The 54705-nt window shown below is 60.7% G+C and carries 59 protein-coding genes and 5 pseudogenes (1 of these 64 only partly in view); 43 read left to right on the top strand and 21 right to left on the bottom strand.

The genetic code is table 11. The features are described from left to right. The 11 genes from NKH60_RS26015 to NKH60_RS25965 all read left to right on the top strand — a co-directional run. Nucleotides 1-163: the end of an alpha/beta fold hydrolase gene (locus NKH60_RS26015; protein ID WP_502907777.1), read on the top strand. The gene continues 755 nt to the left of window position 1, outside the view; only the last 163 of its 918 coding nucleotides appear in the window; its start codon lies beyond the left edge, outside the window; its stop codon occupies nt 161-163. 249 nt (nt 164-412) lie between these two features. Beyond that, a complete protein-coding gene (locus NKH60_RS26010; protein ID WP_502907776.1) occupies nt 413-1162 on the top strand; it encodes an SDR family NAD(P)-dependent oxidoreductase in 750 nt (249 codons plus the stop codon). 73 nt (nt 1163-1235) lie between these two features. Continuing rightward, nucleotides 1236-1709 (top strand): nuclear transport factor 2 family protein, encoded by a 474-nt coding sequence (locus tag NKH60_RS26005; RefSeq protein WP_352618179.1) that lies wholly within the window; start codon nt 1236-1238, stop codon nt 1707-1709. Nucleotides 1710-1902: 193 nt separating this feature from the next. Beyond that, nucleotides 1903-2328 carry a hypothetical protein gene (locus NKH60_RS26000; protein WP_352618151.1) on the top strand — a complete coding sequence of 142 codons (426 nt, stop codon included), beginning with the start codon at nt 1903-1905 and terminating at the stop codon, nt 2326-2328. Continuing rightward, on the top strand, nt 2283-2561 hold the full coding sequence (locus tag NKH60_RS25995) for a hypothetical protein (protein ID WP_352851922.1): 279 nt from the start codon (nt 2283-2285) through the stop codon (nt 2559-2561). The genes NKH60_RS26000 and NKH60_RS25995 overlap by 46 nt, the downstream gene beginning before the upstream one ends. A 34-nt stretch (nt 2562-2595) precedes the next feature. After that, nucleotides 2596-3135: a transporter gene (locus NKH60_RS25990; RefSeq protein ID WP_352851920.1), complete on the top strand. Its 540-nt coding sequence runs from the start codon at nt 2596-2598 to the stop codon at nt 3133-3135. A gap of 334 nt (nt 3136-3469) precedes the next feature. Further along, nucleotides 3470-3907, top strand: coding sequence for a curlin (locus tag NKH60_RS25985; RefSeq protein ID WP_352452314.1), 438 nt, complete (start codon nt 3470-3472; stop codon nt 3905-3907). A gap of 69 nt (nt 3908-3976) precedes the next feature. Beyond that, the gene (gene csgH, locus NKH60_RS25980; protein WP_352850681.1) at nt 3977-4378 is read left to right on the top strand and encodes a curli-like amyloid fiber formation chaperone CsgH; all 402 of its coding nucleotides are present in this window, start codon (nt 3977-3979) and stop codon (nt 4376-4378) included. Nucleotides 4379-5294: 916 nt separating this feature from the next. Further along, a complete protein-coding gene (locus NKH60_RS25975; protein ID WP_352686746.1) occupies nt 5295-6650 on the top strand; it encodes a selenium-binding family protein in 1356 nt (451 codons plus the stop codon). Beyond that, on the top strand, nt 6647-7018 hold the full coding sequence (locus tag NKH60_RS25970) for a 2Fe-2S iron-sulfur cluster-binding protein (protein WP_352474288.1): 372 nt from the start codon (nt 6647-6649) through the stop codon (nt 7016-7018). The genes NKH60_RS25975 and NKH60_RS25970 overlap by 4 nt, the downstream gene beginning before the upstream one ends. A gap of 5 nt (nt 7019-7023) precedes the next feature. Continuing rightward, nucleotides 7024-7473: a CoA-binding protein gene (locus tag NKH60_RS25965; RefSeq protein WP_031212498.1), complete on the top strand. Its 450-nt coding sequence runs from the start codon at nt 7024-7026 to the stop codon at nt 7471-7473. A gap of 76 nt (nt 7474-7549) precedes the next feature. Here NKH60_RS25965 and NKH60_RS25960 read toward each other — a convergent pair whose 3' ends face one another. The 3 genes and pseudogenes from NKH60_RS25960 to NKH60_RS25950 all read right to left on the bottom strand — a co-directional run bounded on the left by NKH60_RS25960 (nt 7550) and on the right by NKH60_RS25950 (nt 10333). Next, nucleotides 7550-8773 carry an NAD(P)-binding domain-containing protein gene (locus NKH60_RS25960; protein ID WP_352850686.1) on the bottom strand — a complete coding sequence of 408 codons (1224 nt, stop codon included), beginning with the start codon at nt 8771-8773 and terminating at the stop codon, nt 7550-7552. Between the two features lie 62 nt (nt 8774-8835). Further along, on the bottom strand, nt 8836-9393 hold the full coding sequence (locus tag NKH60_RS25955) for an OsmC family protein (RefSeq protein ID WP_023679231.1): 558 nt from the start codon (nt 9391-9393) through the stop codon (nt 8836-8838). Between the two features lie 308 nt (nt 9394-9701). Beyond that, nucleotides 9702-10333: pseudogene (locus tag NKH60_RS25950) on the bottom strand (tyrosine-type recombinase/integrase). 258 nt (nt 10334-10591) lie between these two features. Here NKH60_RS25950 and NKH60_RS25945 point away from each other — a divergent pair. Then, nucleotides 10592-11014 carry a VOC family protein gene (locus tag NKH60_RS25945; RefSeq protein ID WP_352616273.1) on the top strand — a complete coding sequence of 141 codons (423 nt, stop codon included), beginning with the start codon at nt 10592-10594 and terminating at the stop codon, nt 11012-11014. 228 nt (nt 11015-11242) lie between these two features. Here the strand turns inward: NKH60_RS25945 and NKH60_RS25940 are convergent, their stop codons facing one another. Next, nucleotides 11243-12481, bottom strand: coding sequence for a YcaO-like family protein (locus NKH60_RS25940; protein WP_352616271.1), 1239 nt, complete (start codon nt 12479-12481; stop codon nt 11243-11245). 151 nt (nt 12482-12632) lie between these two features. Between NKH60_RS25940 and NKH60_RS25935 the strand changes: the two genes are divergently transcribed. Then, nucleotides 12633-14366, top strand: coding sequence for an adenylate/guanylate cyclase domain-containing protein (locus NKH60_RS25935; RefSeq protein WP_352686752.1), 1734 nt, complete (start codon nt 12633-12635; stop codon nt 14364-14366). Between the two features lie 329 nt (nt 14367-14695). Here NKH60_RS25935 and NKH60_RS25930 read toward each other — a convergent pair whose 3' ends face one another. Further along, a complete protein-coding gene (locus NKH60_RS25930) occupies nt 14696-15631 on the bottom strand; it encodes a DUF1501 domain-containing protein (protein WP_352873855.1) in 936 nt (311 codons plus the stop codon). A 158-nt stretch (nt 15632-15789) separates the two neighbouring features. Then, nucleotides 15790-17043, bottom strand: a complete 1254-nt coding sequence (locus NKH60_RS25925) for a S8 family peptidase (protein WP_352873853.1) — start codon at nt 17041-17043, stop codon at nt 15790-15792. Between the two features lie 240 nt (nt 17044-17283). On the opposite strand from NKH60_RS25925, the gene NKH60_RS25920 reads away from it, so the two are divergent. Both NKH60_RS25920 and NKH60_RS35210 read left to right on the top strand, forming a co-directional pair. Continuing rightward, a complete protein-coding gene (locus tag NKH60_RS25920) occupies nt 17284-17868 on the top strand; it encodes a hypothetical protein (protein WP_352616261.1) in 585 nt (194 codons plus the stop codon). A 202-nt stretch (nt 17869-18070) separates the two neighbouring features. Continuing rightward, the gene (locus NKH60_RS35210; protein WP_502907773.1) at nt 18071-18388 is read left to right on the top strand and encodes a DUF3761 domain-containing protein; all 318 of its coding nucleotides are present in this window, start codon (nt 18071-18073) and stop codon (nt 18386-18388) included. A gap of 891 nt (nt 18389-19279) precedes the next feature. Here the strand turns inward: NKH60_RS35210 and NKH60_RS25910 are convergent. Together NKH60_RS25910 and NKH60_RS25905 are read right to left on the bottom strand one after the other, a co-directional pair. Then, complete coding sequence (locus NKH60_RS25910) at nt 19280-19903, bottom strand: glutathione S-transferase family protein (RefSeq protein ID WP_352685685.1); 624 nt, start codon at nt 19901-19903, stop codon at nt 19280-19282. Next, complete coding sequence (locus NKH60_RS25905; protein WP_352873848.1) at nt 19897-20688, bottom strand: PhzF family phenazine biosynthesis protein; 792 nt, start codon at nt 20686-20688, stop codon at nt 19897-19899. The genes NKH60_RS25910 and NKH60_RS25905 overlap by 7 nt, the downstream gene beginning before the upstream one ends. 88 nt (nt 20689-20776) lie before the next feature. Here NKH60_RS25905 and NKH60_RS25900 point away from each other — a divergent pair, with 88 nt between their 5' ends. Beyond that, entirely contained in the window at nt 20777-22159 is a 1383-nt protein-coding gene (locus NKH60_RS25900; RefSeq protein ID WP_352685682.1) for an aminotransferase-like domain-containing protein, read from the top strand. Nucleotides 22160-22231: 72 nt separating this feature from the next. Here NKH60_RS25900 and NKH60_RS25895 read toward each other — a convergent pair. The 3 genes and pseudogenes from NKH60_RS25895 to NKH60_RS25885 all read right to left on the bottom strand — a co-directional run. Beyond that, nucleotides 22232-22417, bottom strand: a pseudogene (locus NKH60_RS25895) (transposase domain-containing protein); the annotation flags it as partial. A 46-nt stretch (nt 22418-22463) separates the two neighbouring features. Beyond that, a complete protein-coding gene (tnpB, locus tag NKH60_RS25890; protein WP_352873869.1) occupies nt 22464-22610 on the bottom strand; it encodes an IS66 family insertion sequence element accessory protein TnpB in 147 nt (48 codons plus the stop codon). Nucleotides 22611-22899: 289 nt separating this feature from the next. After that, complete coding sequence (locus tag NKH60_RS25885) at nt 22900-23781, bottom strand: LysR family transcriptional regulator (protein WP_352873846.1); 882 nt, start codon at nt 23779-23781, stop codon at nt 22900-22902. 82 nt (nt 23782-23863) lie between these two features. Here NKH60_RS25885 and NKH60_RS25880 point away from each other — a divergent pair, with 82 nt between their 5' ends. The 5 genes and pseudogenes from NKH60_RS25880 to NKH60_RS35205 form a co-directional block, all read left to right on the top strand. Further along, nucleotides 23864-24481, top strand: a complete 618-nt coding sequence (locus NKH60_RS25880; protein ID WP_502907780.1) for an SDR family NAD(P)-dependent oxidoreductase — start codon at nt 23864-23866, stop codon at nt 24479-24481. Beyond that, nucleotides 24376-24615, top strand: a complete 240-nt coding sequence (locus tag NKH60_RS25875) for an SDR family oxidoreductase (RefSeq protein WP_352873867.1) — start codon at nt 24376-24378, stop codon at nt 24613-24615. The genes NKH60_RS25880 and NKH60_RS25875 overlap by 106 nt, the downstream gene beginning before the upstream one ends. Then, complete coding sequence (locus NKH60_RS25870; RefSeq protein ID WP_352873842.1) at nt 24512-24760, top strand: SDR family oxidoreductase; 249 nt, start codon at nt 24512-24514, stop codon at nt 24758-24760. Before NKH60_RS25875 ends, NKH60_RS25870 begins: the two co-directional genes overlap by 104 nt. Nucleotides 24761-24890: 130 nt before the next feature. Further along, nucleotides 24891-25895: a zinc-dependent alcohol dehydrogenase family protein gene (locus tag NKH60_RS25865; RefSeq protein ID WP_352873840.1), complete on the top strand. Its 1005-nt coding sequence runs from the start codon at nt 24891-24893 to the stop codon at nt 25893-25895. Nucleotides 25896-26229: 334 nt separating this feature from the next. After that, nucleotides 26230-26452, top strand: a pseudogene (locus NKH60_RS35205) (methylmalonyl-CoA mutase); the annotation flags it as partial. On the opposite strand, the gene NKH60_RS25860 reads toward NKH60_RS35205, so the two are convergent. After that, nucleotides 26450-27085, bottom strand: a complete 636-nt coding sequence (locus tag NKH60_RS25860) for an amidase family protein (RefSeq protein ID WP_352873838.1) — start codon at nt 27083-27085, stop codon at nt 26450-26452. The pseudogene NKH60_RS35205 and the gene NKH60_RS25860 overlap by 3 nt on opposite strands. 177 nt (nt 27086-27262) lie before the next feature. Next, the gene (locus NKH60_RS25855; RefSeq protein ID WP_352873836.1) at nt 27263-27529 is read right to left on the bottom strand and encodes a zincin-like metallopeptidase domain-containing protein; all 267 of its coding nucleotides are present in this window, start codon (nt 27527-27529) and stop codon (nt 27263-27265) included. Between the two features lie 286 nt (nt 27530-27815). Between NKH60_RS25855 and NKH60_RS25850 the strand changes: the two genes are divergently transcribed. Then, nucleotides 27816-28565 carry an SDR family oxidoreductase gene (locus tag NKH60_RS25850; protein ID WP_352503435.1) on the top strand — a complete coding sequence of 250 codons (750 nt, stop codon included), beginning with the start codon at nt 27816-27818 and terminating at the stop codon, nt 28563-28565. A 337-nt stretch (nt 28566-28902) separates the two neighbouring features. Here NKH60_RS25850 and NKH60_RS25845 read toward each other — a convergent pair whose 3' ends face one another. From NKH60_RS25845 to NKH60_RS25835, 3 genes are all read right to left on the bottom strand, one after another. Continuing rightward, nucleotides 28903-29415 carry an OmpA family protein gene (locus tag NKH60_RS25845; RefSeq protein ID WP_352474289.1) on the bottom strand — a complete coding sequence of 171 codons (513 nt, stop codon included), beginning with the start codon at nt 29413-29415 and terminating at the stop codon, nt 28903-28905. A 10-nt stretch (nt 29416-29425) separates the two neighbouring features. Next, nucleotides 29426-30085 carry a L,D-transpeptidase gene (locus NKH60_RS25840; protein WP_352850667.1) on the bottom strand — a complete coding sequence of 220 codons (660 nt, stop codon included), beginning with the start codon at nt 30083-30085 and terminating at the stop codon, nt 29426-29428. Between the two features lie 377 nt (nt 30086-30462). Continuing rightward, nucleotides 30463-31356 carry a LysR family transcriptional regulator gene (locus NKH60_RS25835; protein WP_352873833.1) on the bottom strand — a complete coding sequence of 298 codons (894 nt, stop codon included), beginning with the start codon at nt 31354-31356 and terminating at the stop codon, nt 30463-30465. Between the two features lie 151 nt (nt 31357-31507). Here NKH60_RS25835 and NKH60_RS25830 point away from each other — a divergent pair, with 151 nt between their 5' ends. The 16 genes from NKH60_RS25830 to NKH60_RS25755 all read left to right on the top strand — a co-directional run bounded on the left by NKH60_RS25830 (nt 31508) and on the right by NKH60_RS25755 (nt 47534). Continuing rightward, nucleotides 31508-32698, top strand: coding sequence for an MFS transporter (locus NKH60_RS25830; RefSeq protein WP_352873831.1), 1191 nt, complete (start codon nt 31508-31510; stop codon nt 32696-32698). Further along, the gene (locus tag NKH60_RS25825; RefSeq protein ID WP_352873829.1) at nt 32695-33165 is read left to right on the top strand and encodes a cyclophilin-like fold protein; all 471 of its coding nucleotides are present in this window, start codon (nt 32695-32697) and stop codon (nt 33163-33165) included. Before NKH60_RS25830 ends, NKH60_RS25825 begins: the two co-directional genes overlap by 4 nt. A gap of 18 nt (nt 33166-33183) precedes the next feature. After that, nucleotides 33184-33579 carry a (R)-mandelonitrile lyase gene (locus NKH60_RS25820; protein WP_352491966.1) on the top strand — a complete coding sequence of 132 codons (396 nt, stop codon included), beginning with the start codon at nt 33184-33186 and terminating at the stop codon, nt 33577-33579. Between the two features lie 25 nt (nt 33580-33604). Continuing rightward, the gene (locus NKH60_RS25815) at nt 33605-34621 is read left to right on the top strand and encodes a zinc-dependent alcohol dehydrogenase family protein (RefSeq protein ID WP_352873827.1); all 1017 of its coding nucleotides are present in this window, start codon (nt 33605-33607) and stop codon (nt 34619-34621) included. A gap of 69 nt (nt 34622-34690) precedes the next feature. After that, on the top strand, nt 34691-35107 hold the full coding sequence (locus NKH60_RS25810) for a lipocalin-like domain-containing protein (RefSeq protein ID WP_352873825.1): 417 nt from the start codon (nt 34691-34693) through the stop codon (nt 35105-35107). Between the two features lie 22 nt (nt 35108-35129). Then, nucleotides 35130-36329 carry an arabinose transporter gene (locus NKH60_RS25805; protein ID WP_352873823.1) on the top strand — a complete coding sequence of 400 codons (1200 nt, stop codon included), beginning with the start codon at nt 35130-35132 and terminating at the stop codon, nt 36327-36329. Between the two features lie 561 nt (nt 36330-36890). Next, nucleotides 36891-38063 carry a type II toxin-antitoxin system HipA family toxin gene (locus tag NKH60_RS25800; protein WP_352873821.1) on the top strand — a complete coding sequence of 391 codons (1173 nt, stop codon included), beginning with the start codon at nt 36891-36893 and terminating at the stop codon, nt 38061-38063. Next, nucleotides 38039-39070 (top strand): helix-turn-helix domain-containing protein, encoded by a 1032-nt coding sequence (locus NKH60_RS25795; protein WP_352873819.1) that lies wholly within the window; start codon nt 38039-38041, stop codon nt 39068-39070. Before NKH60_RS25800 ends, NKH60_RS25795 begins: the two co-directional genes overlap by 25 nt. Before the next feature lie 1294 nt (nt 39071-40364). Then, nucleotides 40365-40976, top strand: coding sequence for a cupin domain-containing protein (locus tag NKH60_RS25790; protein ID WP_352685658.1), 612 nt, complete (start codon nt 40365-40367; stop codon nt 40974-40976). Nucleotides 40977-41092: 116 nt separating this feature from the next. Beyond that, nucleotides 41093-42031, top strand: a complete 939-nt coding sequence (locus NKH60_RS25785; protein WP_352873817.1) for an ABC transporter substrate-binding protein — start codon at nt 41093-41095, stop codon at nt 42029-42031. 74 nt (nt 42032-42105) lie between these two features. After that, nucleotides 42106-42903 carry an ATP-binding cassette domain-containing protein gene (locus NKH60_RS25780; protein WP_023721835.1) on the top strand — a complete coding sequence of 266 codons (798 nt, stop codon included), beginning with the start codon at nt 42106-42108 and terminating at the stop codon, nt 42901-42903. Next, complete coding sequence (locus NKH60_RS25775; RefSeq protein ID WP_352873815.1) at nt 42900-43904, top strand: ABC transporter permease; 1005 nt, start codon at nt 42900-42902, stop codon at nt 43902-43904. The genes NKH60_RS25780 and NKH60_RS25775 overlap by 4 nt, the downstream gene beginning before the upstream one ends. Before the next feature lie 4 nt (nt 43905-43908). Beyond that, nucleotides 43909-44997 (top strand): phosphotriesterase family protein, encoded by a 1089-nt coding sequence (locus NKH60_RS25770; protein ID WP_352873813.1) that lies wholly within the window; start codon nt 43909-43911, stop codon nt 44995-44997. 27 nt (nt 44998-45024) lie between these two features. Further along, on the top strand, nt 45025-45795 hold the full coding sequence (locus tag NKH60_RS25765) for a glutamine amidotransferase (RefSeq protein WP_352873811.1): 771 nt from the start codon (nt 45025-45027) through the stop codon (nt 45793-45795). 3 nt (nt 45796-45798) lie between these two features. Continuing rightward, nucleotides 45799-46707 (top strand): ribokinase, encoded by a 909-nt coding sequence (locus NKH60_RS25760; protein WP_352873809.1) that lies wholly within the window; start codon nt 45799-45801, stop codon nt 46705-46707. Next, the gene (locus tag NKH60_RS25755) at nt 46704-47534 is read left to right on the top strand and encodes a BtpA/SgcQ family protein (protein ID WP_352873807.1); all 831 of its coding nucleotides are present in this window, start codon (nt 46704-46706) and stop codon (nt 47532-47534) included. Before NKH60_RS25760 ends, NKH60_RS25755 begins: the two co-directional genes overlap by 4 nt. A 37-nt stretch (nt 47535-47571) precedes the next feature. Here NKH60_RS25755 and NKH60_RS25750 read toward each other — a convergent pair whose 3' ends face one another. Together NKH60_RS25750 and NKH60_RS25745 are read right to left on the bottom strand one after the other, a co-directional pair. Continuing rightward, on the bottom strand, nt 47572-47955 hold the full coding sequence (locus NKH60_RS25750; protein WP_352616204.1) for a type II toxin-antitoxin system VapC family toxin: 384 nt from the start codon (nt 47953-47955) through the stop codon (nt 47572-47574). After that, nucleotides 47952-48197: a type II toxin-antitoxin system Phd/YefM family antitoxin gene (locus tag NKH60_RS25745; RefSeq protein WP_352873805.1), complete on the bottom strand. Its 246-nt coding sequence runs from the start codon at nt 48195-48197 to the stop codon at nt 47952-47954. Before NKH60_RS25745 ends, NKH60_RS25750 begins: the two co-directional genes overlap by 4 nt. A gap of 201 nt (nt 48198-48398) precedes the next feature. Here NKH60_RS25745 and NKH60_RS25740 point away from each other — a divergent pair, with 201 nt between their 5' ends. Continuing rightward, entirely contained in the window at nt 48399-48575 is a 177-nt protein-coding gene (locus NKH60_RS25740) for a hypothetical protein (RefSeq protein ID WP_352873803.1), read from the top strand. Between the two features lie 2 nt (nt 48576-48577). On the opposite strand, the gene NKH60_RS25735 is transcribed toward NKH60_RS25740, so the two are convergent. Beyond that, entirely contained in the window at nt 48578-48865 is a 288-nt protein-coding gene (locus tag NKH60_RS25735; RefSeq protein WP_023679221.1) for a hypothetical protein, read from the bottom strand. An 828-nt stretch (nt 48866-49693) separates the two neighbouring features. On the opposite strand from NKH60_RS25735, the gene NKH60_RS25730 reads away from it, so the two are divergent. From NKH60_RS25730 to NKH60_RS25715, 4 genes and pseudogenes are all read left to right on the top strand, one after another. Beyond that, the gene (locus tag NKH60_RS25730; protein WP_352873801.1) at nt 49694-50833 is read left to right on the top strand and encodes an FIST N-terminal domain-containing protein; all 1140 of its coding nucleotides are present in this window, start codon (nt 49694-49696) and stop codon (nt 50831-50833) included. Between the two features lie 10 nt (nt 50834-50843). After that, a pseudogene (locus NKH60_RS25725) lies at nt 50844-52183 on the top strand (ATP-binding response regulator). A 3-nt stretch (nt 52184-52186) separates the two neighbouring features. Beyond that, nucleotides 52187-52618, top strand: coding sequence for a DUF6392 family protein (locus NKH60_RS25720; protein WP_352850652.1), 432 nt, complete (start codon nt 52187-52189; stop codon nt 52616-52618). Nucleotides 52619-52667: 49 nt separating this feature from the next. Further along, nucleotides 52668-53096, top strand: coding sequence for a hypothetical protein (locus NKH60_RS25715; protein WP_352873799.1), 429 nt, complete (start codon nt 52668-52670; stop codon nt 53094-53096). Between the two features lie 85 nt (nt 53097-53181). On the opposite strand, the gene NKH60_RS25710 is transcribed toward NKH60_RS25715, so the two are convergent. Both NKH60_RS25710 and NKH60_RS25705 read right to left on the bottom strand, forming a co-directional pair. Beyond that, a complete protein-coding gene (locus tag NKH60_RS25710) occupies nt 53182-53856 on the bottom strand; it encodes a response regulator (protein ID WP_352873797.1) in 675 nt (224 codons plus the stop codon). A gap of 740 nt (nt 53857-54596) precedes the next feature. Further along, nucleotides 54597-54705, bottom strand: a pseudogene (locus NKH60_RS25705) (S-(hydroxymethyl)glutathione synthase); the annotation flags it as partial.

Raw genomic sequence — 54705 nt, 5'->3', positions numbered from 1 at the left:
CGACAAAATCTTCCCCGCCGATGGCGCCGGCCCATATCTTCGTGATTTGCCAGGAGCCGAGCTTCATTTGCTGGACACCGGGCATTTCGCGCTCGAAGACAAGCTGGACGAGATGGTTCCGCTTATCCGGGACTTCCTGGACCGCAAGGTGGTTACTAACTGAGCCGGCGTCAGCCGCGATCTGAGCGCTGGCGGCGTTACGGCCGCCAGCGGATGGCCGGAAAACGCCCGCCAGAATTTACTTTCGCCTCGCGGCTTTTGCCTGTGCTGCCTGGCCGCCTCCCGGCGCTCGATGGGTGTGCTCAGTCGAAACCTGAGCGCCGTCAATGAGGTTCGCCCGCCAGCCGCAGGCGCGGACCATACCGTCTCTCTTCATCGCCGCCGCGGCCAACTTGGATCAGGAGATTTCGTGATGAGCAAGCTCAACGGAAAAGTCGCAGTGATCACCGGTGCAACGAGTGGCATCGGTTTGGCCGCGGCAAAACGGTTTGCGGCGGAAGGCGCCCGTGTATTTATGACCGACCGACGAAAAAAGGAACTCGATGCGGCCGTCAACGAAGTTGGCAATGATTCGCGAGGCATTCAGGGTGACATAGCGAATCTAGCCGATCTCGACCGCCTTTTTGAGATCGTGAAGGATGAGGCCGGCGCCATCGACATCCTATTCGCCAATGCGGGTGGCGGCGAATTTTCCGCTCTTGGCGCTATTACGGAAGAACATTTCGACAGAACCTTTGGAGTCAACGTAAAAGGCACGCTCTTCACAGTCCAGAAGGCGCTGCCGCTTCTCCGTGACGATAGCTCGATCATCCTTACTGGATCGACCGCTGCGACCACTGGCACGCCTGGGTTCAACGTGTACGGCGCCAGCAAGGCAGCAATCCGCAACTTCGCGCGCAGTTGGATACTCGATCTGGCCGGCCGAGGGATCCGCGTCAACATACTTGTTCCCGGCGCGACCTCTACTGCCGGCTGGCACGAGCTCGCGCCATCCGAGGAGGCACACAAAGAGATGATCCGGTTCGTGTCGACAAGAACGCCGTTAGGGCGTCTCGCTGACCCCGACGAAACCGCAAGCGCGGCCCTCTTCCTTGCTTCCAGCGACAGCAGCTTCGTCACGGGAAGCGAGCTGTTTGTGGATGGCGGCTCCGCGCAGATCTAGATTTCAGGTTACGTCGTGGGGACCGTGACACAACCGCTTGCCAATCGGAACACTGACTGAAAAGAGAAAGATCATGCCTGAACAACGCCCGCCGCTGCCGCCATTCACCCGCGAAACCGCCATCCAGAAGGTTCGCAGTGCAGAAGATGGCTGGAACAGCTGCAATCCCGAACGCGTTTCGCTCGCCTATACTGTTGACAGCTATTGGCGCAATCGCTCGACTTTTGTGCAGGGACGCGATGCTATCGTCGCCTTCCTGACCGGCAAGTGGGTGCGTGAACTGAATTATCGGCTGATCAAGGAACTTTGGGCCTTCACGGACAACCGCATCGCCGTTCGCTTCGCCTATGAATATCACGACGATTCCGGCAACTGGTTCCGTGCCTATGGCAATGAGAATTGGGAATTCGACGAAAACGGCCTGATGCAAAAGCGCTTTGCCTGCATCAATGATTTGCCAATTCAGGAATCAGAACGCGAATTGTTCTGGGACCGTTCCGGACCACGTCCGGCCGATCATCCGGGCCTGTCGGATTTAGGATTGTAATCGTCGGAGAAGGTTCGAACTTTATTCCGGTTCTTGCCGAGATCCTCCGCGAACATGGCTTCGAAGGCGCGAGCCGCCATCCGCCAGAAGAACGGACTCGGGGAAATCTCGAAGTTGGCCCCACGGATCTGCCAAATCGTCCGGGTTCTCGTGCCATCTAGCACACCATCTAGCGGCTCCCAGGGAGCAATGAATGGCCCACAAATTCGCCGAAATCGGGTTCACTGACGCAGTGAAATCCGTGCAGCAAACGATGGGCAGCCGCAGCGCTTATGCACGCCGTGAAGTCGGTTCCACCGGCAACGTCGCCACGGACAGCCGTATTTCGCTGCTGCTGATCGACTCTCCGAACAGGCGCCGTCTCAAGATCTTCGGTCGAATGCATGTCATCGGTACCCAAGATGATGCGGCGCTCGCGGCAAGGCTGACACTCGCCGACTATGCTTCGGCGGTCGAGCGCGTGATGCTCATCAAGGTCGAGGCCTTCGACTGGAACTGCCCGCAACACATACCCCCGGCTTTACCGAAAACGATATTGCGGCAGCTTTCGCCACTCACCGGGAGTGTAGACGGATGCAGGACAAATCGCAGACATCGGAAGCGCCGATATTCGGCGTAGTTCATTGCGCTGCCGGTCTTCATTCTGCACGGCACGGCGTACAAGGGGACGAAGCCGGCCGGCAGCCAATTGTTTTCGACATTGTGGGCTCGTCCGACAAGACGCTCAAGTTATATCCCTCCCACTTTAACGACCTGCTGAACGATCTTGGCCGCGCAACGGTCATGTCGGATGTGCTGGCATGGATCGGGGCGCGTTTGCCGGTCGAGCAAACCTCTGCCGCAGCAGGTTGACGGTTCACAAGGCTCACGGGTGGAGTAAAGCAACGTGTTTCCGGAAGCGCCAATTCGCATTGCTGTCATGCTCAGTCACGCGTCCGGCGACGGTTGTGTTGAGTTCTCTCGGTTCCTTGCCGTCTACTACGCGCTTCTGGATGCCGGCGCTGAAATGCTGCTTGCGTCGGTATCAGGAGGCTATCCCTGGCCGACGCGGCCCAAACGACCCGGCGGGGAAGGAAGCGAACTGGCGGCGCGGTTTCGAAGCGACCGGCATGCTCGCGATGATCTGGCAAACACGCTTACCTTTGGCCAAGTCTTCATCGAGGATTTTCATGGTGGCTTCTGCGTCGGTTTGCCGGGCTCAATCTGGAGCAGCAACGATGACGGCTTGGCGGGGTCGCTGATCGGTCGATTTCTGCAGGCCGGCAAACCGGTTGCAGTCCTCCCAAGCCTGTTCGACATCCAACCGAAAGGTGCGGGTGGCGGCCTGCTTATAATCGGCGATGGCGATTGGCCGCCGTCGCGGGCCGTTCATGCGCTCTTGGCTTCGGTTCCGAGGCTATCTGAGAAAGAGAGGACTCTCCCGTGACGCTCCACAGACGCAGTTTTCTTCGCGGTGCAGAAAGGTCCGCTTTCAGGCGGTCGCAAAGCTGGTCTCTACGGCCGAGATGAGGCGCATTGCCGTCCGGCAGCCTGTGGGCCGGAAGCGGCCAACCCCAAGTATAGAAATGTCCAACACCGGCCGCCCTTGGCGAGTGTGCTCCACCCATTGCCCTAGCGAATAGCGGCCTGACCGCCGCAGCCACGACCCGCGCAAGCCCTCCTGAACCCCAGCTGAACGCCGCCTTCAGCCTTAGTTCGAACGGCATCTCCTAAAAAGAAGCCGTTCAACCGCGGTCCCGTCCGCCAAAGGAGACGCTCTCATGATCCGCAATTCTTTCATCGCAACCGCGCTTGCCGCTCTTGTCGGTATCACTGCCGCCGCTCCGGCCATGGCCAATGACGTGCGCATCGAGCAATATGGCTGGTCGAACTCGGCCGGCGGCGCCCAGAACGGCTTCAAAAACCGTATCCGGGTGTATCAGAACGGCCGCTTCAACAAGGTGATCGGCCAGCAGCGCGGCCGCCACAACCTTTCGGCTATCGGCCAGGACGGGGCCGGCAACTACGGCGCCACCTACCAGAACGGCAACCGCAACGTGGCCGGCGTCGGCCAGTTCGGCTCCAACCACACCACCATTCTGACCCAGGACGGTAACGGCAACATTGCTGCCGGCGTACAGGTGGGCCACGGCTGCGATGCCAATGTCAGCCAGGGCGGCAGCGGCAATGTCGCAGCTTTCGTCCAGGCCTGCCCATAAACACGGGAACGGCCAGGCGGCCGCGGAAAGACTCCGCGGCCGCCGCTAGCCAAGCCAAGGAGACGAACCATGCCCCGCATCGTCAAGCATTCCCGCCGCGTCATGGCGGCACTCGCCCTGGTCCTGGTCCCGGCCGGCGCGCTGGCGACCATGGCCACCGCCGACCAATCCGTTGGGCCGGTGCGCTGCGAGATCCGCGCCACGCCGGAAGGGGGAATGGTCTCGCTTGAATCGCTTGCCTATGCCGACAGAAACGTGAGTGGCACCTATTCCTTCCATGTCGAAAGCACCGGTCGCACCGGCGGCACCAGCATCGAACAGGGCGGCGCCTTCAGCGCCGCGCCCGGCAAGCCAGCTACGCTCGGCGCTGTCACGCTCGACGCGAAGGGCGCCATTTACGACGCCAAGCTCGAAGTTGCAGTCGATGGCAAGAGCATCGGCTGCGCCGCGCGGGTCGGCGGCGCGACCTGATCGCACCGGCCAGTCTACGAAAAAGGGCGTCGGCGTTCGGCGCCCTTTTTCTATGTCTGCCGAGCAGGGAAAAATGACTGAACGACAGCTGAACGACGGGTTCCGGGATGGTTCAGCCGCAATTCGGGAAGGTTGGCCATAGGCTTAGGCAGCCGGAAATGAAGACCAAGATGACCCGCAATATGTTCATAACCCTTACTGCCGCTCTCGTTGCCGGCAGCATCGGCCAGGTGGCGCTGTCCGCACCGGCCTCCCAGGCCGGAGAGGCAAGGCTGAGGGAGGTCGTCACCAGCGGTGGCCTCACCGCTTCCGCCGCACCGCGGAGACGCCGTACAAGGGTCCGACGAAGACACCGTCGGCGAGTGCTCGTTCCTCCACACTCAAAGAACCAGGCATCGTGCACGCAGTGCTGGGTTCGCTCAGCAACGTCGAGGTAGCGATTGCAACGCTCTCATTTTGCACGCCCGCTCAGACCCCACACGCATTGCGCCGATGGTAGCTCAACCTGATAGGATGCCATGTGCGATTGCGATTGAGGATCAGGTAATAGCCGGAAGCGGTCCGATCAATTGTGGTAAGAACGCGCGAGAATGCAGACATCGAATCCGGGGTTCGAAGTCTCGAACTGACCTAACCCAGACGTTCCCGACCGCTGGAATACTGTCTTGAAACCGTGGAAAGAAGCCGGCGCTTTCACTTGGGCTTGGTCCAGGCACTGCTCTCCGGTCACTCCGCCAGCGTTCCCTCGGGATAAGAAGCTGGCGTTGGGTGGTCCCACGGGGGCTCTGTAGCCAAGTTGTACGTCACCTGCGCACTTCACAAGCCACCCCGGCCATAGCGCCAATGCCAAGCATGCACTAACATTCCAGCTTGCCCCTTTGGGGCTGGCCAGTGATCTGTTCAAAGGGAAGTACCCATGACCAATCATTGCTGTGGACCGGGCTATGCTTCTCCAGCCGAGGCGATGACGGCACCTCGCGAAAAGCTGCTCTATACGATTGCCATCTACACCGGCACGGGCATTCAGAAGCCGGACTATCTGTGCACCATTGATGTCGACCCGGAGAGTTCGACTTACAGCCAGGTGATTTCGCGGTTGCAAATGCCGGGTATTGGCGATGAGCTTCATCACTCGGGCTGGAATGCCTGTTCGTCGTGCCACGGCGATGCGAGCATGGAGCGGAAATATCTGATCGTGCCGGGTGTGCGCTCGTCAAATCTGCATATTGTCGATTGCGGTACCGATCCGCGCAGCCCGACACTGTTCAAGGTGATAGACGGCGCTGAAATCAAAGCCAGGACTAACCTGTCGGCGCCACACACGGTGCATTGCCTCGGCTCGGACATCATCGTTTCCATGCTTGGTGACGCCGAGGGCAATGCCCCCGGCGGCTATTTGCAACTCAGCAAGGAGTTCGAGATTGTCGGCCGCTGGGAAAATTCCATGGGCAGGATCAAGTTTGGTTATGATTTCTGGTACCAGCCGCGACACAACGTAATGGTCAGCTCGGAATGGGCCGCGCCCAATACCTTCATGCCTGGCTTTGACCTGGAAGAGGTTGGTCATCTGAAATATGGCCGAGAGATCCATTTCTGGGATTTTGAAAAGAAGGAGCCAAAGCAAACATTCTATCTCGGTGAAGATGGCTTGATCCCACTGGAAGTGCGATTCCATCATAACCCCGACAGCAGTCACGGCTTTGTTGGCGCGGCCCTTTCTGCAAATATCATCCATTGGTGGAAGAACGCGGCGGGTGACTGGCAATGGGAAAAAATTGTCGATGTCGGCAATGAGCCGCATCCCGAATGGCCGATACCAATACCGGGCGTGATCTCGGTCATTCTGCTCAGCATGGACGATAGATACCTCTATCTGTGCAACTGGTTGCATGGCGACATTCGTCAGTACGACATCTCGGACCCTCACAACGCCAAGCTTACCGGACAAGTGTGGATGGGCGGACTTCTCGGCCGTGCGCCTGAGGTCAATGGCGTGAAAGTGACTGGCGGGCCTCAGATGATACAGCTCAGCCTCGACGGCAAGCGCCTTTACGTGACGACCTCACTCTTCTCGACGTGGGATAATCAGTTCTATCCGGAAATCCGCACCAATGGCGGATGCATGCTGATGGTCAATTGCGATACAGAAAACGGCGGCATGGAAATCGATCCGCTATTCGTTGTTGATTTTGGTAAGGAACCAAATGGACCAAGCCGCTGCCACGAAACCCGTTATCCCGGGGGTGATTGCACGAGTGACATCTGGGTATGACCTGCTTCACCATCATTCTCGCCAATCAAGGCGGTGCGGCCTTTGACGTCGATCACCGCAAGCCCCTCTTGCAAAGCTTGCGCGAGCAGGGCGTGGATCTGCCGTATGGGTGCAAGTATGGCGGCTGCATAACCTGTGCGGCCAAAATAATCAGCGGCAAAGTCGATCAAAAAGCGCAGCGGGCGCTGAACAACCGCCAGATCAACAATGGCTATATAATCCTCTGCGTCGCCCGCCCTTTGAGCGACTGCACGCTGGAGGTCGGCGTTGAGAGCCACGACAAGCTCTATCGCAACCCCTTCCTTGACCCGCTGGCCGCTCATGAATTGAAAGCCGATATTGCGACCCCGTTGGAAGCAAAGAAATGACCCATATGAATCATGATGAGCCCTATTCGGAGGCTTATCTGCAAGACATTCTGAAATCGGTCAAAACCATCGCGATGGTTGGGGCCAGCCCCGATAAAACTAAATTTTCCTATGGGGTACTCAGGGTGCTGCACGAAATCGGCTACGACATGATCCCGGTCAACCCCAGTCCCGGTCTGGATGAGATTCGAGGGCTTAAGGTGTACGCGTCACTAGCGGCCATCGACCGGCCTGTGGATATGGTTGAGGTTTTTCGCCGCTCCGAAGATCTGTTGGAAGTTGCACAGGAGGCCATCGCAATTAATGCCAAGGTTCTGTGGGGTCAGATTGGGGTGCGCGATGACGCTGCCGCCCAGTTGGCGGAGGAAGCGGGCTTGAAAGTGGTGATGAACCGCTGTCCCAAGATTGAGTTGTTCCGCCCCTTCTGGAAGCCAAAGCTGCATTTGGGAATATGACTGCAGGGGCGCAGAATTCGGGGGTGTCGCGGCAACCAACCTGTTCCCTCTGGAGTCTCAGACGTTGATTCTGCTATCAGATTGAATTTTGCCCGAGGTACGATGCCAGATGATCGCTGAGATCCCGCGCGTCGTCGCCAGCGCCGTCGATCAGAGCAGACTTGCGGCGGCGCAGAAACTGCGTCCCCATCAGGTAGAGGCCCGGATGTTCCGCTACACCGCCGTCGTGACGGACGTGGCCCTTGCGGTCGAGGACCGGCAGTTCCAGCCAGGAGTAGTCCGGCCGGTAGCCGGTGGCCCAGATGATCGTCCTGATAGCGCCTCCGGCAAGATCGAGGCCGAGCGGCGGGTTGTCCTCGACACGGGTCGGCGGCGGGCGATCCGGCGGCCCGACCGTAGCGTCCAGGCCGTTGGCGCGCGCCCATTCGTCGATGAGGTCGAGCAGCCGGGCCATCTTGAGATCGGAAAGCGCGCACATGTTGCGCAACGACCCAGCAAACTGGGCCTTGCCGTCTTCGGTGATGCCGGCAAGACGACCGATGAGCCGGACGCCGAGGTCGTCGAGCGCATTGAGGTCGAGGGTGATGCGGTCGGGCGTGCCGGCAAGCTGTAGCGAAGGAACCCGTCGCGCCCGGCTGATGTCGTCCACCTCGTCGTAACGCTCGTCGAGCACGCCGGCGGCGTCCATCCACCATTCCAGGTCCTTGCCGCGATAGACGCGGGGCGCCCGGATGTGCTCGCCCACCGACAGGGTCACTTGACGCCCCGAACGCTGCAGCTCCTGTGCGATCTGGGTGCCGCTCGACGACGCGCCCACCACCATCACGCCACCGTCGGCGACCTGACCCGGATTGCGGTAGGACTGTGCCGTCAGCATGGCGACCGACGGCGGCACGCGGCTGGCGACGTCGGGCAGGCGCGCGATGTTGCACGCGCCCGACGCCAGCACGACGGTCCGACACCGCCACTCGCCGCGGTCCGTGCGCACAAGATATCCCGCCCCGTCGCTGCGAACCGAGGTAACGGTCGTGTGGGTTCTGACCGGAGCCGAGATCGCCTTGGCATAGTTCCCGAGGAAGTCGATCACCTCAGGCATCGTCCGGTAGCCGTCGGGATCGTCGCCGTTATAGCGAAAGCCCGGCAGCCGGCTCTGCCAGTTCGGGGTGAGCAGCCGCAGTGAATCCCATCGCTCGGTGCGCCAGGTATGGGCGATCTCGCCGCGCTCCAGCAGCACATGGTCGATAGAGCGCTCCGCGAGGCAGCGGCTCATCGCGAGCCCCGCGTGCCCCGCGCCGACGATCGCTGTGGTGACGGAACTAATCGCACCCTCTCATCAGGAGAGTCTACGGTTCGAAGCGCCTTTCAATTCACCACGACCGTGACGTTCGTCGGATTGGTGACAATGTCATAGACCGCCGACCGCTTCTGCGACTGAGCGACGATAGCCTCGATGTCCTCGCGCTTGGCGTCGGCGTCAATGTTGTATTTCACCGTGATGCCGCTGAAGCCGTTGCGCACGTCGCTGTCGATGCCGAGAATTCCGGCGAGATCCATGTCGCCTTCGATGGTCGCCTTCACCGACTTCAACTGGATGTTCCGGTTCTGGGCAACCGCGGCGATGCCGGCGGTCAGGCAACTCGCCAGTCCGACCAGCACGTATTCGACGGGCGTGGCGCCCTTGTCCTGGGAAGCGAAGACCTCCGGATGGTCTGCGTCGAATGTGAAGGTGGTCTTGCGATGCTGATCCTCGCCGAGACCGTAGAAGCTCTCGACCGACGAGTGGCTGTGGGTGCCATCCTTCCATTCGCAGGCCGCGCGCCACTTGAACTGCGCTGCCTCCGGGGCGTTGGTAAGCGCTTCGCGTGCGCCGAGCAGCGCCTCTACGTTAACACCGTTGTTTGCCTGTACTTCGGAAGCCATAATTATTATCCTCCCTACCTTGCACTGGCTCAAAAACCCGACCGATCTCACTGACCTCCCGATCAGATTTCACCATGGCGCGGCATGCTATGGGTCGCGAAGCGTTTCTTCAAGTTGTTTCCGCAGCGGAATGTTCGCCCTCATGTGCCGAGTTGTGCCTTTGCAGGCTCTGGCGCGATCACGACCTTCAGCGCGCTCAATTGCAGTGTCTGCTTCCGGGCGGAGGCAAAGTTCGCCTCTATGGCCGACATTGCGGCGCAAAGCCGCTGGACCCAACACCCGCGCGACCCACGCGAGGTCGTCCATTTTCAGATTTCAGTTCCCTCGGCCAGCGTCAGTGCATCCTCGACGTCGACGCCGAGATACCGGACGGTGTTCTCAATCTTGGTGTGGCCGAGCAGAATTTGAATTGCTCGGAGATTTCCGGTGGCCTTATAGATAATGGAGGCCTTGGTACGACGAAGCGAGTGGGTGCCATAATCCTCACGGCGAAGGCCAACCGCCGAAACCCATTCATCGACCAGGCGCGCATACTGCCTGGTGCTCAAATGGCCAGCATGATCGACCCGACTGGGAAAGGCAAAATCGTCGACCGCTCCACCTCTACGTTCGAGCCATGCAAGTAGGCTTGCTCGGGCGTCTGCCATCAGTTCGAATTGAACTGGCCTCCCAGTCTTTTGCTGCACAACCATGGCCCGAGTCCGAATCTCAGTGCCACTCACTAGCGCGCCAATCTTGAGCTTCACCAAGTCGCAACCACGCAACTTGCTATCGATCGCAAGGTCGAACAGCGCTCGGTCCCGTGATCGACCTTCGCGGTCGAGAAAGAACCGGATTTCCCAGATTTGACGAACCTTCAGAGGTCGTTTGACGCCTACTCTCTTGCCTGCATTCCAAGCGGGACGGCCTTGTCGGCGAGGTCATACTGCGAATGTCCCATATCGTTTCTCCTCAGACCACTATTGGCCAGAGCACAAACGTTCGGGAGGGGCCGTTTGCTGACGGACAGGTCTGCGCTCGAATGACCGGGAAGCTGCCCTTCAGAAGCCGACCCATAGCGGCCGTCCCCCGCGATTTGCAAGAGCTGTTGCAAGTTGGACATCAGTTGAGCCGTAGCTGAGTCGTTGCGAAACGCGTACGGAAGCATAATCTTGGGCGGTGTGTGATGTGAGCCGGCGATGCTGCGCGAGGTTCCCCAATGACTTACGAGGCCGCCAAAAAACCGTTGTTCCGAAAACTCGACAACTATCTACTTCGTGTAAGCGATCTTGAGGAAGCCATATCCTTTTATCCGGATCGGCTCGGCCATGCCCTCATCTGGCGGGACGCAGAAGCCGCCGGATTCGCGTTGCCTGAAACTGATGCAGAACTAGTAGTTCATCTTCGTATTGGTCCAGAGACCGATATTCTGGTTGATGACGTGGACGCGGCATTTCGAGAACTTTTGGCAGCGGCGGAAAAGGCAGTGGAACCGCCCTTCGACATCGCGATCGGTCGATGCGCCCGTGTTTGTGACCCATTCGACAACGTACTTGTAATATTGGATCAATCGAAGGGAACGTTCACCACGGACGAGGAGCAGAATGTTATCGGCGTAGAGCCCGCGCGTTATCCAACCTGACCGTCGACATTCACCTGAGCTCGGCCATCAGTCGGAGGAGCGGATTGCGCTGGAAGCGGCCATCCAGCGCTGCCAAAGCCGGCAAAGGCCAGAACGGCGCGGTTGCAAATGTACTCTTCAAAATTCCGGTTCATATCTCCAAATACGGCCGATTCCCTCGCTAGCATCAGCCGCGTAGCTTTCGGAGAATGGAAATATGATGCTCGTGGCCGTCCCCCGACACTGGCGCTAAAACGGGAACGGATCTCGGCATATGGAGCCCGCAGGCCTGAGGCCAAGCGTGCCTGGAACAGAATAGAGCCTGCCCGGACCAAACCTTGGTTTGGTCGAACGCAAGCCTGGAGCGAAAATGCGGGCAAGGGACTGCTGCTCATCCTGCATCAGGATGACGGCGAAGATCCCCAGGTTTCCTTCGTGGCAGAGTTTAACGCAGGAGGCGTAGTCAAGTGTCGATTCATCCGCGCAGGCAGGGCCACTATTCCCACCCTGCAAATATGGACACAGCCCAAGATCCGTCTCTTGATGCCAGCGATAAAGTTGCCGCGCCCCGGGCGTAAAGCGGATCGTTCCCTGTCGCTGCGCCTGTTGGGAGAGCAGAGCCAGGTTCGCTTCGCATTGAGCTAGCTCGCCAAGCGCCCTTGTGGCAGCTGCTGGCCACGAAGCGCCTGCCGCAAACCCCATCGCCGGACGCCGACCGGAACTGTCGCTGGAGATTGCCGCAACTATTGGAACAGCCAAATCCAGCGTAAGTCGCAGAAGCCGCAATTCGCGACCTCGGTGCCGAAGCCAATCCTCGTAAGAAGATACGGTGTCGCTTGCCATCGACTTCGGATCGATTCGAGGCAGAACAAGTCGATTGTACCACCAGATAGAGGTCGCATCTCGCTCTATCAGCTCGAGAAGAGCGCTCATCGCAGCGTCCTTGGGGTTGATGCCCAGCGCAAGTCCGTTCGAGTCGGCAGCCGGCAGAGATGATTCCTCGCCACCGGGATCATATCCGAGGAAACACAGCCCCGCGGGCACCCAGGCTTGCTCCGTGCCGAGCTTGTCGTCACTCAGGATCCAGTCTTCAGGCGTGGATCGATCCCAGCGGGCCGGAACCATGTTGCGGAGCTGTCGGTCGCCGGCCTCTCGCCGGTCGTATTGCTCTTCGCTGAAAAGAAGGATGCCGGGCGGCTCGACGACCCGCCCATCGATCGCATCGGCACACGACCGGAGAATTCGCCTCTCTGGAATGATCTGGGCGAAGTAGGTCTCGTCCGCCTCATAAAGGCAGCCTTGCAGCGCCTGCTCGACTGTCCTGCCCCAACCAGACACGAAGTAAGCGCTCTCATCGCCATCCCTGGCGGCGCGAACGCGGCCGGCCGCCACGGTGAGAGGACAGCCGAGCAATGGGTCCGAGATCACCACCGGGCCATAAAGAAGACTCGACCCCACGCAGACCTCGAATGTGCGGATCTTTCGCATTGCGAGCGCTTCTGAACGGACTTCGCTCTGTCGCATGTCCGAAGCTCTCGTGTGGCAGTTTACACGCTGCCATGCGCGATAGCATCATGCAAATGTGCTAAAGTACGTTCGGACGTCCGACCCGAGGTATGGATTGACCCCAAAGCATGGATTGACCGCAAACAACGGCACCCTGAAGCGGCGCCTGACTGCGATCGTGGCCGCTGACGTGGTCGGCTATTCGCAACAAATGGCGGAAGACGAGGAAGGCACGTTTACCCGCGTCCGAGCGCTGATGCACGACGAGGTCCCAGGCTACGTTCACCGGCATGACGGCCGCGTTGTAAAGAACACCGGCGACGGTGTCGTCGCGGAGTTTCCGAGCGCCGTCGAAGCGGTCCGGTGTGGCGTGGCTATTCAGGCCTATCTCGCAAGCCCCGAGCGATCGTCGCCCGGCCTGTTGCTTCGAATGGGCATAAATTTCGGCGATATTATTGTCGACGGCGACGGAGACGTGTTCGGCGACGGTGTGAACGTGGCTGCACGCCTTGAACAGATCGCAGCCCCCGGAGGCATTTGCCTTTCGGCAAAAGTGCATGAGGAGGTCCGCGCAGGGCTGCAATTGCCCTTCGAATATTGCGGTGAGTTTCAGCTCAAGAACATTCCCCGACCCGTGGCAGTCTACTCGCTTATTCACAGACCCGACGGCCCGGCTCCGAGGATCGGCGCCGAGACTTCGGGCTCGAACACGCCATCGATCCTGGTCCGCCCATTTGTCAGCACCGGCGGCGTGGAACCCTATTTCAGCGAAGGGTTCACAGAAGACATCATCACCGAGTTGACGCGGTTCACGCAGCTCTCCGTCGCGTCATATCATACCTCGTTGCGGCTCAGGGATGTGGAACTGCCGAAGCTGGTCTCGGATATCGGGCTCGATTTTGAGCTTTCGGGGCGAATCCGCAGGATGGGGAAGCGTATCCGCCTGTCGTGCGAACTGGTTGACGCCACGTCCGGCGGTGACGTTTGGGCCGAGCATTATGACAGCGACGATCAGGACATATTCGATGTGCAGGATGAACTGGTCCGCAAGATCGTGGGCACGGTTATCGGGCGCCTCAAGGCAGCGGGTGCTGAGAAGGCGCGACGCAAGCCGCCGGCCAACCTGGCGGCCTATGAGTGCGTGTTGCGCGGCAATGCCCTGCCGCTGGGCGACCTCGCCTCCGAAGCGGAAGCCAGGCAATGGTATCAGCGCGCCATCGACCTCGATCCGACCTATGGGCGCGCCTACGCCAAGCTGGCTCACTGCAAGCAGCTGGAATGGTTTCGCGACATGGCACCTTCCGATGTCCTGCTCGACGAGGCGCATGCAATTGCCAAGAAGGCGGTGGCGCTCTCCGCCAACGATCCGGTTTGCCTCAACATTCTCGGCTGGGTGCTGCTGCACTTGCGAGACTTCGACGTCGCCGCGCAACTCTACGCACGGGCCCTCTACCTCAATCCGAACGATCCCGAGCAGGTTTCTTATCTCGGCACCCTCTACACATTTGGCGGCGAGCCGGATCGCGCCATGCAATGGTTCGAGCGGGCGCAGGTGCTCGATCCACTCTACGAACCATCCTGGTATTGGCCGTTTCGCGGCATCGTCCACTTCATTGCGGGCCGGCCAGAGCAGGCATTGGTCGCTTTGAGCCGTTCGTCGACAATGCCGGCATGGGTTACCGCCTACATGGCCGCTTCGAGCTCGGCGCTTGGCCGAGACAGCGACGCAAAGTTGTATGCGGCTCGCGTGTTGGCGGGTACGCCCAGCTTTTCTTGCCGTCGATTTGTGGCCAAGGAGCCCTATCGGCTGGAGGAGGATCGGGCCACGCTGTTCAAGGGGCTGCTCGCCGCAGGGCTACCGGACTGAAATTGAAGTTTGCTATCGGCAGCGGTGACAACCTGCACTGCACCACCTACCCTGTGGACAGAGCCATAATGTCACCAAGCCCAAAATTAGGGTCACACGATGGAGCGGTTCGGATAATCGCGGGGCTCACCGAAACCGCAATAGGATCAGCAACTTGGGCTCGCTCGGTGCATAGTAGATGTAGCGGAACGATGTCCCAAGGTCCTGCAATTTGTACAGAGCATAGCTACTCGCCGCAAGACGGCCGCAACGATCCCTCAATCGCAGGATATCCGGCGAGATCTGCCGATCATGGAAGGAATAGTTCAACCGTGCCCGATTAACGGCAATCAACCTGCATCCCGAAACAAACCAATTGACACCGGCAGTTCAGCAGCGCTCGGAAATACCTTAGCAACAGTCCGGTCGGGAAGGCGAAGATGCTCAATTAACACGGCCTTGATTATTGCTCGCAGATCGGTCGTAGCGGCAAGATCGGTTCCGCCGCGAAGTTGGCTGGGTGCCAGCCCAGGCCACTGATTGCCGACTCGGCCGCCGGCAACGGCACCGCCCATCAGGAACGTGACGCTGGCCGTCCCGTGATCGGTTCCGCCGTCTGCGTTGAATGGCACTGCACGGCCGAACTCAGTCACGACCAAGACAACTGTTCTGTTCCAGGCCGTTCCAGACGCTTCGGCGAACGAAACGAGCCCGTCTGCCAGGGCCTTCAATGCTCGCGCCAGACGCACGCCCTGGCTGATGTGCGTGTCGAACCCAGGCAATTCGAGCGTTGCGATCCGAGGACCGCCCTCCGTTGCCAGCGCCTGTGCCGCACGGGTCGCCGCGCAAGTGAACCTGGCCGCTTGGCATAAGCTTCGCTGCGCGAGCGGATCTTCCACACATTTCGATCCGCCCACCTGTGCTTGCTCAGGGGAAAGCAGGGCCAAGTCCAGCAGCGGATTGCCCCACGCCAAATCCGATATGAGATCGATGGATCGGTCGGCCGGACCGATCCGCCATGGTTCAGTCCCTAAGGCGAGCGAGGCCAGTCTGGGCCAGCCGGTGAGGCCGTCAAAGTCGCTCCCGAACAAAGCAAATTCCGAGGCTGCATGAGATCTTTCCACTCCCGCAATGGCCGTCCCTGGGACGATCAGCAACTCCCCGGCATTAAAGTAGGACAGAAGCGGCGCCAGTGCTGGATGAAGCGCAAAAAATCCGTCCAGCTTGAGTGTTTCGGTCGCCCCCTCCTCATTCACAAGCGCCTGAGCTTCGCGCAGGGTTAGCAATTCAGGATCCCCAAACGGAGGGATCGCCGCAACGCAATCGAGTCCACCCCGGAGAAATACCAACAGGAGTTTCGGCTCGCATGCCGCCGGTTCAGCCCTTGCCGCGATTGGACGAAGCATGGAGGATAGTAGAATCCCTTGCAGGGCTGCCCTTCGGGTCAGTTGCATTTTGGGTGCTTTGGTGTGGTAGCGTCCGACTTGCCCGCAGTCACGTACGCAACTGTGTCCGCGTCAGGATAGGTACTATCCGTAAGGTCGCCTGGCGACACTGACCCGCGAACCAGCAAACCAGCCAGAATTGGTGCAGCGAATGAAGTTCCCCAACACACATTCTGTTGCGGATTATTTGAATCATCCGACAGCCACAAGGACCGCGCCTCGACGCCAGGTTCTGCAAACGAAGCGCCGAATGCACTGCCTTGCCACAGCTTGTCGGACCACTTCATAGTCATTGGATCATATTTACTGTCAGCCGCAGAAACACTATATATCGCCCCAGGACTGACCGGCGAAGTATACGGTGCAGAATTTGCCGGCGTGAACCCTTCGGCCCACGACCATCCGCCATTGCCATTTGCTCGCTCCGCATTTCCTGCCGCCACAACAATTTGTAGTTTCCGATCCGCCATCAAATGAAATAGCATATCTAACAAAGTTATATCATTGCTGTATCCGCCAGCCCTTGCACTCTCAAGAGAGTTAGCTCCCCAGCTTATGTTTACAACGTCACCAGCTTTGGCGTGATCCAAGACGTATCTTATTGCTTTAACAGGTTGGTCCCAGACGCTTACAGTTACATCATCACCAAATATTTTAATGATATTCAGAGATACCTTAGGGCTAACCCCTGCCAGCCCTGTGTAGTGCGACGATCCATCTTTAAAAGTCCTTCCTCCAATGATACCTGCGACCATGGTTCCGTGTCCCAGCTCATCATCCACGGCCCCCATCACGCAACTGCCTTGCGTACAGTCGACCTTTGTCGCCACATTCAGAAGATTTGAACTGACCGCAACCGGGTCAACTCCGCTGTCTAGCACCCACACCTCGGGGCCGTATGTGCTTTCCACCGGTGACCCGACCACACGGCAGACGTTTGCGGGAACGTCCTGGATAGTGGTGGTGGTATCCTTTTTGATTATCCTCGGATTATTTTTGCATCTAGCTGCGTCAAAGAGGGTAACAGAAAATGGATCTGCAAGTTCAAACCCTTGAGATTCAAGCTCTTTAACTCTTGTTTCCGTAATTTTTAACGTTAAAAAGCTTTTACCTATTTCGGGAAAATCTACCGAAATCACTTCCTTTTTGTCAATTTTCTGAATTTCTGCTTTAAAATCCGCCGAGTTGTTCGAGTTCATAGGCATGTCGCCGTAAGGCGCAACAAATGTCGCGGCGATCTCATTTGCAGGCATCTCGTCTGCCAATGACGATCTCTGAGTGGCAGCCAATGACAACACGCTCACGATAAGAACAGCGCGGAACTGTAGAACGACCACAGCAAGCCTCCTACGTCTACGGAAACAGCATGCCCCCAAAGGCAGTGCGCTGTCTATAAGAACATGAATTGGGCGTCGTTCCACATCGAGAGCTATCTTGCGGTAGCTGCGAAACGCGCATACGCTCACAGATGGTCCTGTGTTGAGAACCATGCGATGCCCAGAGCGAATCTCAGGAAGGGTCGACAAGCGCGGGAAATCGGCGCGGCCATTGTCGAGACGTGGCTCAAACTCCTGCCTACGCCGGCCACCATCTTGTCGGTCGATAGTACGGTTGGAAACCCTCTGAAGATTACAATAAATCGCCAAATGTTCACAGCTGCCGGCCAAAGTATCAACCTTCGCGACAGCGGTGGTAGTACTAAGACTAACCTCAAGGTCGGAACCCCAAGCGCGGTGGCGGACTATAAGCAGCAACTGCCGATATTCCTTGCCGACGGAGCCACTCCTTTTCCAACGGCGGGCGATTTCACGAACGGGTTGGCCTTTTCTAATGTCGGCAGCCCCAGTTCTCATTTGAAAGCCGAACTTACGGCCGTTTTGAACCAAATCGTCGATGGGGTGACGGTGGAACCTGAATTCGACGAGGCGGGCAAAATCTACGTCGTGGTACCGCAGATACCGGAAGACATCCTTATCAGGGCCGACCTGCTCGACTACTTGGAAAAATACCATAGATTTGGACAGGGGCGACATTATCATGACGAGCTTGGCGCGGCGGTGCTGTTTGGCTGCAGGTAGCCGGACTTAGCCCGGCAAGGCGCATCCCTTGGAGCGCCTTATTGCGGTCCGGCTCCAGCTGGTAGGGCTCCTTGGTCGCGAAGCGTAGTACAGAAAATCTAGGGGCGCTTTGCAACGTGTTGAGGGGCTGCGCCATCCTAGCCGCGGGCGGTAGCGCTTTTTGGCTTGGCCATCGGAATTCGAACAATTATGCACTGCCCGTATGCTTCGTCATCTCAGAAGAATTTATCGCCGCTTCATCAACAGCCCCGGGGCTGTTGGCTCTGCAACGTTCATAGTGCTGATGATCTGCTTGCTTCCATTTCGCGGGGAAACAACCTGCAGCGACGGCGCGCATTCCAGCTCAATCGGCAGGCGCGGTGCTTGCTCGCACCACGGCGGCGTCGGCATGCGCGGCGGAACAATACCGCTTGTGCTTAGCTTGGCCGGCGGACTGTTCGTCGGCATCCGGCGGGCGGCCCATGAACGAACTTTTGAGGCGCTCGACAACAAGTTATCGACGCAGTCGACAGTGCCTTGAAACATGGCTTCTCCCAGCAATCGGCAACGGGGGGTCTTTGGCCAATGACAAGATCGCGACCGCCAACAGTCGCCGATCGGCCGAGTATGTCCGCGATCAGTTGAAGCGGGCAGACAAGCGGCGCCGAGAACAACAGCGGTCGTAGCTTGGCACCGGACGGTAGACGCATTGGCAGACATTGTTGACATTTTCGGTCTTCCGCTTCCGGCCAACATCAGACGTACCATAGCCTTGGTGCTCAGCGTCGGCTCATGGCGCGACCACGACCTCCAGCGCGGTCAACCGCAATGTCTGCTTCCTGGCCGAGATAAAGTTCGCCTCTATGGCCGACATGAGGCGCGAAGCACACCTAGACTAGCGTCGGTCGGTGCCCAACACGATCCGCGACGCAGCGCGTGCCCCATACCCGCCGATTGCGTACCTCGGCCCTGCACCTATTCTGCACCTAGACGACTATGGCAGCCATTCGCTCTCGCAAAGGCCTTACGCCAAATAATTGATTTTACTGCGCAAACGGTTCGCCGCGACACTCCGTCGCATGGTAGACAAACCCCTTTTTGAGAGTCGCGCGTACCACAGGCAAGGCCGCGCTACCGCGTTACGCTCGAGACGCTGCAGAGCATGTTCCTTCGAGCATGAAGGTCAGACCGCTGAACATGCGCTTGATAGTGACCAGCCGGTCGAGACCGGCGCGGCATCGATCTGGCGCCCGTGCTATTCGAGTTGATCCTGTGGGCCGCCCAGCATGAAGAGACCGCCGCCCCCGCCGGAGGCGGTCTTCGCGATGGAGCGTGACCGAGTCGGCTATATCGCGACCATCCGCAAGCTTGGGCGGAATCGGCCGCGTGAGCGGATGGGTCCCGAACACATCGACGAGCGTGAAGTGGTGGCTTATGCCCCGCCATCCCGGCCATGTTTGCGAAATCCTGCCCTTTCGCAGAGGCGGTCGTAATAGAGCTCGATATGGTCGAGCTGTGGTTTCTCGCCTGGCAGCGACCGCCAGCGATGAACGGAGAGCCCGATCGGGATATCGGCGAGCGTGAAATCGGGACCGCAGATAAAGCCGCCCGATTTGGCGAGTTCGCCATCGACGATTGCGACCATGCGCGAGAATGCAGCAATCGACCGTTCGATCTCGGCGGGATCCTGATGCTCTGGATTCTTTCGCACCAGCCCTTGGAAGGCGACTCGCCAACTATTGTTGAAATCCGACACCTGCCAATCCATCCACATCTCAACACGAGCGCGCGCGGCCGGGTCGCCGGGCAGCAAGTCGTACCGATCTCGGCTCGCTGCGAGATAGCGGATAATCGCGTTGGATTCCCAGACGATTGTCCCCGCGTCGTCGATCACCGGCACCATCGCGACGGGATTGAGCGCCCGAAACAACGGTTCGCTTATCGACCGGTGAGATCCACCCCAACCCTCAGGTTCGAATGCGAGGTCGAGCTCGGCGCATGCCCAGAGCACCTTGCGGACATTGATCGAGCCCGCATAGCCATAGATTCTCAGCATCGGATGTCCGCCCGGCCTTCGAGATAGAAGGCACAGGAACCCTCGAGCTCCACGCGGTCGCCGAGGACGCGGCATAGCAGCTCGCCACCGCGAGCCGAGGCCTGGAAGGCGCGCAAGCTCGTCTTGCCGAGCCGGGCCGCCCAGTAGGGCGCAAGTGCGCAGTGCGCGCCGCCAGTGACCGGGTCCTCGGGAATGCCCTTGGCGGGTGCGAAATAGCGGCTGACACAGTCATAGCCGTCGTCGCCCGGCGCGGTAAGAATCAGGCCGCCCCGGTCGAGCCGTGCAATCGCGGCGAGATCGGGCGCCAGTTGCCGAACGTGATCCGCAGTCTCCAGCGGCGCCAGATAGTTGAACTGATCTACGAGCACCTCGACCGGAAACCGCCCAAGTGCGGCGGCCATCGTGTCAGGGATCGTCGTCTGTATCATCGGCCGGGCTGGAAAGTTCATCACATAACCCGTTTCCGCGCGGGAGACGGTGAGCGGGCCGCTTGCCGAATGGAAAATCACCGAGCGGCGCTCGGGCGCGAGTCGCTCCATGACAACCGCAGCGCTCGCGAGCGTGGCATGCCCGCACAGCGGCACCTCCACCGTCGGCGTGAACCAGCGCAAGTGAAAGTCCGGGCCGTCCGGCACGAGAAAGGCCGTCTCGGCGAGATTATTCTCACTGGCGATCGCCTGCAGATGCTCATCAGCTGCGAAGGCGTCGAGGACCATCACGGCGGCCGGATTACCGGCGAAGCGGCGGCTGGCAAAGGCATCGACTTGGTATAGCGGGACGAACATATCTGCTCCACACATTGAGATCATAACAATCGTCCGATTGACTAGAGAGTCAATTCTATTAATGTCCCTATGACAATATGAGGCAATCATGATGACCCGCTGGAGCCCGGTACTCGATCGCTCGGATGCAGCGCCGCTCTATCGTCAGCTCGTCGATGCGATGGCGGCGGATATCGCGAACGGTCGCCTCCCTGCCGACGCGAGGCTTCCGCCGCATCGCGAGCTCGCCCATGCGCTCTCGATCAGTGTCGGCGCCGTCACGCGCGCCTATGGCGAAGCGACCGAGCGCGGGCTTATTGCGGGTCATGTTGGACGCGGCACCTTCGTCATCGACCGGTCGCCGGCAACCGCCGACACGGGACCTATCGACCTCACCATCAATCTTGCGCCGATCAATGCGAACGACGCCGTGCGCGAGGCTCTGAGCGCGCTGCGCCGGCGGCCAGCGTTGGTCGACCGGTTGGGCTATCAGTCGACTTGCGGGCTTAACCGCGACAGGCAGGCAGCCGCCGCCTGGCTCACCCGGACAGCCAATCTTCAGCGCATGGAATGGCAAACGGTGATCTGCTGCTCGGGCGCGCAGAATGCGATGGCGATCGCGCTAACGGCGCTCTGCGCACCTGGCGATCCGGTCTTGTGCGAAGCCGCGACCTTCCCCGGGGCGAAGGCGCTGGCTAGCCAGTTGGGCCATCCCCTCCGCGGCGTGGAGATGGATGCCGAAGGCGCAACCCCGCAAGCGCTGGACAGGGCCGCCGCAGAAACCGGCGCGCGCCTGTTCTACACGTTACCGACGCTGCAGAACCCGACTGCACGGACGATGGGACTGGAACGGCGCGCCGAAATCGTCCGGGTGGCGCGCGCACGCGGGCTCTGGCTCATCGAGGATGATGTCTATGCGCCCTATGCGCGCCATCTCGACGTGCCGCCGCTCGCGGCGCTCGCGCCCGAGCGCACGATTTATGTCAGTTCCTTGTCGAAGATCGTCTCACCGGGGCTTCGTGCCGGGTTCCTCGTCGCGCCAACAGGCGAGGTGTTCGACCGCTGCGCGCGGGCGATGCGGGCGTTGATGCATTCGCCGGCGGGGATCAACAGTGCGGTAACGACGCAGTTGATCGAGAGCGGCCGCGCTGACGAGATTGCAAGCGCAGCCATGGCCGAAACGCGTGTGCGGACGACGCGCGCGCTCGCGGTGCTTGGCGATGTGATCGAAAAACCGCGATCGGACGCCAGCCTGCATGTGTGGCTGCCGATGCCAGAGATCAATGCTGAGCGTGCAGCCGCTCGCGCGTCTTACGCTGGCATCCGGCTCACTTCACCAGCGGCATTCGCCGTTGCGAGCGGCGCCGTGGAGAGCGGCCTGCGTCTATGTGTCGGCAGTGTGGCTAGTGGCCTGGTGCTCGAGCGCGCGCTGATCGTGCTCAGGGGCATTTTGATGGATGAGCACGCCGATCACGAGCACGGCGTAATCTGAGCTCGCCGCGTCGCCAATGAGGGGCGCCGACAAGTGGAGGACCTTAAGGTAGAACTTGTGGAGCTGGACATGTTGCTCGGCCTCTTCGAGCCCCAGCAGCAATTGATCCTCGGGAAGCGTCTCAGCTCTTCGACCGAAGCGGTGACGTTGCAATTCCTTGATGATCTGGACCAGGCGGGCGTTCTCGACGTCGCGTGCCAGGATCATCGCCTTCAGCGCGTCCGGATCGTCGGGAAGCTGGTCTGCAGTCATTGCCATCACCGGCCCGCACAGCGGAATCCAGGCTGATTCACTTCGTCGCGGGTCAGCCTGCCTGGGCTGGAACGCGGGTCCGGCGCGCCCCGTGGACCCGCCGCCAGTCCAGCCCTTCCAATAGCGCCGACAGTTGCGCGGCCGTCAGCCGCATCATGCCGTCATGCACTTTCGGCCAGCGGAACTCCCCATCCTCCAGACGCTTGGCAAGACATTCTGCGAATCGAACCCAAGAGCGCAGCTCGGTTCATCCGCGATCATCAGCAGTTCAAGTAACCCCCACCCTGCGGTCACCTCGCTGGCGTCCACAAGCCGGGCAAGGAAAATGGCGTATCGGCGGGTAATCTTGACCCGACCGCCAGGCTTTCTCGGTGTCAATGACGACGCAATCTTGGTGCACCCCTGTCCAAGCGAGAGGTGTTCATGACGGTGTAAGGTTGAATGTGACTGCCGAGTGGTCGCTAAAGCCATGGCTACGAAATTGATCGTCAACCACCGAATCGATCAGCGATAAAGTCGATGAAGCTTCGCAGCTTCGGCGACATGTAGTGGTCCCGAAGATAGACAATCTGCATGGGCCGGCTCGGGAGTTCATAGTTCGGCAACAACCGGATCAGGCGGCCGGCGGTGACATCCTCGGCTAGCAGAACTTCCGGCTGCATAACGACGCCGAGGCCGTTCAGGGCTGCGACCCGTATCGCCTGACCATTGTTCACCTGGATCATGCCGGAAACGCGAACACGTGAGGTTCCCTCCTCGCCGATCATGCGCCAGGCCGATTCGGCGGAATAACGGAACGCTACACAACGATGGCCCGCAAGGTCCGCGGGGCGGTGCGGCTCACCGTGTTTCGCGATGTAATCCGGCGAGGCGCAGATCATCATCCGATAAGGCATCAGCGGCCGGGCAATCAAACCGGAGTCTGGGAGGGAGCCTATGCGAATCGCTGCCTCGACACCTTCCTCGATCAGATCGACAGTGCGATCGCACAAAGTGATGTCGAGTTCAACTTCAGGATAGCGCGCGGTGTAGTCCCCCAGCACGGGCATCAGGCCCTCCGCGCCAAACGAGACCGGAGCAGTCACGCGCAACCGTCCGCGCGGGACGATATGGTTGGCGAGTGCGTGGGCGTCCACTTCGGCGACCAGCCGGAGGATTTCCAGACAGCGTTCATAATAGACCCGACCAAAATCGGTGAGGCTCTGGCGGCGGGTCGTCCGGTGGACGAGACTCGTGCCCAATCGCTTTTCGAGTGCGTGTAGATGGTTGCCAACCATGGTCGGCGACATGCCGGACGCGGTGGCCGCCGCAGTTAGGTTTCCCTTTTCGACGATCTGCACGAAAACGGACATGCTGCCGTATAGATCCATTAAACAGTCCTGCTTCGTAGTGTTCTCATAATTGGCGATATTATAATGGCTTCATGATTAATCTATTTGTCCATTCAACGGAATGCCTCTCGGCGAGGCCTTCCTGGAGCTGATGAGGCGCATCGCTCTTGAATGGAGACATCGACACATGAGAACGACAGGCGAAACCGAAACGGCAGGCATGAAGCGGTTCGTGTCCAAGATCGCGATCGTAACGGGCGGCGGAACTGGCATGGGCAAGGCGGCGGCGCTGCGGCTTGGCCGGGAGGGCGCCAATGTTGTCGTTGCGGGGCGCCGGATAGGAGAACTCAATCCCGTCGTTGACGAGGTCGTCTCGCAGGGCGGGAAGGCGCTGGCGACACCGGCCGATGATTCCGTTCCCGAGCAGGCCGAGGCGCTTGTCGATAAGGCGCTCGAACCCTTCGGCAGCCTGGATGTCATCTGGAACAATGCCGGCGTGCTGGGCGCCTTCATGCCGGCGCACAAATTGCCGTTCGATGAATTCGACAGGCTGATCTCGATCAACCTTCGCGGCGTGTTCGCCTGCCTAAATACGAGATCGCGGCGATGCTGGATCGCGGCGTTCATGGCGCCATCATCAACACGTCGTCGTGGAGCGCGCATGGCTCGATCCACGGAATTGCAGCCTGTGCCGCGAGCAAAGGCGCGCTCGACGCGATGGCACGAACGGTGGACGTAGAGGTCGGAGACCGGAATATCCGCACCAACAATGTCAGCCCGGCATCATCGCGACGCAATGTGCCGGGCGGCGCTCGGCGACGACGACGCGATGCGGCCGTTCGCGCTACACACACCTGTACGACGTGTTGGTGAATCCAGGGATGTCGCCGATGTCGTCCTCTGGCTGTTGTCCAGCGATGCGCGCTTCGTGACAGGACAAAGCATTCTGGTGGAGGGCGGCTACACGCTTGGAGGCCAGCGTCCTTGGCTGAACAAGGCGATCACTCAGCACGCTTAATCGTTTGTCGCTCGCATCAGGCGCCACGTTGACGGGTTGCCTGTCAATCAAGAAACAAGACGCAGCCTGTTCTGCGAACACACCTGACGTCGGCATGGAGCCGCACGGCACGCACCCAAGAGAGAGACTCATGAAAGCCATTGAACTCACTGAACCTTCGCTTGATGCATTTCGCCCGGTTGTTCTGCCTGATCCCGTGCCAGGTCCGGGTGAGGTACTGATTCGGCTGCGCGCCGCCACCCTGAACTATCTGGATATCGCCATCGCCATCGGCAACTTTCCGGTTCCCCGTTTTCCACTGATCCCGGTGGCCGATGGCGCTGGCGAGGTGGCGGTGGTCGGCACAAATGTCTCCGCCTTCAAGGCCGGGGATCGCGTCATTCCGCATTTCATGCCGCGCTGGCAGGGTGGTCCGATCTCGCCCGCCAATGTCGCCGGCATGCGCGGCATTTCTCTCCCCGGCTCGCTGGCCGAATATGTGGTGATGCCCGAGACCGGCATTGTGGCCTTACCGTCTCATCTGGATTTCGCTCAAGGCGCGGCCCTGCCGATTGCCGGCACGACGGCCTGGAACGCGGTCCGCTCGGCGGAGCTTCGACCAGGTTCGACTGTGGTCATCCTTGGCACGGGCGGCGTCAGCATCTTTGCGCTGCAATTCGCCAAGGCGTCGGGCGCCACAGCGATAGTTACCTCATCGTCCGACGAAAAGCTGGAGCGGGCGAAGCAGCTTGGCGCTGACCTTCTCGTCAACTACCGTTCGACACCGGAATGGGATGACCAAGTGCTGCGACTCACCGATGGACGCGGCGCGGATCTCGTTGTCGATACGGTAGGCGAAGCGACATTCGCCCGGTCCCTGAAAGCAGCAGCCTTCGGCGGCACAGTATTCACCGTCGGTTTTCTTACGGGTACTGCGGCATCCATTGATCTGTTCTCGATCATCGGCAAGGCGCTCAAGGTCGTGGGCAACAATACCGGCTCCGTTGCCGATCTTACCGAGGCCGCACGCGCCATCACCGCGCAGCGCATCGCGCCGGTTCTCGGCCAGACGTTCGACGTCGCCGAAACCAGCGTTGCCTTTTCCAGATTTGCGGCGGGCGGCCAGCATTTCGGCAAGATCGCTATAGTGCAATAGCCGGATTGTCAGGTCATCGGTGTCCGCCTGCCGGTGTCCGGCCTCAACATCCGGACAACAGACATAGGAGATCTGGGTATGCCACGAAATGCGCGATCATTCACAAGGTCGAAAGCGATCGAGGACACCTACGGATTTGCATGTGAAGGGGCGCGCGTTGCCCTGGTTCGGGAGCTGAGTATGCTCCTCAGCGACAGGTATCCGCCCCACGCGCTTACTAGCCCGAGGAACACTGAAAGCAGCGCTACAACAGCTTTTGGCGGCTGGGACTCGATTGCTGCCAGCCCTCGAAACATATCCAAGTCCCGTATGTCGCGATCAAAATGCACCCGACAAGGTTTACGGCAATTCCTATGCGGGCGAGCCGGAATACGACAGTTTGGTCTCTCGGCCACGGGCATTTACAACTGTACGTGGCGAAATGCCGAGGGTGCTTGTCGCCAAACTCGGCCAGGATGGGCACGACTGCGGCGCCAAGGTAATCGCATTGGGACATCTGCTTCGACGACGGCATCGGGCCGTTCTTCCAGACGTCGGACGAGGCGGCAACTCTTTCATCTCGCCGACAGAATGCGCTCGAGTGCTCCAGCGAACTTCAGAATAATGTTTTCGCCTTGGTGGCGTCCGACAATCTGAAGGCTCGGAGACAGAGACGCGGCATCGACGTTGATAGGCATCGCAAGCGCAGGATGTCCGGTGTGATCGAAAAGGCATGTCTGTCTGACCAGTGCCATCGTAAAGTCGTAAGACTTGTCCGAGACTATCAGTTCTTTCGCATCGCGTCGCGGACGTGACACCGAGAGCGTCGGCGTCAGTATGACATCGACCTCCTCCAACAGGCGATTGACCTGGCTGGCAAATCGAACCCTCTTCTCAGATGCATTGACATAATTACCCACCGGCGCGCCTCGAAGAGCCGCAGCAAACCAGCTTTGGGCAATCGTCGGGTAGCTCCCAATATGATCCTTGAAATTGGCGTAGTGGTACGCGGCTCCCTCCACAAAGAAGATGCGTCCGTGCATCTCGGAAATCTCGTCGAGATTGGGAAGTTGAACCTCCTGGCATTCTACCCCATTTGTTTTCAGGAGTTCAAGGATTTGAGCAAAAGCATCCTCTTGCGTCAGCTTCGTGCAGCCAAACGGGATCGAACCCGATCTTTCGTACTGGCGCGTCGTCTCTGCCCTCGTCATCGCGAAGCGCGCCCCATGCTGCGGCCCAAGACACGCGGCAAAGCATTTCGCAATTCGGCAGCGGCTAACTACTCGTCCTCCGAACCTTCGAGTAGGCTTGATTCCAAAGATAATCGGCGCCCTGCCCGGCATAGCTGTTGGCGACGAAGATCGCACGGGTGTCCTGCTTCAGCACCTTTAGCCAGTTGTCGATGGATGGCTGACCTGAATCCTGCCTCGATGCCAAGCCAGGTGCGCAGGATGGCGCTGCCCAACTCCGCTATAATATTTTTCAAACGCGTATTGCTCGTCTCCGAAGCGTTTGCCGACCGTCCGGCCGCACAGCTTCTCATGAGCGGTGGCGTGAATAAGCTCGTGCATGAGGTCTGCAAGTAGGGCTCGTCGGCGACAAGCGCCAATGAACTCAGTGTGAAAGTCCCATTTCACACTGTCGGGCTTTTCCATGGATTCTGACGTCAACTTTTGGGGCGATTGCGGACCGGCCGTCTTAGGCGGGAATACAGGAGAGCGGACATTCAGGTCGTCGCAAACATCGTCGTGGCCTGACCCAGTGCTGTAAGATGACCTGCGATACGAAAGTCTCGACAGGTGGAATGTTGCCACTCAGTCGTCGGTCCCGCGATTTTTCATTTGGCCAAGGATGGCTGCTGTCCTGTTGGACGCGTAATGCTAAACGCGACTATAGGTAAGAAGGCCCTCGGGTGGGGGCGACCGTATGAGGAACTCCGTCATGCACAGACTGCGGAACAAAGCTACGCTGATCACCGGCGGCACCAGCGGCATCGGGCTCGCAACAGCACGCCGCTTTCTCGAGGAAGGTGCTCGCGTTGCGATCACCGGCACCAACGAGGGCCGTCTGGAAGAAGCCCGCAAGACTCTCGGTGACAATGTGCTCATCATCGCTGCCGATGCGGGCAGCGTTGCCGCCCAGGAAGATATCGCCCGACAGCTGGGAGCGGCATTCGGCAAGCTCGATGCTGTCTTCGTCAACGCTGGCATCGTTGACTTGCGTCCGCTTGCCGACTGGAGCGAGGCGGCCTTTGACCGGAGCGTTGCCATCGATCTGAAAGGACCTTACTTCCTGGTCAAGGCCTTGGTCCCGCTCCTTTCGAATCCGGCTTCCATCATTCTCAGCGGCTCCGTCAACGCACACATGGGAATGGCTGGAACGCACGTCTATTCGTTAGCAAAAGCCGGAATGATTTCATTGGCGCGAACGCTCTCTGGTGAGCTGATAGGGCGCGGCATCCGCGCCAATGTGATCAGCCCGGGCCCGATAGACACGCCGCTCAACGACAAGCTTGGTCTGGGTCCGGCGGAAACGAAGGCTCGGGCGAACGCTGTCGTCGGGATGGTCCCGGCAGGCCGCTTTGGGACGGCCGAGGAAATTGCCAATGCGGTGGTGTTTCTGGCGTCCGACGAATGCCGTTTCATGGTCGGTTCTGAAATGCTAATCGATGGCGGCATGAACATCATGTGAGAACTCGGCCCAGCGATGGGTCTCGAACTGCGGCTCACGCCAACTCGGTAGTGGCGAGAGGGCGCCAAGGCAGATCACTTTGTGGGGCAAGGCTTCTCGAACGCCCAGTCTTTCCAGCCTGCCGATCCATCCTGCTGGGCAAGTTCGAGATTGCGCGCGAAGCTGCCATTCGCGCCAACACTGGCACAGTCCGCAAGTGGCGCCACCACGACCTCCAGCGCCGTCGCCTGCGATGTCAGCTTTCAGGAACGGCAAAGCGGATCTGTACGGCGCAAAGCAGCCATGCCGCCGTCGCGTGTGAGACTCTGCTTCGGGTCACAAGCAGAACAGCAGCCCCCTACGGCTCGTCCCTCACATCGCGCAAATTAGACACAACGCGGCGGTTCTGCGACCTGCAGGCGGTGTCGGGGCACTCGCGGACGAGCCTGTCCTTGCCGTAGCCCTTGGCCCACATGCGGTTGCGGTCTATGCCGCCGGCGGCGAGGTAGTCCATCACCGCATCGGCGCGCTGCTGCGACAGCGCCGTTTCCTTTGCGCCGGGATCGTCGGCAAAACCCTGCAGCTTGAGCAGCCAGCGCGGATGCTTTGCCAACCAAGCGATCTGGGTGTCGAGGGTGGCCTTGGCGACGGAATCGAGCGCGGCCGAACCTTGCGTGAAATAGGTGCGGCGGCCGACATTGAGGATAAAATCCTCCTCGCTGCCCGGCTGCACGTTCTGGAAGCCGGCAACCTCGGTGTTGGTGACGTCGGGTGTGGGAGGGGCCAGCGTGTTGCTGGTCGAGCAGGATGCGGCCAGCAGCAGCAGGCCTGCGGCGAGCAGCCGGCGCGTGTTTTCAATGATGCGGTTCATGAGGCGCCAATCATTCGACAGTGGTGGAAGCGGGCGCCTGGTCGGCGATGTGCGGCAGGACCTGCACCGCGGTGCCGATCGGGCAGCGCTGGTAGAGGTCGATGATGTCTTCCGGGAACATGCGGATGCAGCCGCTGGAAGCGTCGGTGCCGATGCTCCATGGCTCCAGCGTGCCATGCAGGCGGTAGCCGGTGTCGGCGCCGTCGCGGTGCAGATAGAGCGCGCGCGGCCCGAGCGGATTGTTGGACGCGCCGCCTGCGATCATGTCCGGTAGCTCCGGCCTGCGCTTGCGCATTTCGGGAGGCGGGACCCAGTCCGGCCACAGCGCGCGGCGGTCGATCGTCGCGCGGCCGTACCATTTGAAGCCGTCCTTGCCGACGCCGACGCCGTAGCGGATGGCGGTCTTGTTTTCCATGATGACGTAGAGGAAATGGTGGCGGGTATCGACCACGACGGTGCCGACCGGCTCGCTACTGAAATACTTGACGATCTGGCGATGCCATCTCTTGTCGATCTTGGCGAAGTTGGTCTTGCGATAGACAAAATTGTTGTCGCTGGCGGTACCGGCGAAAAAGGATTTTGCCGCCGCTGCTTGAGCAATATTGCCGGTTGCACCCATCGCGACCAGCGCCAGGCCGCCGAGCAGGACACCCCTGCGTGATAAAACCATCGGCAATATTCCCCCTCATGCCAAAAGCCTGGCGGACCATAGTTGAGAATTACTTCGCCTCAAAGTGGAAAATGCTGCGTTGCTTCAGTCCGCCGTGTCCGGACATTCGTCATTGCCGGGTTCGGGCGGGTAGACCGGTGATCGGCAGATTGCTCGACGAGCGTGGATACAGGTGGGTTGCGGTCGACCTCGACGCCAAAAATGTAGAGCGGTCCCGGAAAGAACGTCTACCGGTCTTTTCGGCAACGCTTCGCAGGAGGAGATGGTGGCCGCCGCGAAAATTGACAGCGCAAAGGCCCTGGTGATCACTCTGGACGACCCCCGAGGCAGCCAAATCGGACCTTGCGGCGCTGAGACGCAAACTGCCCGACCTCCCGTCAGATGCGATGGCGGAGCGCCTCAACGATCACCGCCATCGCAGGCGAGAGCTGTCGCCTGCTCGGGTAGTAGAGGTGATAGCCCGCAAACGGCGGACTCCAGTCGTCAAGCACGAGCCTAAGGCATCCCTTGGCGATGTGCTGGCTGACGAGGTTTTCCGGGACATAGGCGATCCCGAAACCGCTTATCGCAGCCTCGATCATGGGAATGGACGAATTGAAGGTGAGTTGGCCTTCCACCCGCACACGAAGGTCGCGGCCATCCCTGGCGAATTCCCAGGCATATAATCCGCCGAACGTCGCCTGCCGCATACTGATGCAGTCATGGTCGACCAGATCCTGGGGTGCGGTCGGAACCGGATGGCGAGAAAAGTACTCGGGAGAAGCCACGGCCACGAGCCGCCAATCCGGCCCGATGCGCACTGCGATCATATCCCTGTCGATGCTCTCACCAAGCCGCACGCCTGCGTCGAAGCGCTCTTCCACAATGTTCTTCAAGCCGTTGTCGCTGTAGAGCTCGACGCACACGTCAGGATAGTCGCCGAGCAAGGGCTGCAGCTTCGGCCAGACGGTCGTCTGGAGCGCATGGTCGGACAGCGTGATACGGACCGTTCCGGAGGGTTTGTCGCGAAAGGCCACCAGGCTTGCGAGGTCGGCTTCGATTTCCTCGAAGCGGGGAACAAGAGATTGGAAAAGTCGCTCGCCGGCCTCGGTCGGTGCGACGCTCCGCGTCGTACGTGTCAGCAGGCGGACGCCAAGACGAGCTTCAAGCTCCTTGATTGTCGAACTCAGGGTCGACTGCGAGGTTCCGAGCCTGGCCGCCGCCTTGGTGAAGCTGCGCTCCCGCGCGACCGCCACGAACCATAGCAGATCCTTCATGCCATCGCGCTGCATAGGGCACCTCCGGTCGGACATTTATATCATGAGCAGATAAGTCCATGCGAATTACTTGGTCTAATAGAATGGGTTCCTCTGCAATATCTTCCGGCATGGCGACGGGGATGGGCGGCTGATCCGCCCCAGTCGCCTTGCAAGGATGCCAATCATGGAGACGACCTACGACACAAGGCTTGTCGAAGACCGCGCCGCATGGGGCGCGGTGTTGTCGATGGCGCTGTGTGTTTTCGTGCTCATCGCGTCGGAATTCATGCCGGTCAGCCTGCTGTCGCCGCTAGCGGCCGATCTCGGCATCACCGAGGGCCGCACGGGACAGGCGATCTCGATTTCGGGCGCTTTCGCCGTCGTGACCAGCCTGCTGGTCGCCGGCCTCACGCGCCGGATCGACCGCCGACTGGTCGTGACCGGCTTTACCCTTTTCCTGATCGTGTCCGGGCTCGCTGTCACCTTCGCGCCGAACTACGCGTTCCTCATGGTCGGCCGGGCGCTGCTCGGCATTGCGATCGGCGGGTTCTGGTCGATGTCGACCGCGATCGTCATGCGCCTCGTGCCGCAAGACATGGTTCCGAAGGGTCTCGCCATGCTAAACGCTGGCAATGCCATTGCGGCCACCATCGCCGCGCCGCTGGGCAGTTTTCTTGGCGCCTATGTCGGCTGGCGCGGCGCTTTCTTCCTCTTCGTGCCGCTTGGGCTCCTGGCGCTGGTCTGGCAGTGGACAAGCCTGCCGGGGCTGCCCCCGCGCCGGAGGAAGCGTCCTGGCAATCCGCTGGCGCTCCTCGGCCGTCTTCCTGTCGCCACCGGCATGGCGTCAATCATGATGCTGTTCATGGGTCAGTTCGCGCTCTTCACCTATCTGAGGCCCTTCCTCGCGAGCGTCACCCGGCTCGACATCGCTGCCCTCTCGGCGGTCCTGCTGGCGATGGGGCTGGCGGGGGTGCTCGGCACATGGTGCGTCGGCCGGCTTTTGCGCACGCGCCTGTTCGGCATCCTCGTCGTCATCCCGCTGGTCATGGCTGCGCTGGCCGCTGCGCTCATCGCCCTCGGTGCCTTGCCGGTTCCCACAGCGCTGCTGCTCGTTGCCTGGGGCTTCTTCGGCACGGCCGCGCCCGTTGGCTGGGGCACGTGGCTCAGCAGGACGTTGCCGGACGACGCAGAGGCCGGCGGCGGGCTGCAGGTGGCGGTTATCCAGCTCGCCATTACAGGCGGCGCCGCGATCGGCGGCACGCTCTTCGATACGATCGGCTGGTGGGGTGCATTCACTTTCGGCGCGGTGCTGCTCTGCGGATCGGCGCTCGCCGCCTTTGCCGCATCGCATATGGCCCGGAGGTCTTTGCCATGACCATCGAGCGTGCGCCGCTTAGCCGCCGGACATTGCTCGGCGCCGCGCTCGCGGTGGCGGCCCTGCCTCGCGCAGCCGCCGGCCAAGAAGGCGAAGCCTCAGTCAGCCAGGAGCCCACTGACATGAAGATCAGGATGATTTTCAACGGCCGCACCATGACCGCCACGCTCTACGACAATCCGTCGGCGCGCGACTTCTTCTCCATGCTGCCGCTCGACCTCAAGATCGAGGACTACGCGCATAACGAGAAGATCGCCTATCTGCCGCGCAAGCTGACTGAGGAGGGAAGCGGTCCGTTCGCCAACGAGCAGGCCTATGACCTGTGTTATTTCATGCCCTGGGGCAACCTGGCCATGTTCTACGCCGACTATCGCCATCCCGGGCTGATCAGGCTCGGCCGCTTCGACGAGGGCGAGCAGGCCCTGCACACTCGCGGCGAGTTCCCGCTTCGCATCGAACGCATTTGAGGACACAAGGACATCACCATGGACATTCTTCGCGCTGGCACGAGGCCTTCCGGCAAGGGGCCACCTGACTGGTTCACCGGCACGGTGCGGATCGATCCGCTCTTCAATCCCTTCGATGCCGGGCGGGTCCAAGGCGCACAGGTGACCTTCGAGCCCGGCGCCCGCACCGCCTGGCACACGCATCCGCTCGGCCAGACGCTGATCGTCGTCTCCGGCCTTGGCCGCGTGCAGCGCGAGGGTGGCCCGGTCGAAGAAATCCGGCCGGGGGACGTCGTCTGGTTCGCGCCCGGCGAAAAGCACTGGCACGGCGCGTCGCCTCAGACCGCCATGACCCACATTGCCCTCCAGGAGGTCAAAGACGGCAAGGTCGTGGACTGGCTGGAACATGTCAGCGACGCCGACTACGGCGCCTGATCTTCTCCACTCGAAAGGAACCAAAATGCTCGCAACTGTTCTTCACAAACCGGGCGACATCCGCTGCGAGGAAATCGCCGATCCGAAAATCATGCAGCCAAAGGACGCCATCATCAAGCTCTCGGCAAGCTGCATCTGCGGCTCGGACCTGTGGCCCTATCGCGGGCTGCAGCCGGTCGACGGCCCGATGCATATGGGCCACGAATATTGTGGCATCGTCGTCGAGGTCGGCGCAGAGGTGCGCACGGTCCGTCCCGGCCAGTTCGTCGTCGGCTCGTTCTGTCTCTCCGACAATACCTGCCCGCACTGCCGCTTCGGCTTCCAGTCGTCCTGCGTGCAACGCGAATTCATGACGGGCGCGCAGGCGCCTTACGCCCGCGTGCCCTTGGCGGATGGCACACTGGTCGCCACCGCCGAGGTGCCGCCGGCCGAACTCATCCCCGACCTGCTGGCCGTGTCCGATGTGCTCGGCACTGGCTGGTATGCGGCCGACGCAGCCGAGGTCCGAGAAGGATCGACAGTGGTGGTGGTCGGCGACGGTGCGGTCGGCCTGATGGGCGTGCTTGCGGCCAAGGAGATGGGCGCCGAGCGCATCATCGCAATGAGCCGGCACGTCAGCCGCCAAAAACTCGCCCGCGAGTTTGGCGCCACCGACATTGTGGCCGAGCGTGGCGAGGAAGGCGTCGCGCGCATCAAGGAGCTCACCAAGGACGTCGGCGCGGACTCCGTCCTGGAATGCGTCGGCACGGCGGAATCCTTCGACCAGGCGCTGGCCTGCTCTCGCCCCGGCGGCACCATCGGCTATGTCGGGGTGCCGCACGGCGTGAGCTTCGACGGCCAAAAACTATTCTTCGGCCAGAAGCGCATGTTGGGCGGCCCGGCGCCGGTGCGCCGCTTCCTGCCCGACCTTATGGACCGTGTGCTGCAAGGTCGGATCAAGCCCGGCAAGGTCTTCGACCTCAAGCTGCCGTTGGCCGAGGTCGCTGAAGGCTACCGCGCCATGGACGAGCGGCGCGCCATCAAGGTCATGCTTTCGGTGTGAGCGAAGATTGGGCGGACGGCCTGTTCGCACCCACAAATCAGAAAAGGAACAACGCATATGACGACGAGATTGAAGATCGCCGCCCTCGCGTTTTCAGTTATCACGCCGGCTTTCGCCCAAGAGTCCCCGATCATTGGCGCATGGCGCATGAGGTCGCTCGAAGCCGGTGCCGATGGAAACCTCAAGCCCGTGCCATATTCCGGCCAGCTCATCTTCACCGAGGCCGGCACCCTCTCGGTGCAGGCCCAGAACCCCGACGCCAAGGCGCCGGACACGCCTTACACAGCGAATGGCTACGAAGCCTATTACGGGCCGGTCGCCATCAACGACCAGGACAAGACCTTCGTCATCACGATCGAGTCCTCCCTGGTCCGCAACCTTGTCGGGAAGAGCATGAAACGCAAATTCGAAGTCTCGGGCAACAAACTGGTCCTCACCCCGGACAATCCGGCCGAAGGCTGGCGCGTAACCTACGAACGTTACTGATCGGAACAGCCCGACTGTCAACATGTCACCGGTGGCCACAATGGCGCGGACTTCAGACCGAAATGGCGCGACAGCGGAACTGGTGCCAATCATGGCGGCTGTCTTCGCCGGCTTCCTCCTGATCGGCTTGGCGCTACCCGTCCTGCCGCTGCATCTTCACCAGCAGCTCGGCTTCGGCCCCTTCGCAGTCGGGCTGGTGACGGGCAGCCAGTTCGTCGCCTCGATGCTGTCGCGCATTGGAGCCGGAAATTATGCCGATGGGCGCGGCGGCAAGCGGGCCGTCGTCGTCGGCCTCATTGCCGCTGCCCTGGCGGGGTTCATTTACCTCGGCTCGCTGGCATTGCTCGACCGGCCGGTAGCGTCCGCATCGGCGCTCTTCGCCGGCCGGGCGGTACTGGGCGCGTCTGAGAGCTTCATCATCACCGGCGGCGTCGCCTGGGGCCTTTCCCTTGCGGGCGGACAGAACTCCGGAAAGGTCATAGCCTGGGTGGGCATGGCGATGTTTGCGGCGCTCGCGCTAGGCGCGCCGATCGGATCTGCGCTTTACGCGGCGAGCGGCTTCGCCGCGATCGCACTCGCGACGGTCGGCCTGCCGCTTGCGACGCTGCTTGCCATCCTGCCTATGCGCGGCACCAGCCTCGCCGCGAGCGCCGCGCGACAGTCATGGGCGAGCGTGGCGCAAGCGGTCTGGCTTCCCGGCGTCGGAGCTGCTTTCAGCAGCCTTGGCTATGGCGCGATCCTGTCCTTTGGCGCGCTGCTCTTTGCCGAACGCGACTGGCAGCCGGTTTGGCTTCCCTTCACCGCTTATGCCGCGTCGCTGATCGCGGCAAGGCTGTGCTTCGGCCACCTGCCTGACCGGTTGGGGGGCGCGCGCGTCGCTGTGATCTTCATGGCGGTCGAGGCGGCAGGGCTGATGCTGATCTGGCTTGCGCCCGGGCCTGTTCTCGCCGCCATCGGAGCGGGCCTGACTGGCCTTGGCTACTCGCTGGTGTATCCCGGTTTCGGTGCCGAGGCCGTAGGCCGTCTTCCGCAACGCAGCCGCGGCCTGGCCATGGGACTCTACACCGTCTTCCTCGACGTGGCGCTCGGCTTCGGCAGCCCGGCGCTCGGCTTGGTCGCCGCGTCGGCCGGCCTGCAATTCGTCTTCGTCGTCGTCGCGACGGCGACGCTTCCGGCGTTGGGCATCGCTCTGCTGCTGGGTCGCCGTAACGCTCCACTATAGCTAGTCTGTGCTCGAGATGTCGCGCAACCACGATCGCCCACTTCGGGCGACGTCTGCTTCCGGGCAATGGCAAGACCGACGTCTACGGCCGACATTGGCGCATTCCGCATCGACGACTTGGGGCCGAAAAGGAGACGTTCAGGTACTGGACAATGCACCCTCCTAAGGAGACAGTCCTCGATAGGCCTTGCGTCATAGGATCGTCACCCGCACTGGGCGAAACCGTTTGCGCGTTTGGTGCTTGCCATAGCTGGTCGGGATTTTTCCCCGAGACGCCTGAACGATTTATGAAATTTCTTTTTGCAGCGATCGCCGCGTTTCCGAGAATTCTAAACGGCCTCCCGCGAATGGATTTTACACTAGATTCGAGTCATAGTTTCGTAGGCGCGCCGTGACTGGCGCAGATCGGACGAATATAAAGCTACAGATTGTTTGCATTCGCGCGAAGTTCACAAATCGAGTTATAACTTGATTTTCTAGCAATCATACACGCTAATGGATATATGGCTTCCTTGGGTCCCCATCGGGCGATTAGAAGGAAGAGAGCGAAAGCATAACTTAATGGCACTCAGAAGCGCAGATATTTTGTTTAAGGATGAATCCGCCGGCACGTTGGTCGAAACGGCCAACGGCGGAACGCGCTTCGACTATCATGCAGACTGGAATAAAGGCGGTATCGCCTGCTGCTTCCCCTCCACGCAACGCGAACATGAATGGAAGGTCGGCCCGCATCCGTTCTTCCAGCACCTCGGGGCGGAAGGATGGCTACGCAAACAACAGGCGCGTTCGGCACATGTCGTTGAAGAAGACGACCTTGGGCTGCTCCTTCGTTACGGCGCAGACTGCATCGGGGCCGTCACCATCCGGCCGCCGGACGATGCCGCACAGCTCCCGGAAATCACCGAAGCCACGCCCAGCCCCGGACGCACGGTTTCAGGTGTGCAGAAGAAACTGCTTGTCACCAAGGACGATGAGAACAGGTTTGTTCCCGCGAGTGCGACGGGATCAGCGCCCTATATCGCTAAATTCAATTCCGACCGGATAAACAACCTCGTTCGGAATGAACTCCTGAGCCTGCGATGGACCGCCGCCGTCCTTGGCGAAAGGGAAGTGACCGCGTTCACGACTTCACTCGTCGCGGCTGTTGACGAAACGGCGCTCATTGTTACCCGCTTCGACCGGAAACCGAACGGTGAGAAACTGCGCCTCGAAGACTCTGCGCAGATCCTCCGCAAGCCCAAGGGGCAGGACTACGCAGGTAAGTATGATGCGGCCTACGAGGATATTGCCGCGATCATTCGCCAGCACTCATCGCGCGCGCCAATCGACCTCTTGCGGTTTTTCAACCGCCTGATCGTCTTCACCCTGATTGGGAATTGCGATGCCCACCTGAAAAACTTCTCCCTTCTGGAAACGCCGACGGGCTTACGGCTATCCCCCGCCTATGATGTGGTGAACACCGCATTTTATGACGGGTTCGACCAGACATTGGCGCTGTCAATCGGCGGTGGGAAAATCCATCTGGAAGCGGCCAACCAGGCGATTTTCCGTGCCTTCGGCAAGGAAATCGGCCTGCCGGATAGGGCCATCGACCAGACATTCAGACAGCTAAAGCGGCAGGTGGAGAAAGCTGCATCCATTATCCGTCCGCCCGTCGCGGAGCCGCCGGACGGCTTCGCGCATAGATTCAAAGAGATCGTGGACAATTCATGCCTGAGAATACTGGAAACATAGCCTCGCTCGCGTGGCAACGGTACGTGGAAGAAACCTTGCGCCGTCGCAAGGCGGAAGGTCTTACACAAAAAGGTCATTCGGCTTTGGCGGGTGTCAGCCATCCGACAATGGCTGCGTTCGAGCGTGGTGAAACGACCCTGACACTGGCGAAAGCGCTAGATATCCTGCGCGTCGTGGGTTTGGTGGACGAGCCTACCGAGGGGGACACGCAAGCCCAGTTCGTGCGCGATGCATTTGAGCGTTGGCGTAATCTGGTTGCTCCGCTCCCCCAGGATTCGCCTGCGCGGTTTCCAAATGGCTGGTATCGGTTCGACTACTGGCTTGAGGGCGATCTCAAGATGCCGGAGCTGACCGCCTTTGAACGCATTCTTGAAAAGGCCGTGGTTCGGAAAACGGGCTGGCCGCCGTTCTGGCTTCCGACACGAGAGGCTATTCAGCCGCGTGAAGTTGATGGACTGATTGAATGTTGGCTTGCACCGCAAGGCGAGGAAGTCGAGCGCGGGTTTAATGATCCTGCGCATTGCGATTTCTGGCGTGCGGCACCTTCGGGGCGCATGTTCCTGATCCGCGGTTATCAGGAAGACGGTGCCGAGACATTCCCCGCTGGAACGATCCTCGACACGACGCTTCCGCTATGGCGGATGGGTGAGGTTCTGTTGCACGCGGAAAAGCTTGCATCGCTCCTTCGCAAAGATGCCGATGCGGCCGTGACGGTTCATTTCCGCGCCATGTTCACGGGCCTGCGCGGTCGTGTGTTGCGCTCCTGGGCTAACCCGCTCAGTGATCTGCTTGTCGAAGGTCATGCGGCGCGAAGCGATGAAGCCGTGCTGGAGGCAAAGTTTTCTGCAAACGATATCGAGAGCCGATTGGCCGAATGCATGCTCCCGTTGTTGACGTCGCTCTACGAGAGGTTTGGCCTGCCAGGGCTTTCGCTCAACCGCGTCGAGGCGGAAGTGCAACGCTTGTTGAATAGCCGCCTCAGCAAAGAACGTCGTCCGCGCCGCTAGGGTGACCGCAAACCGCTTGAGATGGCGCAAAGACCACAATCTACGGACTCGGCCACGACAGCATGAAGGGACCCATCAAGCGGAGAGCTACTTAAGCTGGTACCCGACGCCGACAGGCCCGCCTGATTCGAACGCCTACACTGAAATTCTCATTTGGCGTTCGGATGTCAGCTTTTAGAAGGCGCTTGGCGCAACGTAGACGACCGACCTCAGACGCAGAGCAGACGGTCGTGTTTCCAACCCGGAGCGACAAGAGCTGACCTTTGGTCGGCGCAAGTGTTGTCCTGGCGTGACCCAATGCGGTCTTCCGTTGCGAGCGTCGCTTGCTGGAGCTGGGTTAAGTCGGCCGGAGGCCAATGGTATTTTCAATGGAATGCTAATACACATGGAAACCCAACGAGCAGCGCCTGCCAGATACTTGAGGAATGCCATGCGAAGGCTCATCTTCACGGCGATGTGTATCGCCGCCGCAACAGCCGCTAACGCCCATGATTGGTACGAAGACAAGATTGACCCACAGACCAAATTCAAGTGCTGCGGCGGTTCAGATTGCCGCGCCATACCTCGGTCTTCGGTGCGGTCCAGGGTGGACGGCGGGTACACTTATTTGCCGCATAATTTCACCATCCCACGGGACCGGGTACAGGAATCCCCTGACGGGCAATACCATATCTGCGAAAATAAATATGTTGTAACCAACCAGCTGTATTGGCGTTGCTTCTTCGCACCTCGTGTCGATGTGTCTATACTTCTAAAGCATTAACCGCGCGTCGCTTCCGCAACTTACATAAGCAAGGCGCTAGTCCATTAACTCTGTTGGACTTTCTTCAAAATTGCCGAAGCTCAAGCGGTGCGCGACTGCCCCAAGGATTTCATTGGATACGTCGTGGCTATCGAGAGCCTGCGCCCCTGGGCGTAACTCCATGGGCGCTGCCGCGGGTGACTTCTGGGCGCGCTCCGCAATTCGGTGACAGTCCAGATTTGATCGTGTCGGCGCGGCCGTGGTTGTGTAGATTGGCTGCGTGGCCCGCCTTGCCCGCATTGTCGTTCCAAGTCCGCTCGCCACGTGACGCAAACGCGGTAACGGCTGGCGATTTCGACCACGATGGACAGCCAAGCGATAGGGGATAACTGGCGCGAGATCATCAGCACGGTTCATGCGGGCGCGGCATTCGCCGGATGAGGCAGCTGCGGCTGCAGTCTCGAATTTGACGCATCAGCACTTGCAAATCGTCAGCCGAGGTCTTTTGCTCGCGCGATAGTTGCCCTTGACCGTTGAATGGTTGGCGAACAGATGAACAAAATCGATCGACGGCGGCCAGAATCAGAAACGGACGCCACCGTAAATGCTGCAAGACTCGGAACTCGGCTGCGCCTCGCCCGCCAGACACGCGGCATGACGCTGAAGACGCTGGCCGCGGCTGCGAATTGCTCGGAAAGCCTGCTGTCCAAGATCGAGAACGGCAAGGCTTCGCCATCCCTGCCCATGCTTCACCGTCTGGTCGAGGTTCTCGACACCAACATCGGCTGGATGTTCGAGCAAGTCGACGACGACGAGGCGATCGTATTCCGGGCGGGCGCAAGGCCTTTGATCGCGCTCGACGCGCTACGGCGTGGCGAAGGAATTTCGCTCGAACGCATCATCCCGTATTCGCCTGGCCACCTCTTGCAATGCAACATCCATCACATCGAGGCAGAGGGCTCGAGCGAAGGTCCGATCCAGCATGCCGGCGAGGAAGTCGGCTACGTGCTCGCCGGGCGGGTCGAACTGATCGTCGACGGCAAGCGCCATGCTCTCGCCACGGGTGATGCCTTCGTGTTCAGGTCGGAGCTGCCGCATCATTACCGCAACATCGGCGAGGAACGCGCTAGCATTTTCTGGGTCAACACGCCGGCGACTTTCTGAGCAACGCTGTGCGTTCATTTGGATTGACAAATATTCAAGTCTCTTGAATGCTTGCCTCGTGCCTGTAGCACCAACGGGACCAGCCGAGGTCTGGTCCGCAAGCAAGGGGAACCGAAATGCGTCTGTTCAAACTTCTCGCCGGCTGTGCCGCCGTCATTGCCATGGGCTCGGCAGCCATGGGATCGGCGCTTGCCGATACGTTCGCTCTCGTCAACATCAACCAGCAGGCCCTGTTCTTCAACCAGATCAACGAGGGCGCGCAAAAGGCAGCCGACGCCGCTGGCGCCAAGCTGGTCATTTTCAACGCCAACAATGTGCCGAGCGCGCAGAACGACGCGATCGAGAACTACATTACGCAGAAAGTCGACGGCATCATTCTGGTCGCCATCGACGTCAACGGCGTCAAGCCTGCGATCACTGCAGCCAAGGCGGCCGGCATTCCCGTCATAGCCATCGACGCGCAGATCCCCGACGGCGACAATATTTCGTTCATCGGCGTCGACAACACCAAGGCCGGCGAGGACATCGGCAAATTCTACGCCGACTATGTGAAGACCGATATGGCCGGCAAGGCCAAGATCGGCATCGTCGGCGCACTCAATTCATTCATCCAGAACCAGCGCCTCGACGGCTTCAAGAAGGCGGTGACCGAAAGCGGCCAGGCCGTCACCTTTCTCGACACAGTCGACGGCCAGAACGTTCAGGAGACCGCGTTGAGCGCTTCGGAAAACCTGATGACCGCCAATCCGGACATGAACTCGCTCTATGCGACCGGAGAGCCGGCCTTGCTCGGCGCCGTTTCGGCGGTGACCAGCCAGGGCCGCACCGGCGACGTCAAGGTGTTCGGCTGGGATCTGACCAAGCAGGCCGTTCAGGGCATCGACGACGGCTGGGTGGTGGCGGTCGTGCAGCAGGATCCGGCCGGCGAAGGCAAGGCCGCGGTCGAAGCGCTGGGCAAGCTCAAGAAGGGCGAGAAAATCGACCCGATCATCAATATCCCGGTGACGATCGTGACCAAGAAGAATGTCGACCAATATCGCGCGATGTTCAAGTAAACTGCGTCGGCGACCGAGCCGCGGCGCCGCCCGAGGCTGCGCCGCGGATCCCTTGCAATCGCGTGGAATTCCAGATGAGCAGTGGCCAGACCTATCGGGTGCGGATGAGCGGCATCTCAAAGCGCTACAACGCCATCCAGACGCTCGATGACGTGTCGCTGACACTGAAGCCGGGCGAGGTGCTGGGGCTGGTCGGCGACAATGGCGCCGGCAAGTCGACATTGAGCAAGGTGCTGTCGGGAGCAGTGGTTCCCGACGCCGGCACCATCGAGATCGACGGCAAGCCGGTGATCTTCAGCTCGCCGGCAGACGCACGTGCGGCGCGCGTCGAGATGGTCTACCAGGACCTTTCGCTGTGCGACACGGTCGATGTCGCCGGCAATCTGTTTCTCGGCCGCGAGCCGCGCCGCCGCATCGCAGGCATTTCCTTTCTCGACAAGAAGCGCATGCATGACGAGACGCGCCAGATGCTCGATCGGCTCGGCATCGTCATTGCCGACACGCGGCTCAAGGTCGAAAACCTCTCCGGCGGGCAGCGCCAGTCGATCGCGATCGGCCGCGCCGCCTCGTTCGAGCCGGCCGTGCTGATCATGGACGAGCCGACGGCAGCGCTTGCCGTGGCCGAAGTCGAGGCGGTGCTCGAACTGATCCGCGCGGTCAGTGCGCGCGGTGTCAGCGTCATCCTGATCACGCACCGGCTGCAGGATCTGTTCCTCGTCTGCGATCGCATCCAGGTCATGTATGAAGGGCGCAATGTCGCCGAGCGGCTGATCGGCGAGACCAATATCGAAGACGTGGTCAATCTGATCGTCGGCCGCAAGTTCAGTGCGCGTTCCGCCACCAATGGCTATCGCGGTGGAGCGCCGGCATGAGCGACGCGATCCACACCGCCCAGCCCTCACGAGTACGCAGGGGCACCTGGCGCGATGCGCTGCTCGCCAATGGCAGCGTCGTCTCGATCGCGCTGTTCTTTCTGGTCGTCTGCATCATCTTCTCGGTTGCGACCGACGCGTTTCTGACATCGCCCAATCTGTTGAACATCCTTCGGCAGTCGGCGCCGCTGCTGATCGTCGCCGCGGCAATGACTTTCGTCATCACCACTGGCGGCATCGATCTTTCGGTCGGCTCCGTGCTGGCGCTGGTGGCGACGCTGTCGGCGACGGTTTTGCAGTTTGGCCTGCCGTGGCCAGTCGTTATCCTCGCCATGTTGGCGCTCGGCGCCCTGCTTGGGGCGGTACAGGGCTATTTCATTGCCTATGAGGGCATCCCGTCCTTCATCGTCACGCTTGCCGGGCTTTCGGTGATCCGTGGCGTGGCGCTGCTGATCACCGGCGGCTATTCCATCCCCATCGAGCCCGGAAGCGCTTTCACCGTGCTGGGCCGCGCCTGGTTTCTTGGCGTGCCGGTGCCGGCGCTGATCGCGCTGGCGATCCTGGCCATCGCCTATCTCGCCTTCAACGAGACGCCATTCGGCCGCTATGTCACCGGCATTGGCGCCAACGCCGAGGCGGTGCGGCGCGCCGGCGTCAACACGCGGCAGACGACGCTCTTCGTCTATGTGATTTCCGCCACCGCGGCCGCCCTTGCCGGAATCATCATTGCCGCCCGGCTTGGATCGGGATCTTCGAATGCCGGCCAGGGTTTCGAGCTGGAAGTCATTGCCGCCGTCGTGCTCGGCGGCACCAGCCTGTTCGGCGGCCGCGGAACGATCATCGGCACGGTGCTCGGCGCGCTGACCATGGCCGTCATCGGCAACGGCCTGATCCTGGCGCATCTGTCGCCTTTCCTGACGCCGATAGTCACCGGAACGATCATCCTGATCGCCATCTGGCTGAACTTCCGCCTGTTTCGCGGCGCCGTGCGGAGCCGTTGAGCCGATGAGCGATCTGTTCGATGACGCGGTGCCCAGGCGACGGCTGCCAATCGGCGTCGAAACCGGCCATGTGATGACCGTGCTCGGCCCGGTTCCGGTCGAGGAGATGGGCGTTACGCTGATGCACGAGCACATCTTGCTCGATGGTGCGCGCAGCTGGAAATGCCCCTGCCGTCCCGATGACATGGCGATCGCCGAGCAGCCGGTGAACATCGAGATCATCGGCGAGTTGCGCATGAACCCATACGTCAACCGCGACAACGTCTCGCTCGACGACGCCGACCTGGCGCTGTCTGAGCTGCAGCGCTATCGCGCGCTGGGCGGGCACACCGTCGTCGATGCCACCAATATCGGCATCGGCCGCGCCCCCGAAAAGCTCGCTCGCATCAGCCGCATGTCCGGCCTGAAGATCGTCATGGGCACCGGCTTCTATCTCGAGCACACCCATCCCGAATGGCTGAAGGCGATGGATGTGGACGCCGTGACCGAGTTCATCGTCAATGATGTCGGCGGCGGCGAGACGCAGCCGTCGATCATGGCCGGGCTGATCGGCGAGGTCGGCGTCAGCAAGGATTTCACCGCCGAGGAACGCAAGTCGCTGCGGGCTTCGGCGCGCGCCTCGCGCATAACCGGCGTGCCGCTGTCGATCCATCTGCCTGGCTGGGAGCGGCTGGCGCACGAGGTGCTCGATATCGTCGAGGCCGAGGCCGCCGATCTTCGCCACACCGTGCTCTGCCACATGAACCCGAGCCACGACGATCCCGACTACCAGAAAAGCCTCGCCCGGCGCGGCGCGTTCCTCGAATACGACATGATCGGCATGGACTATTATTATGCCGACCAGGACGCGCAATCGCCCTCCGACGAAGAGAACGCACGCGCCGTCGCCGCCCTTGTCGAGGCGGGCTTCGGCGACCGCCTGCTGTTGTCGCAGGATGTGTTCCTCAAGATCATGCTGACGCGCTTCGGCGGCTTCGGCTATGGCTACATCCTGAAGCATTTCATACCGCGCCTGAAACGCCATGGCGTCGAGCAGCCGGCCATCGACCGCATGCTGATCGCCAATCCGAAAAGCGTATTCGCGCGGCTCTAAGCGGCCTGGAATTACACTGGAGTTCAAATGTCCAAGAAGAAGATCCTGCTTGCCGGCGAATCCTGGGTGTCGACCGCGACCCATATCAAGGGTTTCGACCAGTTTCCGACCGTTACCTACCACACCGGCGCAGACGAGTTGCTGGGCGCGCTGAAGGCGACCGACTTCGACGTCACGTTCATGCCGGCGCATGAGGCGCAGCGCGGCTTTCCACAGACCATGGAGGCGCTGTCGGCCTATGACGCGGTCGTGCTCTCCGACATCGGCGCCAACACGCTGCTGCTGCATCCCGACACCTGGGTCCACTCCAAACCGACGCCGAACCGCCTGCGCCTGCTTCGCGATTACGTCAGCGGCGGCGGCGGTCTATTGATGTTCGGCGGTTACTACAGCTTCCAGGGCATCAATGGCGGCGCGCGCTACCACAAGACCCCGGTCGAGGACGTGCTGCCGGTGAACTGCCTGGCCTACGACGACCGCGTCGAGGTTCCCGAAGGTTTTGCGCCGGTGCCAAAACCAGGGTCGAGCCATCCCATCCTCAGGGGCCTCGGCTCGGACTGGCCGATCCTGCTCGGTTTTAACGAGGTGACGCTGAAGGACGGGGCCGAGGTCCTGGCCAGCGTGTCGTCGGACTATGGCTCGCTGCCGCTGCTTGTCACCGGCCGTTACGGCAGGGGCCGCACCGTGGCCTGGACATCCGATGTCGGGCCGCATTGGCTGCCGCCGCAATTCATCGCCTGGCCAGGCTACAAGACCCTGTTCGAACAGATGCTGGGCTGGGCGACCGGTGAGAGCTGAGCCATGCATGTCCACGTCGTCGGCAATGCCTGCGTCGATACCGTGTTTCGCGTCGGCCGCTTCCCTGCCGCGGGCGAGACTTTGAATGCCGTGAGCTATGCCGACGGGCTCGGCGGCAAGGGCGCCAACCAGGCGGTCGCAGCAGCACGGACTGGTGCAGAAGTGACGTTCTGGACGGCGCTCGGCAAGGACCCCGCAGGCGCATGGATCAGGAGCCGCCTCGACGGCGAGCTGTCAGACCTTGAGGTGATCGAATTCGAGCTGCCGAGCGACCGCTCGACCATCGTCGTCGATAAAGGCGGAGAGAATTTCATTGTCAGCGGCGTCGCCTGCAGCGAAGCCTTCGATCCGGTGGCGCAAACAGCACTTGTCCGCTGGATCGCCCCCGGCGACATCCTCGTGTGCCAGGGAAATTTACGGACTGCCGTGACCAATGCCTGCCTCAGAGCAGCAAAGGGAAACCGTGCGCGCACCGTTCTCAACGCCAGCCCGATCGACACGGCCTCGCTGCCCGATCTCGGCCTGGCGGAGGTTCTGGTGGTCAACCAATCTGAGGCGAAAACCCTGACCGGCCGGGATGACATCGCGGCGGCGGCCGACGCGCTGGTGGCCAAAAGCGCAGGCACGGTCGTCATCACTCTCGGCGCCGCAGGCTGTCTCCTGCTTGGCCCGGGCCATGAAGAGCCGCTTCGTTTGCCGGCGCCGCGAGTCGAAGCGCTCGACACCAGCGGCGCGGGCGATGTGTTCTGCGGCTGTCTGGCCGGTGGGCTTGCCCGGGGCATGCCGGTCATCTCGGCGCTGAAGCTGGCGCTCGCCGCCGCTGCAATCGCCGTGACACGGCCGGGCACACTGGCATCCTGTCCTTCCGCCTCCGAGATGGCGGCGCTCATCGATCAAATGGAGCTCTCATGACCCAGCTCGGCCAATCCGGCGGCGACGCGCTCGTGGACCTTTTCGGCCGCACAAAGGTGGTGATCGGCGTCGTTCATCTGGCGCCGCTGCCCGGCGCGCCGCGCTATGACGGCGAGGCTATCGAGGCGATCTACCAGCGCGGGCTTGACGACGCCAAGGCCTATCTCGACGGCGGCTGCGACGGCGTCATCGTCGAGAACCATGGCGACATCCCGTTCGCCAAGCCTGATGATATCGGCCCGGAGACGGCGGCCTATATGGCGGTGGTTTCCGACCGCATCCGCCGCGAACTCGGCAGGCCGATCGGCATCAATGTGCTGGCCAATGGCGCGATCCCGGCCCTGGCGATCGCCAGCGCAGCCGGCGCCGGCTTCGTGCGAGTCAATCAATGGGCGAATGCCTACGTCGCCAATGAGGGCTTTGTCGAAGGCGAATCGGGCCGCGCGGCACGCTACCGCGCCAGGCTGCGTGCCAACGGCATCCGCATTTTCGCCGATGCGCATGTCAAGCACGGCGCACACGCCATCGTCGCCGACCGCCCGGTGGAGGAACTGGTCAAGGACCTGGTCTTCTTCGACGCCGACGCCATCATCGCCACTGGCCAGCGCACCGGCCACGCCGCAGATTTGGGCTACATAAGCATGATCAAGCAGGCCGCCGGCCTGCCGACGCTCGTCGGCAGCGGTGTCACGCCGGACAATGCCAAGGATATCCTCGCCATTGTCGACGGGGTCATCATCGCCAGCGCGCTGAAGCACGACGGCGTCTGGTGGAACCAGGTCGACTCTGCTCGAGTAAAGGCTTTCATGGGTGATCTGAAGCGATAACTGGACTACCCTACCGAGGGGCTTGGCGTCCGCTTGATCAGAGACGACGGACGGGCCCAGGATACTGCGCGACCAGAACGTCGACGGTCAGCAAAGTAATGCCTTCCACAATCGATTGAGCAATCAGGATCCGATCGAAGGGGTCCTTGTGGATGGGTGGAAGCCCCTCCACTGCGACGGCATGCTCGCCGGTGATTGGCAGCTCATGATAGCCATTGTCCATCAGGCCCCGACGTAAAAGACGCGCATCGACCCTGAAGTCAGGGCGGCCCAGACCGCGTTTAATGGCAATCTCCCAGGGAGTTGCGACGCTGAACGTCAAGTGGTTATCGGCATTCTCGATCTCAGCGAGGGCTGGCGGGAGCTTTTCGGGTTCGCCCGCCGCCCAGAGCAGAAGATGGGTCTCGAGAAGAAGTTTCATGCATGGCCGCCAAACAGCTTCTCGATTTCGTCATCGGCCATGCGATCAAAATCGTCCGGAACTGAAAACCGCCCGGCCATAAACCCCACCCGACGCATTTCGCCGGCCGCAGGTGCGGCTATGGCAACGACCTTGACCATCGGCTTGCCGGATTTCGCGATAATGAAGGATTCGCCTTTGGCCGCCCTGTCGACAAGACGAGACAGATGCGTCTTGGCCTCGTGGATATTGACGGTGCGCATTGCGGGCCTCATGACTTAGTCCATGCAACTTAGTCTACATGGGGCCCCGATTTTCAAGCGTATTTCAGTCAGTGAAGGATGCTGGAGGTGGCCGACCCTCTCGTATCGGCCACATGGCACGACTTCAACAAAGACGCGTAATCGATTGTCTGAACTGCATGTTTGTTGGGACTACGTCTCACCTGATGTTGGCCGAACCTGTTGGTCCGCCATGCGAGGTCGGAGTTCACAGGAGCGATTTTTGCCGAGCAGATGCTCTACGTTGCGCTAGGGGCCGAAAGCGAAACGTCCGCTTTTAGGGCGCTGCGCCACGGCGGCGACGAGCCCGACACTGTACCGAAGACGATCGACGCGACGGGCGCCAAGGGCCTTACCTGACTCTATGTTCCCTTCACGATTCTCGGCTTAGTCGGTCGGCGGGATTGAGCCGCGCTCTCGAGGGCCAGGGCCAACCGTTTCTCGTCTTCGATGGCGCGATCGACTGCCTCAATTTCCTCTTGGAGCACCTTCAGCTCGGCTCCGTAGCTGGAGCCGTCGCTGTCCCCGATCTGAAAGCCACTTGCCCGCATTGCGTCGCGAGTATGGTGCACGTTACGGACTCCTTCGCGCCGCGTCGCGACCAAGATTTCCCTAAACTCTCCAAGACGTTCAACGTGATTGCGAGCCATTGCGTTCTCCTATTTCGTCGTCATCGTCGCCGACGGCGATTCAGAACGGCTAAAACTTACGGAGATACTCTCGACAAAGCATGAGTGCAGAAGCTCAAATTTGAATGTCTTGCAATAGCGTGAAGCGCAGCAGGCGTAAATTGGCTTCGACCCGATCGATCTCAGACCACATGCCAGACACTTTCGGCCGAGGGCGTCTGCGGCTCCCCCAACGGGGCCATCCGCTCATTAATCAGTAAAAAGTCGAGTGCGAGAATGACCCGGGCCATGGACGTCCCGCCATTCCTGGTCGAGTTTGACCTGCGGCGGAGGCAAGGCAGGCTTCGGCGCGTTGGTTGTGTAAAGCATCTCAAGCAACTGCTCTCCGTCGATCAGCTCCCGGTGCAGCTTTGACTTCGTCTCTCGGGCCTTCCTCGGTACTTTCGAGAACGAGAGGCGGTGGTGACAAATATCCCCTGCCCGGCACTCGCGAAGACCTTGCTCCTACGAAGTTTCGCACCTCTTTGACGGATTCCGCATCGGCCGTGATGTGGCGCTTTACTTGCACTGCCCGCTGGATGACGCAGTTGTCACGCAAAGGCAGGAAGCGGCGTAACGAAGCGAACGCGATGGCGGTGCGATGCGGCCTTTCGGCTGTGGGCGGCGGCCCGGACGCCGTCAAACGGCAGAAACTTCAAATCCATCATGTTGGCTCATTGCCAAAGCGCCGCTTCAAGACAACAATAACCTCGACGCCGGCGCGCCAGACGCGCACAAAAAGAGCGTTGGAGGAAATGGAGGAGGAAGCCGCTGGCCAAGTCACGGACGCGCTATGCATGCGGCGTTTCGGTGCTCACCACCGACGAATCTGACGCGGATGCGTTCGCCCGGGCGGTGGCAGCGGAAGCAGCGGCCATTGACGCCGGGTTTGCCCTCCTGTTTTTCTCGCAGAGCCTCATAGAGGCCGTTGCCCTGTCGGAAGCGCTGAAGACCCACGCGCCGGCGCTCCACTATGCCGGCTGCTCGACAGCCGGTGAGATAACGCCCAAGGGGCTGGAGGAAGGCCAGATCCTGGCTATGCTGCTTCCCTCCGTATCGTTTTCGGCAGCCAGCACCATGGTCGAAAATCTGTCCTCATCGGGCATGGACGGGATTACCGGCGAAGTCGAGGCGCTGAGGCGTTCGTTACACGAGCGCCTCGGGCACGAGCGAGCCGACACCACTTTCGCGCTCTGCTTGATCGACGGCCTGTCTTATGCCGAAGAAGCGGTGACCTCCGCCATCCATTGGGGACTCGACGACATCCCACTGATCGGTGGGTCGGCTGGCGATGATTTGAAATTCGAGACAACACGGCTGATCTCGAACGGCAAAGTGACCTCCGACAGCGCCATCATCGTGCTGGTCACCACGGAAATTCCTTTCCACGTGTTCAAGACCGACAATTTCGTTCCCACCGACGAGAAGCTGGTGGTGACGGCATCTGATCCCGACCATCGCATCGTGCGCGAATTCAACGCCACCGTTGCCGCCGAGGAATATGCCGCCTCGGTCGGCGTTGTCGCGCAGATGCTGACGCCACTGAGTTTTGCCTCGCACCCTGTGGTGGTGAAAGTCGGCGGCGAATTTTACTGCCGTTCAATCCAGAAGATGCACGCGGACGGCTCGCTGTCGTTCTTCTGCGCCATCGACGATGGTGTCGTGCTTGCCGTCGCCCAGCCTAAGGACATGGTCGAGGCGACCCGCGCCGCGCTCAGCGACGTCAGCGAAAGGCTTGGCGGCATTGACCTGATCCTCGGTTTCGACTGCGTGCTGCGCCGGCTCGACGCGCGCAATCGGCAGGTCTATCGCGAGATTTCGGAACTCTACAAGGTCAACAACGTCCTCGGCTTCGGCACCTATGGCGAACAGTACCGTTCGATGCATCTGAACCAGACCTTCACCGGCATCGCCTTCGGTGAACGCAATGCGGCCGAAGCGGCGGAGTAGGAAATCCGGGATGCCGCTCAGGAACATCGACGACCTGGAAAGGCTGAAGAAGATCAACGCCGCGCTGATCAGCCGCGTCGAGCGTTCCATGGACCAGCAAGGCAATGCCTTTTCGCTGTTCCAGACCGCCATTTCGCTTGAGAGCCGGGTGCGCAGCCGCACCGAAGAGCTGCATTCGACCTTGCGCCGGCTGGAGCAGTCGAACATCGACTTGAACGCAGCCAAGGAAAACGCCGAGCTGGCGAACCTGTCCAAGACCAGGTTCCTGGCGGCCGCAGCCATGACGTGCTGCAGCCGCTGAACGCCGCGCATCTGTCGGTCTCGGCGCTTGCCGAAGTACAGACCAGCGAGGAAGGCAGAAAGCTGGTCCGCCAGGTCGAGCGATCGCTGGAGACGATGGAGGACCTGCTCCGCACCTTGCTCGACATTTCCAAGCTCGATGCCGGCGTCGTGCAGCCCGACATCACCGATGTCAGCCTGGAGACGCTGTTTTCGTCTCTGCGCTCGGATTTTCAGCCGGTCGCGGAGATGAAGGGGCTGACGCTGAAGTTCCGGCCGGTCGATGCGCTCGTTCGTTCGGACCGAACCTTGCTGCGCCGCATCCTGCAGAACATCCTGTCCAATGCACTGCGCTATACCCGCTCGGGCGGCGTGTTGGTCGGCACCAGGCATCGCGGCGACACGATCCGCATCGACGTCGCCGATACCGGCTGCGGCATCCCCGACGACCAGCGCGAGGCGGTGTTCGAGGAATTCCATCGCGGCGTGATCCCGACGGATGCCGGGCTTGCCGCCGGCGGGCTGGGGTTGGGGCTGGCCATCGTGCGCCGCATCGCCGCGGCCCTCGGCCATCCCGTCACGTTTTCGTCGAAGGTCGGACATGGCACGATTTTCCATATCGACGTTCCGGTCGGGATCGGCGACACGGCCGATCCAATCGCCAGCACCGTCGACATGGAGCGGCCGCGCGGCTACGGTCTGTTCGGCACAAGGGTGCTGCTGGTCGAGAACGACATCGACGTGCTGCAGGCGATGACCTCCCTGCTCGAGCGCTGGCAATGCCTGGTGCGCCCCGCCACCTCGACCGGTGACGCGCTCGACTTGCTTGGCGATACCGACTGGTTGCCAGATATTGTCATAGCCGACCAGCATCTCGACGGCGGCGACCTCGGCACCACCACAATCGCCGAGGTCCGTGATTGTCTCGGTCGCGCCGTGCCGGCGCTGATCGTCACCGCCGACGGCTCGGAAAGTGTCGCCAAGGCCGCCCGCGCCGCCGGCATCGAGCTGATGCGCAAGCCGCTGAAGCCGGCCCAACTGAGGGCGTTGCTGGCGCATCTGCTGGCTTAGAGAATGGCTAACGCGATCCTCGATTACTTGGGAAAACCGGCGTCATCTCTTTTGACGTCACCGCCTTTTGAATCCTGGAAATTCAAACGAACTGTAGATCATGATCTTCCGGAAATCCGCATAGATTACGTTTCTGCGCGTCACAAATTTTCCTTCATCTGCGATCGCGATGAAAAAATAGACACCATATTCATAGAAGCTGACAATTTGGATCGAGACCTCCTTGAAATCCCCTTTTCATCCAGTCGCAACGACGTGCTGAATATCTTTGGCGTGCCCTCAAAAAGCGGCGCGGCACGGAGAGATCCTTTTTTGGGTGAATACGGCCCTTGGGACCGCTTCGACGAGGCGCATCATTCAATACATATCTCATATCACGCTCATGCAAACCGGATAACAAGGGTGACGCTTATGCGCGCCGACGCGGTGCCGTGACTATGCCGGGCATGCCCATGCGCGACTGAGGGGGCCCGGGAAACCCACAATGACAGTGCAGTTCTACGGCACCTTCGACTTGCCCGTCGGATGGGAAGACATAACTGACAACCTCCCCGAGGGATCGCCGCCTACCTTAGTTAAAGAATCAGATGCCGGCGGCACCGTTCAATTCTCTATTGCGAAATATCGAAGCGGGGAAAAGCCAAATGCAGATTTCGATGTTCTTAGAACGTTTATGGTCGAGTTTTGTCGAAACAATTTCATAGATGTCGAGCGGATTTTTGAGAGAAAATTTGGCGACGTAATGTGTGTTGGCGTTTCGTCGCGGACTACAGATCAAACCTTATTGGCCTGGTATTTGTCGAATGGAAACGATTTTGCATTCGTGACCTACCTCGCGCAAGGCGAGGAATACGATCTCATCGATGAGGTAGGCGAAACGAGAGAAATCATTTCGTCTATATCATTCGGATAGGGAGCAGCAGATCAAACGCCTTTGAGACATTCACCTGATCGCAGCGCCTTGCTGCTTCGTTTGCAGGGGCATCGGCACCGACCCCTCAAAACCCCGCCGGATCGCGAAACAGCTCGGCGTTGTCGAGCTTCGAGACCTCGATCACCGCCTGGGTACGGCTGTAGACGTTGAGCTTGCGCAGGATTTCGGAGACATGCGCCTTGACGGTGGTCTCGCCGACCTGCAGCTCGTAGGCGATCTGCTTGTTGAGCAGGCCCTGGCGCAGCATCTGCAGCACCTTGAGCTGCTGCGGCGTCAGCGTGGCCAGGCGCTGCACCATCTCGGCGCGGTCGGTGCTGTCGGCGTCGCGCGGCCGGCCTTCATAAGTCTCGGGAACATAGATCGCGCCTTCCATCACCGAGCGGATGGCGGCCGCAAGGTCGCTCTTGCGCGCCGATTTCGGGATGAAGCCGGCCGCACCGTAGGACAGCGCCTCGGAAATGATCTTCGGTTCCTCATAGCCGGAGACGATGACCACCGGCAGGCGCGGATAACGCGTCCTGAGCTGCAGCAGCCCGTCAAACCCATGCACGTCGGGCATACTGAGATCGAGCAGCGCCAGGTCGAACGGCTTGGCATCCGTCAGAAGCTCGAGCGCCTCGGCAATCGAGCGTGCCTCGACCGTGTCGACTTCCGGATAGGCCATCTGCACGGCGCTGTGCAGTGCCTCGCGAAACAGCGGATGGTCGTCAATGATCAGGAACCTGGCGCGATCGGTCATCAGCTTCCTTTCGGTTTGGTCTGGCCTAGAATAGTCCTGCAACCATGGCCAGCTTATTGGCAAATAGTACATTGCCATCTTGGCCGGCTAAAGCAGAATGTGCCCATGATTTCCGCGGCGCCACGCGGCAGATGTGGCCGTTCTGAAATGCAATGCCTTGCCCGGTGGCCCAAATCGGCCGAATGTGCCGGCGACAGATCCATTGAAACAGAGACAGGTCGTGACCGACTTCCGGCTTCGCGTGACAGCCAGTGACCGCCGGCTTTCGCACTGTTGCCGGCCGCCACACGACGCTTCCCCGACGCCCGCCTTATTCGCGGCCGCGCCGATGGTATCGGCTGGTCTGGGGTCGCGCTGGTATACGGGCTGGTTCCTGGACAAAACGCAGCAAGCTGATGGTGCCGCCGTTCACGCCAGGCGCTCGATAATCGTGCTGGTAAGGAGCACCACCTTGCCGGCATCGCGCTTTGGGCGCGACTTTGCCCGCGATATCCAAGCTAGTCGACGATCTGGGCCGCGCCAAGCCAGAACCAACTGATCGCAGTCGCTGATCTTGAAGAGCCATACGATCCGGTTGGACCAATTTCAGCGTATTCCCGTTGAGCCCAGCGCCCCCCGAGGCTGACAGCACGTCAGCAATGACTTACGAAGCGTGTCCGTCTACGCGCTCGCCTGCGTTCGTTCCAACGCCTGGGACCGGGCGATTTCGTCCGGCCCCAAAGATAGTGTCTGATCAGTCGTTAGGCCGGCAACGCGCCGGATCTCTTGGCCGTCCAGGTGGCGATATAGTCCATCAGTCCTGGATTGAGGCAATCATAAGGTTCGAGCCCGATCGACTTCAGCTGTGAC

The organism is Mesorhizobium sp. M1006 (genome assembly GCF_040318825.1).
Classification (GTDB): domain Bacteria; phylum Pseudomonadota; class Alphaproteobacteria; order Rhizobiales; family Rhizobiaceae; genus Mesorhizobium.
This window is presented reverse-complemented; position numbering and strand designations above follow the sequence as displayed.

What these genes read in the sequence shown, in the direction of transcription:
- NKH60_RS26010 (WP_502907776.1), top strand. Translation starts at nt 413, where the DNA reads ATGAGCAAGCTCAACGGAAAAGTCGCAGTGATCACCGGTGCAACGAGT.
- NKH60_RS26005 (WP_352618179.1), top strand. Translation starts at nt 1,236, where the DNA reads ATGCCTGAACAACGCCCGCCGCTGCCGCCATTCACCCGCGAAACCGCC.
- NKH60_RS26000 (WP_352618151.1), top strand. Translation starts at nt 1,903, where the DNA reads ATGGCCCACAAATTCGCCGAAATCGGGTTCACTGACGCAGTGAAATCC.
- NKH60_RS25995 (WP_352851922.1), top strand. Translation starts at nt 2,283, where the DNA reads ATGCAGGACAAATCGCAGACATCGGAAGCGCCGATATTCGGCGTAGTT.
- NKH60_RS25985 (WP_352452314.1), top strand. Translation starts at nt 3,470, where the DNA reads ATGATCCGCAATTCTTTCATCGCAACCGCGCTTGCCGCTCTTGTCGGT.
- csgH (WP_352850681.1), top strand. Translation starts at nt 3,977, where the DNA reads ATGCCCCGCATCGTCAAGCATTCCCGCCGCGTCATGGCGGCACTCGCC.
- NKH60_RS25975 (WP_352686746.1), top strand. Translation starts at nt 5,295, where the DNA reads ATGACCAATCATTGCTGTGGACCGGGCTATGCTTCTCCAGCCGAGGCG.
- NKH60_RS25970 (WP_352474288.1), top strand. Translation starts at nt 6,647, where the DNA reads ATGACCTGCTTCACCATCATTCTCGCCAATCAAGGCGGTGCGGCCTTT.
- NKH60_RS25965 (WP_031212498.1), top strand. Translation starts at nt 7,024, where the DNA reads ATGAATCATGATGAGCCCTATTCGGAGGCTTATCTGCAAGACATTCTG.
- NKH60_RS25955 (WP_023679231.1), bottom strand. Translation starts at nt 9,393, where the DNA reads ATGGCTTCCGAAGTACAGGCAAACAACGGTGTTAACGTAGAGGCGCTG.
- NKH60_RS25945 (WP_352616273.1), top strand. Translation starts at nt 10,592, where the DNA reads ATGACTTACGAGGCCGCCAAAAAACCGTTGTTCCGAAAACTCGACAAC.
- NKH60_RS25940 (WP_352616271.1), bottom strand. Translation starts at nt 12,481, where the DNA reads ATGCGAAAGATCCGCACATTCGAGGTCTGCGTGGGGTCGAGTCTTCTT.
- NKH60_RS25925 (WP_352873853.1), bottom strand. Translation starts at nt 17,043, where the DNA reads ATGCCTGCAAATGAGATCGCCGCGACATTTGTTGCGCCTTACGGCGAC.
- NKH60_RS25920 (WP_352616261.1), top strand. Translation starts at nt 17,284, where the DNA reads ATGCCCAGAGCGAATCTCAGGAAGGGTCGACAAGCGCGGGAAATCGGC.
- NKH60_RS35210 (WP_502907773.1), top strand. Translation starts at nt 18,071, where the DNA reads ATGCTTCGTCATCTCAGAAGAATTTATCGCCGCTTCATCAACAGCCCC.
- NKH60_RS25910 (WP_352685685.1), bottom strand. Translation starts at nt 19,903, where the DNA reads ATGCTGAGAATCTATGGCTATGCGGGCTCGATCAATGTCCGCAAGGTG.
- NKH60_RS25905 (WP_352873848.1), bottom strand. Translation starts at nt 20,688, where the DNA reads ATGTTCGTCCCGCTATACCAAGTCGATGCCTTTGCCAGCCGCCGCTTC.
- NKH60_RS25900 (WP_352685682.1), top strand. Translation starts at nt 20,777, where the DNA reads ATGATGACCCGCTGGAGCCCGGTACTCGATCGCTCGGATGCAGCGCCG.
- NKH60_RS25885 (WP_352873846.1), bottom strand. Translation starts at nt 23,781, where the DNA reads ATGGATCTATACGGCAGCATGTCCGTTTTCGTGCAGATCGTCGAAAAG.
- NKH60_RS25880 (WP_502907780.1), top strand. Translation starts at nt 23,864, where the DNA reads ATGCCTCTCGGCGAGGCCTTCCTGGAGCTGATGAGGCGCATCGCTCTT.
- NKH60_RS25870 (WP_352873842.1), top strand. Translation starts at nt 24,512, where the DNA reads ATGTCAGCCCGGCATCATCGCGACGCAATGTGCCGGGCGGCGCTCGGC.
- NKH60_RS25865 (WP_352873840.1), top strand. Translation starts at nt 24,891, where the DNA reads ATGAAAGCCATTGAACTCACTGAACCTTCGCTTGATGCATTTCGCCCG.
- NKH60_RS25860 (WP_352873838.1), bottom strand. Translation starts at nt 27,085, where the DNA reads ATGACGAGGGCAGAGACGACGCGCCAGTACGAAAGATCGGGTTCGATC.
- NKH60_RS25855 (WP_352873836.1), bottom strand. Translation starts at nt 27,529, where the DNA reads ATGGAAAAGCCCGACAGTGTGAAATGGGACTTTCACACTGAGTTCATT.
- NKH60_RS25850 (WP_352503435.1), top strand. Translation starts at nt 27,816, where the DNA reads ATGCACAGACTGCGGAACAAAGCTACGCTGATCACCGGCGGCACCAGC.
- NKH60_RS25845 (WP_352474289.1), bottom strand. Translation starts at nt 29,415, where the DNA reads ATGAACCGCATCATTGAAAACACGCGCCGGCTGCTCGCCGCAGGCCTG.
- NKH60_RS25840 (WP_352850667.1), bottom strand. Translation starts at nt 30,085, where the DNA reads ATGGTTTTATCACGCAGGGGTGTCCTGCTCGGCGGCCTGGCGCTGGTC.
- NKH60_RS25835 (WP_352873833.1), bottom strand. Translation starts at nt 31,356, where the DNA reads ATGCAGCGCGATGGCATGAAGGATCTGCTATGGTTCGTGGCGGTCGCG.
- NKH60_RS25830 (WP_352873831.1), top strand. Translation starts at nt 31,508, where the DNA reads ATGGAGACGACCTACGACACAAGGCTTGTCGAAGACCGCGCCGCATGG.
- NKH60_RS25825 (WP_352873829.1), top strand. Translation starts at nt 32,695, where the DNA reads ATGACCATCGAGCGTGCGCCGCTTAGCCGCCGGACATTGCTCGGCGCC.
- NKH60_RS25820 (WP_352491966.1), top strand. Translation starts at nt 33,184, where the DNA reads ATGGACATTCTTCGCGCTGGCACGAGGCCTTCCGGCAAGGGGCCACCT.
- NKH60_RS25815 (WP_352873827.1), top strand. Translation starts at nt 33,605, where the DNA reads ATGCTCGCAACTGTTCTTCACAAACCGGGCGACATCCGCTGCGAGGAA.
- NKH60_RS25805 (WP_352873823.1), top strand. Translation starts at nt 35,130, where the DNA reads ATGTCACCGGTGGCCACAATGGCGCGGACTTCAGACCGAAATGGCGCG.
- NKH60_RS25800 (WP_352873821.1), top strand. Translation starts at nt 36,891, where the DNA reads ATGGCACTCAGAAGCGCAGATATTTTGTTTAAGGATGAATCCGCCGGC.
- NKH60_RS25795 (WP_352873819.1), top strand. Translation starts at nt 38,039, where the DNA reads ATGCCTGAGAATACTGGAAACATAGCCTCGCTCGCGTGGCAACGGTAC.
- NKH60_RS25790 (WP_352685658.1), top strand. Translation starts at nt 40,365, where the DNA reads ATGAACAAAATCGATCGACGGCGGCCAGAATCAGAAACGGACGCCACC.
- NKH60_RS25785 (WP_352873817.1), top strand. Translation starts at nt 41,093, where the DNA reads ATGCGTCTGTTCAAACTTCTCGCCGGCTGTGCCGCCGTCATTGCCATG.
- NKH60_RS25780 (WP_023721835.1), top strand. Translation starts at nt 42,106, where the DNA reads ATGAGCAGTGGCCAGACCTATCGGGTGCGGATGAGCGGCATCTCAAAG.
- NKH60_RS25775 (WP_352873815.1), top strand. Translation starts at nt 42,900, where the DNA reads ATGAGCGACGCGATCCACACCGCCCAGCCCTCACGAGTACGCAGGGGC.
- NKH60_RS25770 (WP_352873813.1), top strand. Translation starts at nt 43,909, where the DNA reads ATGAGCGATCTGTTCGATGACGCGGTGCCCAGGCGACGGCTGCCAATC.
- NKH60_RS25765 (WP_352873811.1), top strand. Translation starts at nt 45,025, where the DNA reads ATGTCCAAGAAGAAGATCCTGCTTGCCGGCGAATCCTGGGTGTCGACC.
- NKH60_RS25760 (WP_352873809.1), top strand. Translation starts at nt 45,799, where the DNA reads ATGCATGTCCACGTCGTCGGCAATGCCTGCGTCGATACCGTGTTTCGC.
- NKH60_RS25755 (WP_352873807.1), top strand. Translation starts at nt 46,704, where the DNA reads ATGACCCAGCTCGGCCAATCCGGCGGCGACGCGCTCGTGGACCTTTTC.
- NKH60_RS25750 (WP_352616204.1), bottom strand. Translation starts at nt 47,955, where the DNA reads ATGAAACTTCTTCTCGAGACCCATCTTCTGCTCTGGGCGGCGGGCGAA.
- NKH60_RS25745 (WP_352873805.1), bottom strand. Translation starts at nt 48,197, where the DNA reads ATGCGCACCGTCAATATCCACGAGGCCAAGACGCATCTGTCTCGTCTT.
- NKH60_RS25735 (WP_023679221.1), bottom strand. Translation starts at nt 48,865, where the DNA reads ATGGCTCGCAATCACGTTGAACGTCTTGGAGAGTTTAGGGAAATCTTG.
- NKH60_RS25720 (WP_352850652.1), top strand. Translation starts at nt 52,187, where the DNA reads ATGGCTAACGCGATCCTCGATTACTTGGGAAAACCGGCGTCATCTCTT.
- NKH60_RS25715 (WP_352873799.1), top strand. Translation starts at nt 52,668, where the DNA reads ATGACAGTGCAGTTCTACGGCACCTTCGACTTGCCCGTCGGATGGGAA.
- NKH60_RS25710 (WP_352873797.1), bottom strand. Translation starts at nt 53,856, where the DNA reads ATGACCGATCGCGCCAGGTTCCTGATCATTGACGACCATCCGCTGTTT.